The 54,396-nt window shown below is 67.2% G+C and carries 58 protein-coding genes (2 of these 58 only partly in view); 31 read left to right on the plus strand and 27 right to left on the minus strand.

The window, feature by feature from the left end; translation table 11 throughout:
• Positions 1–79, minus strand: partial view of a class I SAM-dependent methyltransferase gene (locus AC1DZY_RS02985; RefSeq protein WP_476818561.1) — the start only. Its footprint begins 689 nt before the window's first position; only the first 79 of its 768 coding nucleotides appear in the window; it begins with the start codon at positions 77–79; its stop codon lies beyond the left edge, outside the window.
• Between the two features lie 149 nt (positions 80–228).
• Here AC1DZY_RS02985 and gloB point away from each other — a divergent pair, with 149 nt between their 5' ends.
• The 3 genes from gloB to AC1DZY_RS03000 all read left to right on the plus strand — a co-directional run bounded on the left by gloB (position 229) and on the right by AC1DZY_RS03000 (position 2,290).
• A complete protein-coding gene (gene gloB / locus AC1DZY_RS02990) occupies positions 229–993 on the plus strand; it encodes a hydroxyacylglutathione hydrolase (protein WP_476818562.1) in 765 nt (254 codons plus the stop codon).
• A 74-nt stretch (positions 994–1,067) separates the two neighbouring features.
• Positions 1,068–1,529, plus strand: coding sequence for a cupin domain-containing protein (locus tag AC1DZY_RS02995; RefSeq protein WP_476818563.1), 462 nt, complete (start codon positions 1,068–1,070; stop codon positions 1,527–1,529).
• The gene (locus AC1DZY_RS03000) at positions 1,526–2,290 is read left to right on the plus strand and encodes a GNAT family N-acetyltransferase (RefSeq protein WP_476818564.1); all 765 of its coding nucleotides are present in this window, start codon (positions 1,526–1,528) and stop codon (positions 2,288–2,290) included. The genes AC1DZY_RS02995 and AC1DZY_RS03000 overlap by 4 nt, the downstream gene beginning before the upstream one ends.
• A 6-nt stretch (positions 2,291–2,296) precedes the next feature.
• On the opposite strand, the gene AC1DZY_RS03005 is transcribed toward AC1DZY_RS03000, so the two are convergent.
• On the minus strand, positions 2,297–2,776 hold the full coding sequence (locus AC1DZY_RS03005) for a DUF2938 domain-containing protein (RefSeq protein ID WP_476818565.1): 480 nt from the start codon (positions 2,774–2,776) through the stop codon (positions 2,297–2,299).
• 225 nt (positions 2,777–3,001) lie between these two features.
• Here AC1DZY_RS03005 and AC1DZY_RS03010 point away from each other — a divergent pair, with 225 nt between their 5' ends.
• A complete protein-coding gene (locus AC1DZY_RS03010) occupies positions 3,002–4,078 on the plus strand; it encodes an ROK family protein (protein ID WP_476818566.1) in 1,077 nt (358 codons plus the stop codon).
• A 6-nt stretch (positions 4,079–4,084) separates the two neighbouring features.
• Here AC1DZY_RS03010 and soxA read toward each other — a convergent pair whose 3' ends face one another.
• The 6 genes from soxA to AC1DZY_RS03040 form a co-directional block, all read right to left on the minus strand.
• Positions 4,085–4,858 (minus strand): sulfur oxidation c-type cytochrome SoxA, encoded by a 774-nt coding sequence (gene soxA / locus AC1DZY_RS03015; RefSeq protein WP_476818567.1) that lies wholly within the window; start codon positions 4,856–4,858, stop codon positions 4,085–4,087.
• Positions 4,855–5,175, minus strand: a complete 321-nt coding sequence (locus AC1DZY_RS03020) for a thiosulfate oxidation carrier complex protein SoxZ (protein WP_476818568.1) — start codon at positions 5,173–5,175, stop codon at positions 4,855–4,857. The genes soxA and AC1DZY_RS03020 overlap by 4 nt, the downstream gene beginning before the upstream one ends.
• A gap of 11 nt (positions 5,176–5,186) precedes the next feature.
• Positions 5,187–5,582, minus strand: a complete 396-nt coding sequence (locus AC1DZY_RS03025; protein ID WP_476818569.1) for a thiosulfate oxidation carrier protein SoxY — start codon at positions 5,580–5,582, stop codon at positions 5,187–5,189.
• 64 nt (positions 5,583–5,646) lie between these two features.
• Positions 5,647–6,096 (minus strand): sulfur oxidation c-type cytochrome SoxX, encoded by a 450-nt coding sequence (gene soxX / locus AC1DZY_RS03030; RefSeq protein ID WP_476818570.1) that lies wholly within the window; start codon positions 6,094–6,096, stop codon positions 5,647–5,649.
• Positions 6,097–6,115: 19 nt separating this feature from the next.
• A complete protein-coding gene (locus AC1DZY_RS03035) occupies positions 6,116–8,317 on the minus strand; it encodes a xanthine dehydrogenase family protein molybdopterin-binding subunit (protein WP_476818571.1) in 2,202 nt (733 codons plus the stop codon).
• A 98-nt stretch (positions 8,318–8,415) separates the two neighbouring features.
• On the minus strand, positions 8,416–8,883 hold the full coding sequence (locus AC1DZY_RS03040; RefSeq protein ID WP_476818572.1) for a (2Fe-2S)-binding protein: 468 nt from the start codon (positions 8,881–8,883) through the stop codon (positions 8,416–8,418).
• Between the two features lie 568 nt (positions 8,884–9,451).
• On the opposite strand from AC1DZY_RS03040, the gene AC1DZY_RS03045 reads away from it, so the two are divergent.
• Together AC1DZY_RS03045 and AC1DZY_RS03050 are read left to right on the plus strand one after the other, a co-directional pair.
• A complete protein-coding gene (locus AC1DZY_RS03045) occupies positions 9,452–11,983 on the plus strand; it encodes a DUF3772 domain-containing protein (RefSeq protein WP_476818573.1) in 2,532 nt (843 codons plus the stop codon).
• A gap of 4 nt (positions 11,984–11,987) precedes the next feature.
• Positions 11,988–12,512 (plus strand): CAP domain-containing protein, encoded by a 525-nt coding sequence (locus AC1DZY_RS03050; RefSeq protein ID WP_476818574.1) that lies wholly within the window; start codon positions 11,988–11,990, stop codon positions 12,510–12,512.
• A 6-nt stretch (positions 12,513–12,518) separates the two neighbouring features.
• Here AC1DZY_RS03050 and AC1DZY_RS03055 read toward each other — a convergent pair whose 3' ends face one another.
• Positions 12,519–13,277: a M15 family metallopeptidase gene (locus AC1DZY_RS03055; RefSeq protein ID WP_476818575.1), complete on the minus strand. Its 759-nt coding sequence runs from the start codon at positions 13,275–13,277 to the stop codon at positions 12,519–12,521.
• A gap of 161 nt (positions 13,278–13,438) precedes the next feature.
• Here AC1DZY_RS03055 and AC1DZY_RS03060 point away from each other — a divergent pair, with 161 nt between their 5' ends.
• The gene (locus AC1DZY_RS03060) at positions 13,439–15,256 is read left to right on the plus strand and encodes a glucan ABC transporter ATP-binding protein/ permease (protein ID WP_476818576.1); all 1,818 of its coding nucleotides are present in this window, start codon (positions 13,439–13,441) and stop codon (positions 15,254–15,256) included.
• Positions 15,257–15,271: 15 nt separating this feature from the next.
• Here the strand turns inward: AC1DZY_RS03060 and AC1DZY_RS03065 are convergent, their stop codons facing one another.
• The 3 genes from AC1DZY_RS03065 to AC1DZY_RS03075 all read right to left on the minus strand — a co-directional run bounded on the left by AC1DZY_RS03065 (position 15,272) and on the right by AC1DZY_RS03075 (position 18,885).
• Positions 15,272–16,945: a methyl-accepting chemotaxis protein gene (locus tag AC1DZY_RS03065; protein WP_476818577.1), complete on the minus strand. Its 1,674-nt coding sequence runs from the start codon at positions 16,943–16,945 to the stop codon at positions 15,272–15,274.
• A gap of 171 nt (positions 16,946–17,116) precedes the next feature.
• Positions 17,117–18,271, minus strand: a complete 1,155-nt coding sequence (gene aroB / locus AC1DZY_RS03070; RefSeq protein WP_476818578.1) for a 3-dehydroquinate synthase — start codon at positions 18,269–18,271, stop codon at positions 17,117–17,119.
• Positions 18,268–18,885, minus strand: coding sequence for a shikimate kinase (locus AC1DZY_RS03075; protein ID WP_476818579.1), 618 nt, complete (start codon positions 18,883–18,885; stop codon positions 18,268–18,270). The genes aroB and AC1DZY_RS03075 overlap by 4 nt, the downstream gene beginning before the upstream one ends.
• 188 nt (positions 18,886–19,073) lie before the next feature.
• On the opposite strand from AC1DZY_RS03075, the gene AC1DZY_RS03080 reads away from it, so the two are divergent.
• The 3 genes from AC1DZY_RS03080 to AC1DZY_RS03090 are packed head-to-tail and all read left to right on the plus strand — an operon-like array spanning position 19,074 to position 20,767.
• Positions 19,074–19,220, plus strand: a complete 147-nt coding sequence (locus AC1DZY_RS03080) for a histidine kinase (RefSeq protein ID WP_476818795.1) — start codon at positions 19,074–19,076, stop codon at positions 19,218–19,220.
• Positions 19,217–20,146: a site-specific tyrosine recombinase XerD gene (locus tag AC1DZY_RS03085; RefSeq protein WP_476818580.1), complete on the plus strand. Its 930-nt coding sequence runs from the start codon at positions 19,217–19,219 to the stop codon at positions 20,144–20,146. The genes AC1DZY_RS03080 and AC1DZY_RS03085 overlap by 4 nt, the downstream gene beginning before the upstream one ends.
• Positions 20,147–20,173: 27 nt before the next feature.
• Entirely contained in the window at positions 20,174–20,767 is a 594-nt protein-coding gene (locus AC1DZY_RS03090; RefSeq protein ID WP_476818581.1) for a HutD/Ves family protein, read from the plus strand.
• Between the two features lie 8 nt (positions 20,768–20,775).
• Here the strand turns inward: AC1DZY_RS03090 and AC1DZY_RS03095 are convergent, their stop codons facing one another.
• The 3 genes from AC1DZY_RS03095 to AC1DZY_RS03105 form a co-directional block, all read right to left on the minus strand.
• Positions 20,776–20,964, minus strand: coding sequence for a hypothetical protein (locus AC1DZY_RS03095; RefSeq protein WP_476818582.1), 189 nt, complete (start codon positions 20,962–20,964; stop codon positions 20,776–20,778).
• A 96-nt stretch (positions 20,965–21,060) separates the two neighbouring features.
• On the minus strand, positions 21,061–22,398 hold the full coding sequence (locus tag AC1DZY_RS03100; protein ID WP_476818583.1) for an ATP-binding protein: 1,338 nt from the start codon (positions 22,396–22,398) through the stop codon (positions 21,061–21,063).
• Entirely contained in the window at positions 22,395–23,111 is a 717-nt protein-coding gene (locus AC1DZY_RS03105) for a response regulator (RefSeq protein ID WP_476818584.1), read from the minus strand. Before AC1DZY_RS03105 ends, AC1DZY_RS03100 begins: the two co-directional genes overlap by 4 nt.
• Positions 23,112–23,258: 147 nt before the next feature.
• Between AC1DZY_RS03105 and AC1DZY_RS03110 the strand changes: the two genes are divergently transcribed.
• From AC1DZY_RS03110 to AC1DZY_RS03150, 9 genes are all read left to right on the plus strand, one after another.
• Positions 23,259–23,558 (plus strand): hypothetical protein, encoded by a 300-nt coding sequence (locus AC1DZY_RS03110; protein ID WP_476818585.1) that lies wholly within the window; start codon positions 23,259–23,261, stop codon positions 23,556–23,558.
• The gene (locus AC1DZY_RS03115; protein WP_476818586.1) at positions 23,555–24,316 is read left to right on the plus strand and encodes an SGNH/GDSL hydrolase family protein; all 762 of its coding nucleotides are present in this window, start codon (positions 23,555–23,557) and stop codon (positions 24,314–24,316) included. Before AC1DZY_RS03110 ends, AC1DZY_RS03115 begins: the two co-directional genes overlap by 4 nt.
• Before the next feature lie 128 nt (positions 24,317–24,444).
• Complete coding sequence (locus AC1DZY_RS03120) at positions 24,445–25,452, plus strand: LLM class flavin-dependent oxidoreductase (RefSeq protein WP_476818587.1); 1,008 nt, start codon at positions 24,445–24,447, stop codon at positions 25,450–25,452.
• 73 nt (positions 25,453–25,525) lie between these two features.
• Entirely contained in the window at positions 25,526–26,350 is an 825-nt protein-coding gene (locus AC1DZY_RS03125) for a transglutaminase-like domain-containing protein (RefSeq protein WP_476818588.1), read from the plus strand.
• Positions 26,351–26,495: 145 nt separating this feature from the next.
• Positions 26,496–26,945, plus strand: a complete 450-nt coding sequence (locus tag AC1DZY_RS03130; RefSeq protein ID WP_476818589.1) for a Fur family transcriptional regulator — start codon at positions 26,496–26,498, stop codon at positions 26,943–26,945.
• Between the two features lie 81 nt (positions 26,946–27,026).
• A complete protein-coding gene (locus AC1DZY_RS03135; protein WP_476818590.1) occupies positions 27,027–28,274 on the plus strand; it encodes an aminopeptidase in 1,248 nt (415 codons plus the stop codon).
• Between the two features lie 32 nt (positions 28,275–28,306).
• The gene (locus AC1DZY_RS03140) at positions 28,307–29,560 is read left to right on the plus strand and encodes an MFS transporter (protein WP_476818591.1); all 1,254 of its coding nucleotides are present in this window, start codon (positions 28,307–28,309) and stop codon (positions 29,558–29,560) included.
• Between the two features lie 145 nt (positions 29,561–29,705).
• On the plus strand, positions 29,706–29,990 hold the full coding sequence (locus AC1DZY_RS03145; protein WP_476818592.1) for a type II toxin-antitoxin system RelE/ParE family toxin: 285 nt from the start codon (positions 29,706–29,708) through the stop codon (positions 29,988–29,990).
• A gap of 10 nt (positions 29,991–30,000) precedes the next feature.
• Positions 30,001–30,297 carry a HigA family addiction module antitoxin gene (locus tag AC1DZY_RS03150; protein WP_476818593.1) on the plus strand — a complete coding sequence of 99 codons (297 nt, stop codon included), beginning with the start codon at positions 30,001–30,003 and terminating at the stop codon, positions 30,295–30,297.
• A 39-nt stretch (positions 30,298–30,336) separates the two neighbouring features.
• Here AC1DZY_RS03150 and acs read toward each other — a convergent pair whose 3' ends face one another.
• On the minus strand, positions 30,337–32,280 hold the full coding sequence (acs, locus tag AC1DZY_RS03155) for an acetate--CoA ligase (protein WP_476818594.1): 1,944 nt from the start codon (positions 32,278–32,280) through the stop codon (positions 30,337–30,339).
• Positions 32,281–32,528: 248 nt separating this feature from the next.
• On the opposite strand from acs, the gene AC1DZY_RS03160 reads away from it, so the two are divergent.
• Positions 32,529–33,749: a DUF2235 domain-containing protein gene (locus tag AC1DZY_RS03160; RefSeq protein WP_476818595.1), complete on the plus strand. Its 1,221-nt coding sequence runs from the start codon at positions 32,529–32,531 to the stop codon at positions 33,747–33,749.
• 134 nt (positions 33,750–33,883) lie between these two features.
• Here the strand turns inward: AC1DZY_RS03160 and AC1DZY_RS03165 are convergent, their stop codons facing one another.
• Genes AC1DZY_RS03165 through tsaD form a run of 4 tightly spaced genes read right to left on the minus strand, consistent with a single transcriptional unit; the run spans position 33,884 to position 36,751 of the window.
• Entirely contained in the window at positions 33,884–34,291 is a 408-nt protein-coding gene (locus tag AC1DZY_RS03165) for an EVE domain-containing protein (RefSeq protein ID WP_476818596.1), read from the minus strand.
• 10 nt (positions 34,292–34,301) lie between these two features.
• Positions 34,302–34,640 carry a hypothetical protein gene (locus AC1DZY_RS03170; protein ID WP_476818597.1) on the minus strand — a complete coding sequence of 113 codons (339 nt, stop codon included), beginning with the start codon at positions 34,638–34,640 and terminating at the stop codon, positions 34,302–34,304.
• 12 nt (positions 34,641–34,652) lie between these two features.
• Positions 34,653–35,651 carry an NAD(P)H-dependent glycerol-3-phosphate dehydrogenase gene (locus AC1DZY_RS03175; RefSeq protein WP_476818598.1) on the minus strand — a complete coding sequence of 333 codons (999 nt, stop codon included), beginning with the start codon at positions 35,649–35,651 and terminating at the stop codon, positions 34,653–34,655.
• A complete protein-coding gene (gene tsaD, locus AC1DZY_RS03180; RefSeq protein WP_476818599.1) occupies positions 35,648–36,751 on the minus strand; it encodes a tRNA (adenosine(37)-N6)-threonylcarbamoyltransferase complex transferase subunit TsaD in 1,104 nt (367 codons plus the stop codon). The genes AC1DZY_RS03175 and tsaD overlap by 4 nt, the downstream gene beginning before the upstream one ends.
• Before the next feature lie 192 nt (positions 36,752–36,943).
• On the opposite strand from tsaD, the gene hemC reads away from it, so the two are divergent.
• Genes hemC through AC1DZY_RS03195 form a run of 3 tightly spaced genes read left to right on the plus strand, consistent with a single transcriptional unit; the run spans position 36,944 to position 41,618 of the window.
• Positions 36,944–37,894 carry a hydroxymethylbilane synthase gene (gene hemC, locus AC1DZY_RS03185; RefSeq protein WP_476818600.1) on the plus strand — a complete coding sequence of 317 codons (951 nt, stop codon included), beginning with the start codon at positions 36,944–36,946 and terminating at the stop codon, positions 37,892–37,894.
• A complete protein-coding gene (locus AC1DZY_RS03190) occupies positions 37,891–39,939 on the plus strand; it encodes a uroporphyrinogen-III synthase (protein ID WP_476818601.1) in 2,049 nt (682 codons plus the stop codon). Before hemC ends, AC1DZY_RS03190 begins: the two co-directional genes overlap by 4 nt.
• A gap of 17 nt (positions 39,940–39,956) precedes the next feature.
• Complete coding sequence (locus AC1DZY_RS03195) at positions 39,957–41,618, plus strand: heme biosynthesis HemY N-terminal domain-containing protein (RefSeq protein ID WP_476818602.1); 1,662 nt, start codon at positions 39,957–39,959, stop codon at positions 41,616–41,618.
• 6 nt (positions 41,619–41,624) lie between these two features.
• On the opposite strand, the gene AC1DZY_RS03200 is transcribed toward AC1DZY_RS03195, so the two are convergent.
• Entirely contained in the window at positions 41,625–42,515 is an 891-nt protein-coding gene (locus AC1DZY_RS03200; protein WP_476818603.1) for a LysR family transcriptional regulator, read from the minus strand.
• 88 nt (positions 42,516–42,603) lie between these two features.
• On the opposite strand from AC1DZY_RS03200, the gene AC1DZY_RS03205 reads away from it, so the two are divergent.
• The 4 genes from AC1DZY_RS03205 (at position 42,604) to rpoH (ending at position 46,639) form a co-directional block, all read left to right on the plus strand.
• Complete coding sequence (locus AC1DZY_RS03205; protein ID WP_476818604.1) at positions 42,604–43,623, plus strand: NAD-dependent epimerase/dehydratase family protein; 1,020 nt, start codon at positions 42,604–42,606, stop codon at positions 43,621–43,623.
• A gap of 50 nt (positions 43,624–43,673) precedes the next feature.
• A complete protein-coding gene (locus AC1DZY_RS03210; protein ID WP_476818605.1) occupies positions 43,674–44,420 on the plus strand; it encodes a hypothetical protein in 747 nt (248 codons plus the stop codon).
• A 60-nt stretch (positions 44,421–44,480) separates the two neighbouring features.
• Positions 44,481–45,524, plus strand: coding sequence for an RluA family pseudouridine synthase (locus AC1DZY_RS03215; protein WP_476818606.1), 1,044 nt, complete (start codon positions 44,481–44,483; stop codon positions 45,522–45,524).
• A 218-nt stretch (positions 45,525–45,742) separates the two neighbouring features.
• A complete protein-coding gene (gene rpoH, locus AC1DZY_RS03220) occupies positions 45,743–46,639 on the plus strand; it encodes an RNA polymerase sigma factor RpoH (RefSeq protein ID WP_476818607.1) in 897 nt (298 codons plus the stop codon).
• A gap of 221 nt (positions 46,640–46,860) precedes the next feature.
• Here the strand turns inward: rpoH and AC1DZY_RS03225 are convergent, their stop codons facing one another.
• On the minus strand, positions 46,861–47,913 hold the full coding sequence (locus tag AC1DZY_RS03225) for a DUF2125 domain-containing protein (RefSeq protein ID WP_476818608.1): 1,053 nt from the start codon (positions 47,911–47,913) through the stop codon (positions 46,861–46,863).
• A gap of 106 nt (positions 47,914–48,019) precedes the next feature.
• Between AC1DZY_RS03225 and AC1DZY_RS03230 the strand changes: the two genes are divergently transcribed.
• Positions 48,020–48,583 (plus strand): gamma-glutamylcyclotransferase, encoded by a 564-nt coding sequence (locus AC1DZY_RS03230; RefSeq protein WP_476818609.1) that lies wholly within the window; start codon positions 48,020–48,022, stop codon positions 48,581–48,583.
• 6 nt (positions 48,584–48,589) lie between these two features.
• Here AC1DZY_RS03230 and AC1DZY_RS03235 read toward each other — a convergent pair whose 3' ends face one another.
• From AC1DZY_RS03235 to ftsE, 5 genes are all read right to left on the minus strand, one after another.
• Positions 48,590–48,979 carry a hypothetical protein gene (locus tag AC1DZY_RS03235; protein ID WP_476818610.1) on the minus strand — a complete coding sequence of 130 codons (390 nt, stop codon included), beginning with the start codon at positions 48,977–48,979 and terminating at the stop codon, positions 48,590–48,592.
• 83 nt (positions 48,980–49,062) lie between these two features.
• On the minus strand, positions 49,063–49,836 hold the full coding sequence (locus AC1DZY_RS03240; protein ID WP_476818611.1) for a lysophospholipid acyltransferase family protein: 774 nt from the start codon (positions 49,834–49,836) through the stop codon (positions 49,063–49,065).
• A gap of 51 nt (positions 49,837–49,887) precedes the next feature.
• Entirely contained in the window at positions 49,888–50,553 is a 666-nt protein-coding gene (locus AC1DZY_RS03245; protein WP_476818612.1) for a YdcF family protein, read from the minus strand.
• 225 nt (positions 50,554–50,778) lie between these two features.
• Positions 50,779–51,768 (minus strand): cell division protein FtsX, encoded by a 990-nt coding sequence (locus tag AC1DZY_RS03250; protein ID WP_476818796.1) that lies wholly within the window; start codon positions 51,766–51,768, stop codon positions 50,779–50,781.
• Entirely contained in the window at positions 51,761–52,429 is a 669-nt protein-coding gene (gene ftsE / locus AC1DZY_RS03255; RefSeq protein WP_476818613.1) for a cell division ATP-binding protein FtsE, read from the minus strand. The genes AC1DZY_RS03250 and ftsE overlap by 8 nt, the downstream gene beginning before the upstream one ends.
• Before the next feature lie 264 nt (positions 52,430–52,693).
• On the opposite strand from ftsE, the gene AC1DZY_RS03260 reads away from it, so the two are divergent.
• The 3 genes from AC1DZY_RS03260 to AC1DZY_RS03270 all read left to right on the plus strand — a co-directional run.
• Positions 52,694–53,503 (plus strand): zinc-ribbon domain-containing protein, encoded by an 810-nt coding sequence (locus AC1DZY_RS03260; RefSeq protein WP_476818614.1) that lies wholly within the window; start codon positions 52,694–52,696, stop codon positions 53,501–53,503.
• Positions 53,504–53,643: 140 nt separating this feature from the next.
• Complete coding sequence (gene hpt, locus AC1DZY_RS03265; RefSeq protein ID WP_476818615.1) at positions 53,644–54,204, plus strand: hypoxanthine phosphoribosyltransferase; 561 nt, start codon at positions 53,644–53,646, stop codon at positions 54,202–54,204.
• 3 nt (positions 54,205–54,207) lie between these two features.
• A protein-coding gene (locus tag AC1DZY_RS03270; protein ID WP_476818616.1) for a response regulator crosses the window boundary here: on the plus strand, positions 54,208–54,396 show its 5' portion. 186 nt of this gene lie beyond the right edge of the window; only the first 189 of its 375 coding nucleotides appear in the window; it begins with the start codon at positions 54,208–54,210; its stop codon lies off the right edge, out of view.

The following is a 54,396-nucleotide window of genomic DNA, read 5'->3' on the forward strand; positions in this document are numbered from 1 at the left end:
CCTGTCCAATGAAGCGTCGCGCGACATGGCCGAGCGGGCTGGCATAGAAGGCGCGCAGGTCAACGACGTCGATGGGCATGGGCCGCGAAGATGTGATGCGACGGGCCGTGGCGCAAGGGTGCGAATGGCGAGTGGACGTCTCTGTGCAATCCCTTCAGCCTGACCGGGCTGGCGTCGCAGCCCGCCATTCGTTATTCGCCACTCGCCATTCGCGCTCCGGAGCCAGCCATGCCCCTCGACCTGCACGTCTTCCGCACGCTCAGCGACAATGCCGGCGCGCTGCTCTTCGACCCCGAGACGAAAGCCTGCGCGGCGGTCGATGTGCCCGACGCCGGCGAGGTCATGACGGCGGCGAAGGCCAGGGGCTGGTCGATCAGCGACATCTTCATCACCCACGCCCATTCCGACCATACCCAGGGCGTCGCCGAGTTGAAGGAGGCGACAGGCGCCTTTGTCTGCGGCCCCGCCGATGCGGAAGGCTCCGCCCCGCTCGATCGTGTCGTGGGCGAAGGCGACACTGTCGCGCTTGGCGGGTCGAGCTTCGAGATCTGGCACACGCCGGGCCATTCCGCCGGCCACCTGACCTTCGCCGGCAAGGATTCCAAGATCGCGCTCGTCGGCGACGTCGTCTTCGTCATGGGTTGCGGCCGCGTCCAGCCCGGCCAGATGGCGGCGATGTGGACCTCGCTCTCGCGCATCATGGCTTTGCCCGACGATGTCCGCCTCGTCGGCGGCCATGACTACACTCTGTCCAATGCGCGCTTCGCCATCGCGATGGATCCCGCCAACCCGGCGCTTCAGACCCGTTTCGCAAAAGCCGAGGCCGCGAAGGCGGAAGGACTGTTCTGGGCGCTGACGACGGTCGGCGAGGAGAAGGCGACAAATCCATTCTTCCGGGCCGGAGAAGGTGCGCTCGCCGCCGCCGTCGGCCTCAACGGCAAACCGGCCGGCGAGGTTTTTGCAGCGCTGCGCGAAGCCAAGAACAGGTTCTAGGGCATGATGCCGAAAAGTGGGAACCGGTTTTCGGGCGACATCATGCTCCAACCATTTGTGTGTGAGCCGGACGCATGAGCGCATCGTTGACCGGCCTGAGCGCGGCGGAGGTGATCCGCCTGCTCGACCTGAAGCCTCATCCCGAAGGCGGGCATTATCGCGAGACCTTCCGCGACGAGGCCGGCCCCGAGGGGCGCGGCTTCTCGACGGCGATCTATTATCTGCTCGATGTCGGCGAGACCTCGGAATGGCATCGCGTCGACGCCGCCGAGATCTGGCACCATTATGCGGGCGCGCCCATGGTGATCAGCCTCTCGCCCAACGGCCATGACGCGTCGGCCCACCATCTCGGCACCGACCTGCGAACCGGCCAGCGTCCGCAGATCATGGTGCCCGCCGGCTGGTGGCAGAGCGCGACCTCGCTCGGCGCCTGGACGCTGGTCGGCTGCACGGTCGCGCCGGGCTTTGCCTTTGCGGGTTTTGAGATGGCGCAGCCGGGCTGGCGCCCGACGCCGCGCAAGCCGGAGGGCGCATGATGGCCGCCATCGACGCTGAAGACCTGCGCCTCGCGCTCGAATGCGAGCGGCGCATCGTCAACGCCTGGCCGGCGGTCTCGACGCTGCTGATGGGCGACTGGATGCTGCGCTTCGCCAACGGCTATTCCGGCCGCGCCAACGCCGCCACACCGCTCAGGCACGGTGCGGAACTCGACGAGACGATGCTCGCCCTGATCGAGGAACTCTATCGCGCCGACGGGCTGCCGCCCTGCATCCGCCTGACGCCGCTCGTCGCCGAGGCGACGAGGGCCGCCGTGCTGGCGCGCGGCTATCGCGTCAAGGACGCCTCCTTCGGCATGCTCGGCAGCCTCGACGCGGTCGAGCCGGATTTCGAGGCCGAGTTCCAGATCGAGGCTGGACCGAGCCAGGACTGGATCGCCGGGGTCGCCGCGCGCCAGAGCGGCAACAAGACCAATGTCGACCACCTTGCGGCGATCGTCGAGAAGGTGCGCCTGCCGGCGGCCTTCGCGACGATGCTGATCGCCGGAGAGCCTGTCGCCTATGGCATGAGCGTCGCCGAGCGCGGCATGGCCGAGATCGGCTCGATCATCGTCGACGAAGGCCATCGCGGCCATGGGCTCGGCCGTCGCCTGGTCGCGGGGCTGATGTCCTGGGCCAAGGTCCAGGACTGCGCCCACGCCTATCTCCAGGTCGACCAGACCAATGCGGTCGCGATCAGGCTCTACGAAAGTCTCGGCTATCGCAGGCTGTATGCCTACGAGACGCGCGTTCTCGACTGAGCGGCCTCATTTCGTCAGCAGCGCCGTGCAGTAGAGGCCGATGGCGAAGACGATGTGCCCGACGATGTTCATCGCCCGGATCTGCCAGGCGTTGGCTTTCTTGGACGCGGCGATGCCAGCCCCGGTGCCCGGCTGCAGGATGAACCAGCCGCAGCCGACCGTGACGAGACCGACGATCAGCGCCGGCATGAATGTGGGGTTATAGGCCCAGCCCAGCCCCCAGATCGCCAGCAATGCGGCTGCGAACAGGATGCCGACGGCGTAGTGGAAGACCCAGCCGATCGCGAGTTCGTTGGCGACCGGTTCGGCCTTGCCGATATCGTCATGGACGAAGACCCCGCGCGGCAGATGCGCGACCCACCGCCCGGGCATCGCCCAGTTCGGCGCAGGCCACGCGACAATGCGCTTGAGAAGCTGCGCCCAGATATCGAGCAGCAATGTCGCGCCGATGCCGATCACGGCCGCGCGGATCAGAAATTCCAGCATCCCGCCCCTTGCGGCAGCCCTAGCACGTTGGCGCGGCCACCCACTCCCCGGCGCTCCCAGCGCACACCTCATGGGGCGGGCTTCCCGAGCCACGGTCAAGCCATGCCTGCGCGCAGTCCGCCAACGCAATGCGCATGAGCTCGCGCGATCACGTTCCGGAGCGGCCGGAACCCGACCTGCCGTCGCGGGGTTCCTGCACTATCGGCATGGAGGAGAGCACTGGACATGGGCGCGGCGACCGCTGAGAAAATCCGGACACAAGGTGTTCATGGCGCGGCCGAACTCCCGTCGGTGACCGTCACCAGCTACAATCTCGAAATTCGCGATCAGGACGGCTTCGTTGGAGACAAGGCGAGCCGAGGCGCCTTCATCGACCATCTCGACGCGTTGCGTCAGCATCTGCGCAGGAGCGGCAGTGACCCGCTCGAGGGCGACACCGCCTCGATCAGCAAGAAATCACTCGACGCGCTGCTCATGGATGGCGATCCCCACGAGGCGGCGCTCGTACTCAGCGCCATCGAGGGCTTTGCCCAGTCGCTCGCCTTCGTGATCCGCCGCTTCGTCAAGCTGAAGTCCTGGGCCCCGGTCGAGCGCATCGTCGTCGGCGGCGGCTTTCGCGACAGCCGCATCGGCGAACTTGCGATCGGCCGCGCCGGCATCATCCTCAGCACCGATGGCCATGAAATCGACCTCCGACCGGTGCGGCACCACCCAGACGAGGCCGGGCTCGTCGGCTCGGCCCATCTCGCGCCGAAATGGATCTTCGAGGCCTATGACAGCCTCGTCGCGGTCGATATCGGCGGCTCGAATATCCGCGCCGGCATCGTCGAACTGCGCCAGGACAAGGCGCCGGACCTCGCCAGGGCCCGAATCTGGGAATCCGAGCTCTGGCGGCACGCCGACGACGAACCCGGCCGCGACGAGGCGATCAAGCGGTTGGGGAAGATGCTGAAGGAGCAGATCAAAAACGCCGAAAAGGCGGGCCTGCGCGTCGCCCCCTTCATCGGCGTCGGTTGCCCCGGCCTGATTGAACCCGACGGCTCGATCGACCGCGGCGCGCAGAACCTGCCCGGCAATTGGGAGAGCAGCCGCTTCAACCTCGTCGAGAGCATTCGCGAGATGGTGCCGCAGATCGGCAAGCACGAGACACAGGTCGTGATGCACAACGACGCCGTGATCCAGGGCCTGAGTGCAATGCCCGACATGCAGGACGTCGCGCATTGGGCCGTGCTGACGATCGGCACCGGCCTCGGCAATGCGAGCTACGAGAACAGGGCTAAGCCGAAGAAGGGCAAGCCCTGAGTTCCGTCATCGCCTGATCCCCGGCGTCTCGACCGGCAGCCCCTTTGCCCGGCCGGCCAGATAGAGTTCCAGCGCCAGATATTCCGGCGAACCGTAGTCGAACTGTGTCGCCCGGACGCCGAGAGAGCAGGCGCGCAGACGCCGGTGCAGCGAGCCGACGGTGTTCCACTCCAGCCGATAGGCCGGATAGCCCGTACCGGCGCCATGGCTGACGGTGTCGCCGCGCAGCTTCTGGCCGACGAGCCCGTCATGGCATTGCTGGCAGGACAGGTTGATCTGACCCTGCCGCCGCTCGAAGAAAGCCTTGCCGGCCTCGTAGAAGGGCTGGGCCGGACCGCCTGTCGCGACATCGACCGGCATGCCGCGCGAGAGCGAAGCGATATAGGCGGTCATGCCGAGAAGCTCGGCGCTCTCATAGCCGAAAGCCGGCTGCTTTTGCCGCTCGACGCGGCATTGCTCGATCCGTCCTTCGAGATTGAGAAGCTTGCCGCTGGCGGCATCGACCTGCGGATAGCGCGTCGCCGCGCCGCGCAGGCTCTGCTGCGGCTGGGCATGGCAGGAGACGCACGCCGCGCTGCCCTCGGGTTTGCGGCTGAACAGCTCCTCGCCCTGCTCGACCCAGAACCAGGCCGGATTGCGCGTCTCGTCGGCCTGCTGCCGGCGCATCTCGGGCGAGAGGAATTCACTGCCGGACTTGATCTCGGCCAGCGCCGGCCATGTCGCCAGCACCAGCAGCGCCAGCCCGATCGCAACACGGGAAGACAGGCGCGACGCGCTCACGTCACGGTCAGTCTTGCGGTGCGGGTGAAGGTCGCACCGCCATCCTCACGCCATTCGAAGACGATGTCGCCGGTCGCTACAGCGCGGGTGGTGAAGGAGACAAACGGGTTGGCGGCGATGCCGGTATGCATGTCCAGCCGGAAAACCTGTTCGCCGGCATAGGTCGCCGTCAGGCGGTTCAGGATCTGGCGCGGCACGGTGCCGCCCTTGCCGTCGGACTGGCCGCCGCGATCCATCGGATGGCGCGTCAGCACCTTGATCATGACGATGTCGCCGGCGCGCGCCTCCGACGGCATGGTGATGCGGGCGTTGAACATGGCTTGCCTCCTCAACCGCCGTCGATGCAGGCGCTCAGCGTCACCACGACATCGGCCTCGGCCATCACGAAGCCGCCGCCGCTCAGGCCCGCGACCGCCGTCACGGTCTGCGAGGCTCCAAGCCGGATCGTGGTGGCGACCTCGGCGCGGCCGGCGCGCGGGCCAAGATGAAACCGCGCCACGTCGGGAAACGGGTTCTTTTCGGCGATCAGGTGAATCCAGGCGACATGGTCGGCCTGGGTCATTGGGCTCTCGATGAGGATCCGCACATCGACCGAATTGCCGTTCTCGACCAGCGCGGGAATCTCGAAGGTTATCCTGCCGCGCTCGGGGATTGCGCCCTCGGTCAGGCGCGCGACGAATTCCGACAGGGCAGGCGGCGCGGCGGCATGCGCGGCTGCAGGCATCGCAGCCAGACCGAGCGTCGCCGCGGCGCCTGCGATCGCATCGCGTCGGCTGGGGCCACGCAGCTCAGAATGTTTTGAGCGAGGCGAGATAGCTGACGACATCCTCGATCTCCTGGGCCGACAGGCCCGGCTTCCCCCGGTATTGCGGGGCGACATCATGCAGGTTTTCCGTGCGGAAATAGGGCGGCATCACGGTTTGCGGGTTCAGTATCGCGGAATCGACCAATCTCAGGCGGATCTGGCCTGCATCGAGACGAAGCCCCACCCCCTTGAGCGGCGGGCCGATCGACCCCTGGAAGGGCTCCGACGGATCGGCGCCCTGATGGCAGATCAGGCAATTGCCGCGCTCGCGATCCCGCACCACGGCCTCGCCGCGCTGCGTTTGCCCGGAGAGGTCGCCGAGCGGACGAGGGATCGCATCGCCGACGACTTCATAGCGTTCGAGCGCCAGCGCCGCGCCACCGCCAGGCCAAAAAGCGCCGAGCAGCGCGCCGGCAATGACAAGACGCGACACCTCCCTCGCCGTATCCCGCTTACGCCTTGCGAAGATCGGCATTCTTCAGCGGCAGGTTGCGGATGCGCTTGCCGGTCGCGGCGAAGATCGCGTTCAGCACGGCAGGCGCCGCGACCGCGATCGTCGGCTCGCCGACGCCGCCCCAGAACCCGCCCGAAGGTACGATCACGGTCTCGACGGCCGGCATCGCCTCGAGCTTCATCACCTCGTAGGTGTCGAAGTTCTCCTGCTCGACACGGCCGTCCTTGATGGTGATCTCGCCATAAAGCGAAGCCGACAGCCCGTAGACGAAGGACCCTTCGACCTGCCGCGCGATCTGCGCCGGGTTGACCGCATGACCGGGATCGGTCGCAGCGACGATGCGGTGAATCTTGAGCTTGCCGTCCGCACTCACGGAAACCTCGGCGACCGCCGCGACATAGGAGCCGAAGCCCATGGTCTGGCAGATGCCGCGATAGACGCCATCGGGCAGCTTGCTGCCCCAGCCGGCCTTCTCGGCCACCGCGTTCAGCACCGCGAGATGCTTGGGGTGATTTTTCATCAGCGCCCGGCGGAATTCGAGCGGATCCTTGCCCACCGCATGCGCCAGCTCGTCCATGAAGGATTCGAGATAGATCGTGTTCTGGTTGAGGTTCACGCCACGCCAGAAACCCGGCGGCACATGCGGGTTGCGCATCGCATGATCGATCAGCAGGTTTGGGACGCCATAGCCGATCGAGGCCTCCGGGCCGGGTGCGTTCAGCCCCTGGAACACCGCCGGATCACGCCCGTTCTGGATCGTCTGCGGGAACAGGCCGGCCACGATCGACTGGCCGGAGATGCGCATGTGCAGCCCGGTCAGATTGTTGTCCTTGTCGAAGGCGCCGACCATCTTGCACTGCGTCAGCGGGTGATAGCGGCCATGGGTCATGTCCTCTTCGCGCGACCAGATCAGCTTGACCGGTGTGCCGGGGATCTGCTTGGCGATCGCCACGACCTGCCGGACCCAGTCCTGCGTCGCACCGCGCCGGCCGAAGCCGCCGCCGAGATCGATCTTGTAGGCTTCGCATTTCGCCAGGGGCAGGCCGGCAGCCTCGGAGGTGGCGGCGAGCGCCGCCTCGCCGTTCTGCGTCGGCGTCCAGACCTCGCATTTCTCCGGCGTCCAGAGCGCCGTGGCGTTCATGGTCTCCATCGTGGCGTGGTTCTGGAACGGGTAGGAATAGACCGCCTCGACGGTCTTGGCCGCTCCGGCGATCGCAGCCTTGACGTCGCCGTTCTGGTTGCCAACCACGGCGGTCGGGGCGTCGAGCCCCTCCTTCAGCCAGGCCGCGAGGCTTGCGCTGGAGACCTTGGCGTTCTCGCCCTCGTCCCAGACGATCGGCAGCGCCTCCAGCGCAGTCTTGGCCTGCCACCAGGTTTCACCGACGACGGCGACGCCGCTGTCGCCGACAGCAAGCACATGCTTGACGCCGGGCATATCCTTGATCTTGGCGGCGTCGAAGCTTTTCACCTTGCCGCCGAAGACCGGGCAGTCCTTGATCGCGGCCAGCAGCATGCCCGGCATCTTCAGATCCATGCCGTAGATCTTCTTGCCGTTGGTCTTGTCGGCGGTGTCGAGCCGGGGCAGCGGCTTGCCGGCGATCGTCCAGTCCTTCGGGTCCTTCAGCACGATGTCCTTGGGCGCTTCGATCTTCGCCGCGGCGGCGGCGACCTCGCCATAGCGCAGCGAGCGGCCGGAGGCCTTGTGTGTGATCACGCTCTTCTCGGCCGAGCACTCGGCGGCCGGCACCTTCCACTCATTCGCCGCCGCCTGGATCAGCATCATCCGGGCCGCCGCGCCGCCCTTGCGGACATAGTCGTTCGATTCGCGGATGCCGCGGCTGCCGCCGGTGGAGAAATTGCCCCAGACCCGGTTGCGCGCCACGCTCTGGCCCGGCGTCGGATATTCGGTCGTGACCTTCGACCAGTCGCAGTTCAGCTCCTCCGCGACGAGCTGGGCTAGGCCGGTCAGCGTGCCCTGCCCCATCTCGGAGCGGACGATGCGGACCACCACCTTGTCGTCGGGATGGACCACGACCCAGGCGTTGATCTCGGGCACGGCGGTCTGGGCCTGCGCCAGGGCCTCGCCCGAAAACGGAATGGCGAAACCGAAGCTGAAGGCGCCGGCCGCTGCGGCGGAACCCGCCAGCAGGCTGCGTCGGGACAGGGTCGTGGCGGATTGGGCTGTCGAGGCGGATGTCATGTCGTCCTCCGGATCTTGCTGTGGACGCGTGGGAGGCGAAGGACCGTTTGGGACCTGCGCGCTCGACCTCGCGGGAGAAGAGGCGAAACGGGCTAAGCTCAGCCGCGGCCGAGCGTGCCGCTGGCGACGACGTCGAGGATCGCGGTCTTGACGCGGGCATAGGTGCCGCAGCGGCAGATATTCGTGATCTCGTTGGCGATGTCGGCTTCCGTCGCCTTGGGATTGGCCTGCAGCAGCGCGGCGGTCGCCATGATCATGCCGCTCTGGCAAAAACCGCATTGCGGCACGTCGTGCTTGATCCAGGCCTGCTGGACGGGATGGTTGCCGTCCGGCGACAGACCCTCGATCGTCACGATCTTCTGCTCGGCCGTCACCGCATTCACCGGCAACACGCAGGTGCGGGTCGCGACGCCGTCGATATGGACGGTGCAGGCTCCGCACTGGGCGACGCCGCAGCCATACTTCGTTCCGGTGAGGCCGATCTGTTCGCGGATCACCCAGAGCAGCGGCGTGTCGTCTGACACCGCCACGTCGATCATCTTGCCGTTCACGTTAAGCTTCGCCACCGCAAACCTCCCGGGTCGCTATGAGAAGGACAGCGAGAGTGCGGACGCGCCTCGCCGGAATCACGCGCCTATCCAACCGACGGGCGCCCAATTTTGGATTGGACGAGATTGAAACTCGAAAAGCGCCGGCCCGCCAGCGCTTACGTGTCCATGAACGCACTCGGATCGCTTCGCCGCCAAAAGTAAGCCGCCGGCCAGGCAGAGACTAGCGGAACCCCTAAACACCGAATTTGCCGCCTCGACGCCATGATCGCGTCCCGTTTGTCGTTGAAAAGCCCCCCACGAGCCGGCCAAACCGGCCCCGGCCATCACGGCAATGTGATAGCCGGCGCTCCGGTCGCGCTCTTTCCCGCACAAGGTCCAGCCATTGCCGTCCGCAGCGCATTTTTCCTCGTCGCCTTGCCTTGAAGCCGCCCATGGGGCGAGGGTCGAATTCCCGGCGAATCACCCCCAGCGAGGCCCGACAGGAATGGTTGCGAGCACGGGCGGGCAGCGCTCTCATTCCATTGCCGCGGCAGAATCCAGGTCACGAAAGTGCCGCTCGCCCGGTCTCGGTTGGGCGGGGCTGGTGGTCGCGCTGCTGTTGACGCTGTTGGGCTGGACGCAGGCTCTGGCACAGACGCCGACTCCGGCGCGAGCAAAGCTCGACGGCTTGCGTCTCGAACTGACCCAGATCGAGACGACCCTCGCCAGCCCGAACCCGAGCGACAGCGATCTGCAGCGGCAGCGGCAACGCATACAGCCTCTGCTCGGACAACTCCGCGATCTCGTCGACGAGCAAGGCCCGCGCCTCGAACAGGCGAAACTGAGGCTCGACCAGCTCGGCCCTGCTCCGGACGCCAAGGCCACGCCCGAAAGCGCCGACGTCGCACGAGAGCGCGACGCGCGGACCAAGGCCTTCGCCGAAGCCGACGAGACGATGAAGATCGCCCGCGCCGGACTGCTTCAGGCCGAGCAATTGCAGACCGGCATCAGCGACAGACGTCGCGATCTCTTCGCCAAGGCGCTCTTCGCGCCGGGCCCGACGATCCTGAGCCCCGATCTCTGGGCCAACGCCCTGACGACGCTGCGGGAAGATCTGCGCGCCTCCGGCTATATCTTCGGCGGCTGGCTTTCCGTCGTCGGTGATGCGCTCTCGGGTGCGCGCGGCATTCTGGTGGCGCTGGCCTTCATTGGCGCGATCCTGCTTTACGTCATTCGTGCCCGTTACATGCCGCGCTTCCGCGAGCGCGTCGGCGCGACCGAGGACGCCGGCAGCCTGCGCTGTCTTTACGTCGCGCTCGCCCATGTCGTCGCCGGCGCAGCCCCGCCGGCGCTGGCGAGCTGGCTGATCTACTCCGCCCTCAACACCGCAGGCCTGCTGCCGCCGCGTATCCAGCCCGTGGTCTGGGCCGCCGTGGTCGGGCTTGCGATCTTCGCCTTCATCCAGGCGCTGGCGGACGCGCTGTTTGCGCCAGGAAAGCCGCAGCGTCGGCTCGTCAGCGTGCTCGACTCGACGGCGCGCATCGTCGTCTGGATCGCCAGTTCGCTCGCGCTGGTGATGTCGGTCGGCAAGGTCATGGAGGCCTGGCTGCAGGCGATCGCGGCGGGGCTGGCCGTCTCGATCATCGTGCGCGGCATCCTCGCCATCATCTTCGCGCTGACGCTGATCGCCGGCCTCTACCAGCTGCGCGACGACGACGAGGTCGAGGAGGAGGCCTGCCTTGGCCCCTATGTCCCGGTCGACGGCGCAAGTCTCGCACCCGTCCGCATTCTCGGCTGGGTCGTCGCACTCGTCATCGCCCTTGCGGCGCTTTCCGGCTACGTCGTCTTCGCCACTTTCCTGACCGAGCAGGTGCTCTGGATCGGCATCCTCGCCAGCATGTTCGTGCTGGTCTACCAGCTGATCGAGCTCGGCATCACCCAGGCGCTGACCGGCAAGGGCCGCTTCGCGCTGACCATGAAGGCCGGCATCGGCATTCGCGCCGCGACGCTGCACAAGATCGCCGTAGTTGGGACCGGGCTGCTGAAGCTCATCCTGATCATCGTCGCGATCATGTTGGCGCTCGCGCCATGGGGGCTCGAATCGGCCGATTTCCTGTCCTCGCTGCGGGCGGCCTTCTTCGGCTTCCAGGTTGGCGGCGTCACGGTCTCGCTGTCCTCGATCATTCTGGCCGGCCTGCTCTTCGGGCTCGGGCTCACCGCGACGCGCTATTTTCAGGGCTGGCTCGACGACAAGTTCCTGCCGACGACGCAGCTCGACCGGGGCCTGCGGAACTCAATCACCACGGCGGCGGGCTATCTCGGCTATGTCGCGGCCGTGGCGATCGGCTTCTCCTCGCTCGGCCTCAGCCTGGAGAGGCTGACGCTGGTCGCCAGCGCTCTTTCGGTCGGTATCGGTTTTGGCCTGCAATCGGTGGTGTCGAACTTCGTCTCCGGGCTGATCCTGCTCTGGGAGCGGCCGATCCGCGTCGGCGACCAGGTCGTGGTCGGCGACGCGGAGGGCATCGTCAAGAAGATCAATGTCCGCTCGACCGAGATCGAGACCTTCGATCGCTCCTCGGTGATCGTGCCGAACTCCAACCTCGTCTCCGGCGTCGTGCGCAACCGTGTCCGTACCGACCGCACCGGCCGCGTGCTGATCTCGATCTCGGTGCCGCGCACGCTCGACCCCACCGCCGTCCGCGCCATGCTCGCCGAGACCGCCGCCGCGCATGGCGACGCGATGCCGAAGCCGCCACCGTCGGTGCTGTTCAAGAAGATCGGCACCACGACGATGGATTTCGACCTCGTCTGCGTCGTCGGCGACGTCGATATCGTCGGCCGCGTCACCAGCGACCTCAACTACGTCATCCACAAGCGCCTCGCCGAGATGGAGCCCGCTGCGGCCGGGGCCGAACTGACCGTCAAGGGGCTGGAGGGCATCGAGCACTCGCTCTCCAGCCTGTCTGATTCCGTGGCGCATGGTTTCCAGACGCGCGCCAGGCCGGCGAAGTCAAAGATCACAGCCCGTCGTTCGGCCGAGCCCACCGAAGAGGTCCAGCCCGATCCGGCTCCCGAAAAAACAGCGCCCGAGCCGGAGATCGAGAAGAATCCGCTCAAGGATGACAGCAAGGAATGAAGCGATGTCTCTCTACAAGTTCGGCGAAGCCAGGGCGCACTCCATGACCTGCCCAGCCGTGATCGCCGGCGCGCTCGCCGTCTTCAACCTCGCCGGCTGCACGGAGGCCCCGCGCGCGGGCCAGCCCGCCTTCTATCGCGACCTCGGCTCTGCGTCCGCACGGGTCGACGCCGAGGCTGCGCGCGCCACCATCTCGGCCTATCGTCTCAATCACGGGCTGGCGGCGCTCAGGCTCGATTCCGGATTGATGCAGGCGGCCGAAGCGGAGGCGGCCGCCATGGCCGCCATCGACAGGCCGGGATCGGCGGACGCAGTGAAAAGCCGACTCGAAAGCCAGGGCCAGCGCGGCGCGGAGGTCAATCTCTCGGCGGGCTACCGCCGCATGGCGGAGGCGTTTTCGGGCTGGCGTGATTCGCCCCAGCACGACCGCGTCATGAAGACGCCGGGCGCGACCCGCATGGGCATCGCCACGGCCTATGCGCCGGGCTCGAAATACCAGGTCTACTGGGCGCTGGTGGTCGCGCCCTGACGAGTATCACTCGATCGGAAAATCGAAGATCGTCCTGGGGAAAGGCTCCCCGGCCAGCGTGAAATGCCACCATTCCTTGCTGTAGCCGGCAAAGCCCTCGGCTTTCATCGCGTCGCGCAGGATCTCGCGATGACTGAGGGCGTCGGCTCCGACGCCGCGATAAGCGCCCGCGCTCCTCTCGGAAAAGCAGTCGAAGCTGGTGCCGAGATCGAGGTCCGACTCGGCCGGGCGCTGTGAGAACGGTCCATCGCAGCGCCCGCCCTTTGCCGGCGTCGGCAAGGCCGGCGCGCCGAGGCCGATCAACCCGACATCGACGGTCGAGCCGCGCGAATGACTCGACATCGCCGCGATGAAGCCGCGCGCCACCAGATCGGCCTTGGCGACATCGGGATGGAAGATTCCCCTGAGATCGGCCGCCGCCCTGTCCTTGCCCCAGATCATAAACGCGGCGACGGCGCGGGCCGGCCGATAACAGTCGAACAGTTTCAGGCCATAGCCGCGCGGGCGCAGCCGGGCCTCGACCCGCGCCAATGCCTCGCCAGCCGCGCGCGTCAGCACGCATTCGGCCCGGCCATAGCCCGCAACCGGCGCGGCGGTAAAGTTGAAGGGCGTGGCGTAGCGGATGTCCTGTGCGATGCCCGGCGCGATCTCGCGCAGCCGCACGAAGCCGGGAGGCGGATTCTCGAGCGCCGTCGCTGGCAACGGAGAGAAGGCGACGAGAGCCAGGCGGACTAGGATCAGGACCGTCGGACGGATTGCCATCATCGCGCGATCATGACCGGCGCAGGGTCATCGCGCGAGCCCTAAGGCTTGACGTTGGCTGGCAGCGGCCGCGCATCGGCCTTCAGCGCTAGCCGCCCGGTGTTGAGGGAAGCGTCGAGGTTCAGGCCTTGCTCATGCGTCGGTGTCAGCTAAAGCTTGCGCGCATGTCATTATTTGCAATCTACACCCGGGTCCTCGGCGAACTCGGCCCCGAAAAGCGGCTCGGCCTGATCCTGGCGCTCGCCAATATCCTGCTCGCGGCGGCGGCCTTCGCCGAGCCGATGCTGTTTGGCGCGCTGATCGACAAGCTCTCGAGCTTTCCGGGCTCGGGCCAGCGTCCCGGCTGGGGCGAACTCAACGGCCTGATCGCGGCCTGGATCGGCTTTGGGCTGTTCACCATCGCGGCCTCGGTCTTCGTGGCGCTGCATTCCGACCGGCTGGCGCATCGCCGCCGGCTCGCGGTGATGGCGAATTATTTCGAGCACGCGCTGACCCTGCCGCTCGCCTACCACACCCAGACCCATTCCGGCCGCGTGCTCAAGGTCATGCTGGAAGGCACCAGCGGCATGTGGGCGCTTTGGCTGTCCTTCTTCCGCGAGCATTGCGCGAGCCTCGTCGCGCTCTTCATCCTGCTGCCCTTCACGCTCTGGAAGAACTGGCAGCTCGGCTTGCTGCTGATCTCTCTCGTGGTGCTCTTCGGCACTCTGACGGCCTATGTCCTGCGCAAGACCGACAGGCTCCAGAGCAATGTCGAGGCCTATCATTCGAGCCTCGCCGAACGCGCTTCCGACGCGCTCGGCAACGTCCCGGTGATCCAGAGCTTTACCCGCATCGAGGCGGAGGTGCGCGGCCTGCGCTCGACCATCGCCAGCCTGCTGGAAGCGCAGCTCCCGGTGCTGTCCTGGTGGGCGATCGCCACTGTCGCGACACGCGCCTCCGCCACGCTGACGGTGCTCGCCATCTTCGTCGTCGGCGCCTGGCTCCTGATGCAGGGACTGACGACCGTCGGCGAGATCGTGACCTTCATGGGCTTTGCGACCATGCTGGTCGGGCGGCTCGAGCAGATCGTCGCCTTTGTCAACTTCATCTTCATGCAGGCCCCGAAGATGCGCGAGTTCTTCGAGGTGCTCGACACGCTGCCGGCCGTGCGCGACCTGCCCAGCGCCGCCGACGCCGGCCATCTTACCGGCGCCGTCGCCTTTGAGAACGTCTCGTTCTCCTATGACGGCAAGCGGCCAGCCGTTCAGGATGTCTCCTTCGCCGTCATGCCGGGCGAGACGATCGCCATCGTCGGCTCGACCGGCTCGGGCAAATCGACCACGCTTGGCCTGCTGCATCGGGCCTTCGACCCGCAATCGGGTGCCATCACCGTCGACGGAACCGACATCCGCGAGATTTCATTGCTGTCGCTGCGGCGAAATATCGGCGTCGTGTTCCAGGAGCCGATGCTGTTTGCCCGCTCGATCCGCGAGAACCTGACCGTCGGCAAGCCCGACGCCACCGACGCCGAAATGATGGAAGCGCTCGACCGGGCGCAGGCGACCGAGGTGATGGCGCGCCAGCCCGAAGGGCTGGATACGCTGGTCGGCGAGCGCGGCCGCACGCTGTCGGGCGGCGAGCGCCAGCGCCTTTCGATCGCGCGCGCCCTGCTGAAGAACCCGCCGATCCTGATCCTCGACGAAGCGACCTCGGCATTGGACGCCTCGACCGAAGTCAAGCTGCAGAAGGCGCTCGACGAGGTGATGAAGGACCGCACCACCTTCGTCATCGCCCACCGGCTCGCCACCATCCGCAACGCCAGCCGCATCCTGGTGTTCGAGCAGGGCGAGGTCATCGAGATGGGCACCTTCGACGAACTCGTCGCCAAGGGCGGCCGCTTCGAGGCGCTGGCGCGGGCGCAATATCTGGTGACGGACAAGCCGGCGGTCGCGCTGCCCGAGGGTGCTCCGAGCCCGCTGGCGGCGAAGATCGCGGCCGACTGAAGGCGGATACCGCGCTCAGGCAGCGCGGATCAGATCCGTGAACTGCTGCACTTCCCGGGCGAGCGCAACGCCGTCACGATTGAGATCGCGCGCCGCCGCGAGGACCTCGACCACCAGGTTTCCCGAATTCTGGATCGCGGTGCTGGCCTCGGAGATCGACAGCGTCACGCGCTCGGTTCCCTGCGCTGCCTCGCTCGTCGTCGACGCGATCAGCGCCGTCGTGCCGACCTGCCGCCCGATGGCCTCGCCCACGGCGCTTGAGATGTCGTCAACCTCGCCAATTGCGAACCGGATTGCGTTTATCGTTGCGATGGCGGCGATGCTCGCCTGCTGAATGGCGCTGATCTGCTGGGTGATCTGGTTGGTCGCGCCGGCCGTCTTCGCCGCGAGTTCCTTGACCTCCTGCGCGACCACGGCAAAGCCCCTGCCCGCCTCGCCGGCTCGGGCGGCCTCGATCGTGGCGTTGAGAGCGAGCAGATTGGTCTGGGCTGCGAAATCACCGATGATTTCCGCCACGTTGCCGATCGCCAGCGCGGCTTCGTCCAGCGCCTTGATGTCGCTATCGGCCTTCGCCGCCTGCGCGACGGTCTGGCGGATGCGCTCGCCGCTGACCCGGATCTGGGAGCCGACATCGTTCATCGACACCGACAGCTCCCCGGCCGCCTCGGCGGCGCGACCGACATGGGCTGTCGCGCCGATCGAGGCCGTCGCGACCGCCGTGGCCTGATCGGCCGCCGCGCCGCTCTCGCGCGACATGATCTCGGCGGCGCGCTCCAGGCTGCTGGCGGCATTGCTGACGGATTGCACGACCTTGCCGACGCGTGATTCGAAGGTCAGCGCGAGGCCGCCGAGGAAATCCCGCCTYTCGCTCTCGGCTCGGGTCCGCCTGGCTTCCTGTTCGCCACGCAGGGCCTCGGCCTCGATCAGGCTCTGCCGGAAAATCGCTATGGTCTCGCTCATCCGGCCTATCTCGTCGCGGCGTTGCGAGGGCGCCATCGCGACATCGTATCGACCGGCCGCGAGCGTCTGCATGACGCCGTTGAGCGCACGGATCGGGCTGATGATCCTGAGATGGACGAGCGCCATGATCGCCATGAGAAGAACCCCCGTCGCGCCAGCCAGGGCGGCAAGCTCAACGATGGTCGCTTCAGCGGTGCGTTCCATCCGCGCGTTGACCTCGCTGATGCGCGCCGCCATCGTCTTCAGCAGAACCGCGGCCTGCTTCGAGAGGGCGTCGAGGGCCTCGGCCTGCAGGCCGCGCGCCTGTATCTCGGCGTCGCCATAGCGACCCGCCGCTACGAGCCCGTTCGTCTGTTCCAGAGCGTCGTCGAACGCCTTCAGTCGGCCATCCACGATGCCGATCTCGGCCTTGATGTCCGCTGGAAAATATACGGAGAGATCCATGAGCTCGCGCCAGCGCTTCGCGTCGTCGTCGCCGCGATCTTGCCGGGCCTGCTTCTGCTTAAGGCTCGACAGCGTCTCGTGATGGCGCGCCCAGCGTGCGTTGACGGTCGCATAGACGAAAGAGGCCGGGACCGAAGCCTCCCAGACCGCATCCCGCGCATCCGAGACCAGAGACTGGCTGAGATTGCGAACCAGGTAGCCGGCCGAGGCGATCAGGCCGATGATCAGGCCGAAGGCGACGATCATGTCGAATACGATCGATCGCCGTCGCAGGATTGAACGCATGGTGCCGGCACTCGTCATGACGCGGGGTCGTGTGACGATCCATTGGCGGCCGCAATGGTTAACTGCTCCTTGACCACGCGATCACGTTTTTGAAGTCGCACGGCCTCGCGATGGTCGCCAGGACAACCACAAGGCAACGAACGTAGAGGCCAGGCTTACGACAACCTGAAGTCAGGCCGCCTTGCCGTTGACGGCGAGCTCCGTCGCTATGAAATCCCTCACGTCATCGGCCGCGACGCCATGCGCGATGAAGCTCCGGCCGATTCCGCGCGCCAGGATGAAGGTCAGGACGCCGCGCTTGACCTTCTTGTCCTGCGCCATAGCCGCAACGATCTCGTCGGCGCTGCCGGCCCCGCCCGGCACCTGCTGGAGCGTACTGGGGAGCCCCACGGCATCGAGATGGCGCGCGACGCGGACGGCGTCCTGACCGGGGCACAGGCCGAGCCGCTGCGAGAAGCGGAAGGCGAGCGCAAGCCCGATCGCCACGGCCTCGCCATGCACCAGCCGGGCCGAATCGTATTTCGTCAGCCGTTCCAGAGCGTGGGCGAAGGTGTGTCCGAGATTGAGCAGCGCCCGGTCGCCTTCCTCGCGCTCGTCGCGGGCGACGATGGCAGCCTTCGCCCGGCAGGCGACGGCAACCGCATGGTCTCGTTCGGGGCCACCCGCGATAATGCGGCTCCAGTTGGCCTCGCACCAGTCGAAGAAACCGGGATCGTCGATCAGCCCGTATTTCACAACCTCGGCATAGCCGGCCTTGAACTCGCGCTCGCTCAGCGTGTCCAGCAGCGCCGTGTCGGCGATGACCAGCGCCGGCTGGTGGAATGCGCCGATCAGGTTCTTGCCATGGGGCGAGTTGATCCCGGTCTTGCCGCCGACCGACGAATCGACCTGCGCCAGCAGGCTGGTCGGCACCTGCACGAAGCGCACGCCGCGCCGCAGCACGGCCGAGGCGAAGCCCGCGAGATCGCCGACCACGCCGCCGCCAAGCGCGATGACCAAGTCGTTGCGTTCGATTTTAGCCTCTAGCAGCGCGTCGCAGAGCGCGATGAACTGGCCATAGGATTTCGACGCCTCGCCCGGCGGGATCGTGATCCGCGTCGCGGCGATACCCTCCTGCTGCAGGCAGGCCTCGAAAGCCGGCGCGTGCAGCGCGGCGACGCGCTCGTCGGTGACCACAGCGGCCTTGCCGCCCGGCGCGAGCGCGGCGATCAGGGTGGCCGCCTCGCAGAGCTGATGGCGTCCGATATGGATGTCGTAGGGGCGGCCTTCGAGCGCGACGGAAACGACGACGCGGCTGCCGGCCTTCTCCTGAGCGGGAATGGTCATGGCTGAGTGTTCCCTGCCGGCGGCTGGCGGAGATGCCGGTCGAGCGCCATGATCGCGTCCTCGACCACGATGTCGTGGGGGTCGTCGCGCGAGATCAGCGTCAGCTCCGCCAGCGCATAGACCGGCTCGCGCTCCGCCAGCATGCGCTTCAGCGTTGCCTCGGGGTCGGCGGTCTGCAGCAGCGGCCGGTTGGAGCGCTTGCGCACCCGCCGCATCAACACGTCGGGATCGGCCTTGAGCCAGATCGAGATGCCGAGCTGGCTGATACGGTCGCGGGTCTCGGCGTTCATGAAGGCGCCGCCGCCTGTCGCCAGCACGAGGGGGCTGCGCGTCGTCAGGATGCGGCTGATCACGCGGCGCTCGCCGTCGCGGAACTCGCTCTCGCCGCGCTGGGCGAAGATTTCGGGGATCGTCATGCCCGCGGCCGTCTCGATCTCGACATCGGCATCGACGAAGGGCAGGCCGAGACGGGCGGCCAGACGCCGCCCGACCGAGCTCTTGCCCGAACCCATCATGCCGACGAGCACGACGGCGCGCTGGCCGAGCGCGGCGCGCAATTCCGACCGGTCGCGGCTTTCGCGGTCGCGGCTTTCGAGTGTCTCGGCGGTCGTCATTCTGGCATTTCCTCACCGCCCGTTTAGCATGAGGGATCGCGCGCCGTCATGCCCTCCCCGGTGATGCCGACCTCGGCGCTTTCGCGAGGCTGTGACACGGCTGCCCTTGCGTCCGCCCGGCCGCTTCGGGAATAACCGCAAGGAGCCCGACTCGCACGGGCGTGAGGTTCACAAAGGTCGCCTGGAACGTGCCGACGCTGATCCGCTTCATCGTCATTCTCGCCATACTTGGCGGGCTCGTCTTCGGCGGCATGCTCGCGCTCGTCACCTTCGTCCAGCCGGAGCCGCGCGAAATCACCGAGATTCTGCCGCCGGCCAAGCTGCAGCCGCGATGAGCCGGCAGGCGCGAAGCTGGCTGAAGGCCTTCCTCGACATGCTCGCGGCCGAACGCGGTGCGGCGCGCAACACGCTCGACGCCTATGAGCGCGACATCGACGATTATCTGGAGTTCCTCGGCGGGCGGGCCTTGAACAGCGTCACGGCCGACAACATCCGCGACTGGCTCGGCGACTTGTCCGCACGCGGCCTGAAGGCGTCGTCGGCGGCGCGCCGGCTCTCGGCCCTACGGCAGTTCCACCGTTTCCTCTACACCGAAGGGCTTTCGCCGACCGACCCTTCAGCCGCGATCGAAGGGCCACGGCAAGGGCGGCCGCTGCCGAAGGTGATCTCCATCGCCGACGTCGATGCGTTGATCGAGGCCGCAAGGCGCGCAAGCGAGCAGGCGGGATTGAGCCGGACGGCGCGGCTGAAGGCCCTGCGCATGCGTTGTCTGATCGAGATGCTCTATGCGACGGGCCTGCGCGTCTCCGAGCTGATCGCATTGCCGCTCTCGGCCGCGACGACGCGGGAGCGCTTTCTGGTGGTGCGCGGCAAGGGCGACAAGGACCGCCTCGTGCCGTTGAACGAGGCCGCGCGCGAGGCCGGGCTGGCTTATCTCGCAGCCCTGCGTGATGCGAACGAAGCCAACGGCCGATGGCTGTTCCCGTCGGATGGCGAAAGCGGGCACCTGACACGACAGGCCTTTGGGCGCGATCTCAAGACGCTTGCGGCTGCGGCGGGCCTGCCGCCGGCTGCGCTCAGCCCGCATGTTCTGCGTCACGCCTTCGCAAGCCACCTGCTCCAGAACGGCGCCGATCTGCGCGTGGTGCAGGAACTGCTTGGCCATGCCGACATCGCCACGACCCAAATCTACACCCACGTCCTCGATGAGCGGCTGAAGAGCATGGTTCGCGACCTGCACCCGCTGAGTGACGCCAGCTAAACCCGCCTTCACGAAAGCAAGCCGCGCATGACGACGATACTGACGCCCCTGCCGCCTGAGGATTTCCGGCGCACGCCCTGGAAGAACGGTGGCGGCATCACGATCGACATCGCCGACGCCTACCTKCCGGGCGTTCCGGTCGGGAGCTGGCAGGGCATGATCTGGCGCTTCGGGCGAACCTCGATCACCGTGCCGGCGCCCTTTTCCGACCTGACCGGCTGCGACCGCATGCAGATCGTCGTCGTCGGCTCCGGCCTCGTGCTGGAGACGCCGACCGGAGAAGTCGATTTGCGCGTCCCGTTCAGCCCGGTGCGCTACGATGGCGGCACGCCGATCGTCAGCCGGCTGGAGAACGGACCCGTCGAGGTCGTCAACCTGATCGCCGACCGCGCGCTGTGCGCCATCGACCTTGTCGTCGCGCATGCCGGCGACACGGTCGCGCTGACGGCGGGCACGCACATTTTCTACGCCCCTTCGAGCGCGGTTGCGGGCTCGTATGACAGCGGGACGATCGCGCTCGAAAGCGGTCATGCGTTACGGATGGAGGCCTCGACGCCGGTTTCCTTCACGGCCGAGAGCGGCCCGATCGCGATCGCGACGATCAGGCTGAGAAGCGCCTGAACCGGATATCAGTGCGCGGCGCGCTTCTTTTTGCCGGCCTTTGTCGCGCTCTGGGCGGCGACAGGATCGCTGGCCGGAAACGTGCCCTTGAGCGCGTCGTTCAGCTCGGCATCGCTGCTCTTGCCCTTCGCGGCGCGCCGCTGCGCCTGCTGTTCCTGTTTCAGGCTTTCCTTGGCCGGATTGCTGCTGGTCGCCATGACCGGGTCCCCTTCGCTCGACGGCGCGATGCGCGCCGTCGTCGGAGTCTCAACGCGCAAGGCCCGAACCGCGTTCCACGCTCGCAGAGGAGCGAGCTACCAGCGCCTCGGCCAGGCGATCCGCGCCATCAGCCCGCCGCCCTCGCGGTCGGAGAGCGTCAGGTCGCCGCGATGGGCCTCGGCGATGGCGCGGACGATGGCGAGCCCAAGGCCAAAGCCGCTATCGTCGCGCAAGGTGCGCGCGAGATCGGCGCGATAAAACGGCTCGAACACCTTCTCGCGGTGTTCCGGCGCGATCCCCGGCCCGTCATCCTCGACGATGATCGCGATGCGCCCGGGATCGGCGTCGTCCAGCCGGACGACCACCTTGCCGCCGAACTTGATCGCGTTGTCGACCAGATTCGTCACGGCGCGCGTCATCTGGTCGGCATCGCAGAGCGCCGATGCCCGGATCGAGCCCTCATAGACGACGATATGACCGAGATCGGCGAAATCGTCGCAGATCGTCTGCAGCAGCGCCGGAACGTCGGTCGCCTCCATGCTGCCCGACGCCCTGCCCTCGCGCAGATATGACAGCGCTCCCCCGACCATACGCTCCATCAAGGCGAGGTCGGAGAGAATGGCGCGGCGCTTGTCCTCGTCTGGAATCTCCTCGGTGCGGAGCCGCAGCCGCGTGATCGGCGTGCGCAGATCATGGCTGACGGCCGCCAGCATGCGCGTGCGCTCCTCGACCAGACGCCGGATGCGGTCCGCCATCGCATTGAAGGCGGCGGCGAGCCGCTTGACCTCGACAGGCCCGTGATCGAGCGAAACCGGGTCGCCGCGATCGGGATCGAATCGGTCGGCGGCGGCGGCAAGCTGCGATAACGGCGATGCCATCGCGCGCGCAGCCCAAAGCGAGAGCAAGCCGATCAACATCGCCAAAAGCGACAGCATGACGATCAGATAGAAGATGAAGGCCGTTCCGCGCGGAGGCTGCGATCGCGGCGGCGGCGTCATCGCAAGCCCCGTCCCGTCCGCGAAGCGCAAGCCCAGTGGCGGCGGACCGAGTACCGGCTCCGCCAGAGCCAACACCTCGATCTTGTCGCCAAGTTCGCGGCGCAAGGCCTCCATCATCATGCGGTGTGGCCAATGGCCGGCGTCGTCGTAACCGCGCGCATCGACGGGCAGCCGCGACAGCCGTGGCTGGGAGGCGAGCGCCGTATCGATGACGATTTGCCGTGCGTCAGGCGTCTGCGCGGCCTCGATCTGTCGCGCAAGCGCGATCAGATTGGTGACATAAGGCAGTTGCGGCACGCGCCTGAGTTCGCCTGGCAGCACGGCGAGCAGCACGGCGGCTGTCACCAGATTGGCGAGGATCAGCGAGCCGACCACGATCACCGCGATCTGCGTCGCAGCCCGTTCGGGCAGCAATCGCAGCAGGAGACGTTTCATGCCGCCTCGATCTCCGGCGAGAACATGTAGCCGCCGGAGCGGATCGTCTGGATCAGTTCCGGCTCGCGCGGATTGCTTTCCATTTTCTGGCGCAGGCGACTGACGAGGACATCGATCGAGCGCTCGAACGGGGCCGCTGCGCGCCCCTGCGTGAGGTCGAGCAGCTGGTCGCGCGAGAGAACGCGGCGCGGCCGCTCGCAGAAGGCGAGCAGCAGGTCGAGCTCGGCTCCGGTCAGCGCGACGCGCTCGCCAGCCGGGTTGAACAGCCGCCGCACCGCCTTGTCGAGCTTCCAGCCGGCGAAGCCCAGCATCGCGCCCTCGCCGATTTCCGGCTGGGCCTGAACGGAGGCGCGGCGCAGCACGGCGCGGATGCGGGCGAGCAGTTCGCGCGGATTGAACGGCTTCACCAGATAATCGTCGGCCCCCATCTCCAGCCCGAGGATACGGTCGATCTCCTCGGCCTTGGCGGTCAGCATGATGATCGGAATCGTGCCGTCCGAGCGCAGGCGGCGGCACAGGCTCAGGCCGTCCTCGCCGGGCAGCATCAGATCGAGCACGATCAGGTCGAAGCGCCCGTCGCGCAGCGCGACGTCCATCTCGCGTCCGTTGGCGACGGCCTTCACGCGAAAGTCGTTGTTGCGCAGGAAGCGCGAGACCAGCGCAGCGATCTCGCGGTCGTCCTCGACGATGAGGATATGCGGGGTTCGGTTCATCGCTTGGCCTTAATCCCCGCTTGGGGCGCGGTCGCGGCCTGATTTGTTTCCAGATGTTTCCAACACCGCATCGGGAAATGGAAGGAGACCAACTCCCCTTGTCGCGGTCGTCATCCAGCAAAACCGGGGCAGCAGGATGCGCTGGACATGATGACCCTCGACCAGCCCCGACGACAGAAATTCGCACTCATTCCGATAAGGAGCAAGCCACGCATGCGCCGGGCGGGCGCAGCCGTGCTTGGTGCCGTCGTCTTGATCCTCTGGCTGATGGCCCTGCCCGGCCTGCTGCGTCGGGACGGTCTGCTCGCGCCTGACGGTGGCTGTCGGTACGGCGCCTATCGCGATCCGGTCACCGGCCGGCCGGTGCTGTTGACGCAGGTCAGGATTGCCGGCGCGGCGCTTGGCATCGAGTCCTGCCTTCCGACGTTCCAGGGAGTCCGCAAATGAGCCGTGTCGGCAACCATGAGAGGCCACGCTTGCCGCGCGCGCTTCGGGCGATGGGCTGGATGGTGTTGCGGCATCCCCTGGTCCTGACGGTGATCGTGCTTCCTCTGGCGCTGATGCTCGGCTCGCTCGCCGGATTTGCGGTCGGCCGCGCCGGCACGCCTGCCATACCCTACAGGACGATGCGGCTTCAGGCCGTCATCGCCGATCTCGGCAGGATCGAGGGCGATTATCTGCTGGCGGCGGGCGATTCCCATATCGAGCGCTGGCCGGCGCGCCGGCTGTGCGGCCTGCCGGTGGTCAATGCCGGCGTCTCCGGCGCGACGGCAGGACAATTCGCCGATTTTCTCGCCGACATCCCGCTGCCTCGCCATCCCCGTGCGGTGATCGTGACGCTCGGGACCAACGACGCCAACAGCAAGCGCTTTCGAGATCCGCAGGACGCCGTCTCCCGCTTCGATGCCGGATTCCAGCCATTGCTCGCCAATCTGACGCGGACAGCGGGTCTCGTCGTCATCACGCCCATGCCGCCATTTGATCCCCGTCGCGTCGAGGGCTTTTCGACGGAGGTGGCATCGCGCATCGGAGCGGCGTCAGTCGATGCGTGCCGGGCCTCTCATGGCTGCATCGTCGCGGACGCCTTCCCGGCCGGGCTACGCCAGCGCGATGGCCTGCATTTCGACGATTACGCGTCCGCCTATCGAGGCATTGCCACGAACCTGTGCGCCACGCTCGCCGGGTCCCGCTCCGCCGCGCCATAACGCCGGCGCAGACACGCCATGACACGGTGCTCCTGCGGGTTGGATTGCGCCGCGACGGTCCCTATCTGCATCGTCAGGGCGAGCCGGCAATGTCGGCCCGCTCCATGTCAGCAAAGCAGGGGCCAGCCATGGTCGCGATCTCCGTCCTCGACCTCGTACCCGTGATCGAGGGACAGCAGCCCGGCGACGCGTTGAGAAATTCGGTCGAGCTCGTCCGTCATGCCGAGGCGCTCGGCTATACCCGCTACTGGGTGGCCGAGCACCACAACATGACCGGCATCGCCAGCGCGGCGACCTCCGTCGTGATCGGCCATCTCGCCGCCGCGACCAAGACGATCCGGGTGGGAGCCGGCGGCGTGATGCTGCCCAACCACGCACCGTTGGTCATCGCCGAGCAATTCGGCACGCTGGAGGCGCTGTTTCCCGGCCGCATCGACCTCGGACTCGGCCGTGCGCCGGGCACCGACCAGCTCACCATGCGGGCTCTCAGGCGCAACCCGATGGATGCCAACGACTTCCCGCAGGACGTGCTGGAGGTTCAGGCCTATTTCGAGCCGGCGGAACCGAACCAGTCGATCCAGGCGGTGCCGGGCGCAGGGCTTCGCGTGCCGCTCTGGATTCTCGGATCGAGCCTGTTTGGCGCTCAGCTCGCCGCCGAACTCGGCCTGCCCTACGCCTTCGCCTCGCATTTCGCGCCCGACGAGCTGATGCGCGCGCTGGCGATCTATCGCGAACGCTTCAAGCCCTCGCGCCAGGCGGCCAAGCCCCACGCCATGCCGGGCATCAACGTCATCGCAGCGGACACCGATGAGGAAGCAAAGCATATCGCGACCTCGTTGCAGATGCGTTTCACCGACATGATCCGCGGCGCGCGCGGCAAATTGAAAGCGCCGATCGACGATATCGAGCGCTACTGGTCGCCCGGTGAAAAGGCGCATGTCCAGCAGATGCTGCGTTATGCCTTCATCGGCTCGCCCGAGACGATCAGCCGGCAGCTCGACGCCTTCATCGCGGCGACATCTGCCGATGAGATCATGGTGACCGCGCCGATTCACGATCAGGCGGCGCGCAAACGCTCCTACGAGATTCTGGCGGGGATAGCCCCGGCGATCGGACGGGTTCGTTCCGCCGCCTGACGCCGCCACGGAACTTCGGTCCCGGGACGGCGTTGGGCCGTCGCGTTCTCGAACGCCTTTCCCGGGGGACATCATGAAGCTCAACATCGCGGCGACGCTCACCTATGGCTTCGGCAGCGCCACGCAGGTCATCGCCGCAATCGAGGCCGCGCGCTCGCCCGACCAGACCATCCTGTCGGAGGAACTGGTGGTCTCGCACGACGCAAGCCTGCTGCGCGACGAGGACGGCGCGACCGGGGAACGGCGCTTCCGCACCGCTTTGTCCGGCCAGGTCGAGATCAGTTACCGCGCCGTGGTCGACAACGGCGTGCGCACGTTGCTGCAGCCGCAAGCCCGGCAGCATGACTGGTCACAACTGCCGCAGGACGTGTTGCCCTACCTGCTGCCGAGCCGGTTCTGTCCCTCCGACGAGTTCATGCGGTTCGCCCAGCGCGAATTCCGCCATGTCAGAGGTGGTGGCGGGCGGGCGCTCGCCGTGCTCGAATGGCTCCATGAGCATGTCGACTACGTCCATGGCGTCAGCCAGCCGACGACCACGGCCGAGCAGACCTTCATCGACCGCGCCGGCGTGTGCCGCGACTTCAGCCATCTCGGCATCGCCCTGACGCGCGCGCTGAACATCCCGGCCCGCGCCGTCAGCGCCTATGCGCTCGATCTCGATCCGCCGGATTTTCACGCCGTCTACGAGGTCTATCTCGACGGGCGCTGGTGGTTGGTCGACCCGACGCGACTCGCCCCCGTCGAGGGCATGGTCCGCATCGCAAGCGGCCGCGACGCCGCCGACATCGCCTTCCTGACCAGCGAATATAATTGTCAGTGCCTGAACCAGCTGATCACCGTGACGCGGGCGCAGGACGACGCGGAAGGCGATGACGGCGCCGCGCGGCAAGCGGCCTGACGCCGGCCGGGCCCGGCAATAGGAGGCGAGGCCGACGCTTGCCTCTTATCGAGAATAAGACGCATTTGCATAACGCTTTCGACTGCAAATGAGTTGCGATAAGATCATTTTTGCAAATGCCGCGCAGCCTTGCTATCTGCAGGTGATGACGGGAATCGATCAGCGCGTGGCCGTTTTCGAAGGCCAGATCAGGGATGCGGGGCTGCGCATGACGCAGCAGCGCCGGCTGATCCTGCGCGTGCTGGCCGAGGCCGACGACCACCCCGACGCCAAGGGCATTTTCACCCGCGCCTTCCAGCACGACCCGACGCTGTCGCTGTCGACGGTCTACCGCACGATGAAGCTGCTGGAATCGCAAGGGGCGATCGAACGCCATGCCTTCGAGGACGGCATCTCGCGCTATGAGCATGCCGATCAGGAGCATCACGACCATCTGATCGATATCGAGACCGGGCAGGTCATCGAATTCGCCTCCGATGCGATCGAGGAACTGCAGCGCCGGATCGCCGCCGAGCTCGGCTATGAGCTCGTGCGCCACCGGCTTGAACTCTATGGCCGCAAGATTGCGCCGGGCAAGCGGCGTGGACGGCGCTGATCCTGCCCGACCGGGTTGACCCCGCCGGGATTTCGGCGAGCAATGCGTCCCTTCCGACGAATCCCAACCGGCTTGCTGACCATGACCCTGCACAAGACCTCTCCGATCGATTCAGCCAGGCTCGACCGTCTCGCCGAAGTCGCCATCAAGGTCGGCCTCAATCTCCAGCCGGGCCAGGACCTTTTCCTGACGGCTCCGGTCGCTGCCCTGCCGCTGGTCCGGCGCGTCGCCGAGCACGCCTACAGGGCTGGCGCCGGGCTGGTGACGCCGATGTTCTCCGACGAGGAGACGACGCTGGCCCGCTACAGGTTTGGCCATGACGCGAGCTTCGACCGCGCCGCGGGCTGGCTCTATGAGGGCGTGGCGAAGGCCTTCGCCGGCAACACCGCGCGTCTCGCCATCGTCGGCGACGACCCGATGCTGTTGTCGGAGCAGGATCCGCAGAAGGTCGGCCGCGCCAGCAAGGCGAATTCGCTGGGCTACAGGCCGGCTCTGGAGAAGATCGTCGGCTTCGACATCAACTGGAACATCCTGGCCTACCCGACGCCATCATGGGCGCGGCTGGTCTTTCCCGACGATTCCGAGGAGATCGCGGTCGGCAAGCTCGCCGACGCCATCTTCGCCGCCTCCCGCGTCGATCGCGACGACCCCGTCGCCGCCTGGGCCGCGCATAACGAAACGCTGCGCAGCCGGACGCAATGGCTCAACGGCCAGCGTTTCTCGAGCCTGCACTATACCGGGCCCGGCACGGACCTGACGATCGGGCTTGCTGACGGCCATGAATGGCAGGGCGGGGCTTCGACGGCGAAGAACGGCGTGACCTGCAACGCCAATATCCCGACCGAAGAGGTCTTCACCACGCCTCACGCTTTGCGCGTCGAGGGCCATGTCCGCTCCACCAAGCCGCTCTCGTATCAGGGCACGCTGATCACGGAGATCGCGGTGCGGTTCGAGGCCGGCCGCATCGTCGAGGCCAACGCCACGCGCGGCGCGGCGGTGCTCGGCAAGGTGCTCGACACCGACGAGGGCGCGCGCCGGCTCGGCGAGGTCGCGCTGGTGCCCCACTCCTCGCCGATCTCGAAGAGCGGCCTCCTGTTCTTCAACACGCTGTTCGACGAGAACGCCGCCTGCCACATCGCGCTCGGCCAGTGCTACGCCAAATGCTTCCTCGACGGCACGAAGCTGACGCCTGAGCAGATCGCGACCCAGGGCGGTAACAGCAGCCTGATTCATATCGACTGGATGATCGGCTCGCACGAGATCGACATCGACGGCGTCCGCGAGGACGGCAGCCGGCTGCCCGTATTCCGCAAGGGCGAATGGGCGTGAGCATGGGCTAGGCCCTGCGCGAGGAGGACGAGTTGCCCGACGCCGACGCAGCGCCGAAGTCAGCTCCCGGCGGATCGGTGGCGGCGCTTGGCGCCATCGTCGCCGGCGCGCTGATCCTGCAGATCGCCGGCACGATCGTGAACACGGTCGTGCCGTTGCGCATGGCGCTGGCGGGTCAGCCGCCGATCCTGATCGGCCTCGTCGGCTCGGCCTATTCCGTCGGCTTCCTCGCCGGCTGCTTCTGGATTCCAGCCCTGATCCGGCGCATCGGGCATATTCGCGGCTTTGCCGTCTTTGCAGCCCTGCAGGCTGCGGCGACGCTGAGCTTCCCGATGATCCCGGAAGCCTGGTGGGGCGTCACGAGGCTGCTCATGGGCCTGTCGGCGGCAGGCCACGCGATCTGCATCGAAAGCTGGATCAGCGGTCAGGCGACGGGCAGCAATCGCGGCCGCATCTTCGGCCTCTACCAGATCCTCAACCGCGGCGCGCTGATCGGCTCGCAGCTCGGCATGGGCTACGTCGCGCTTCAGGCGCAGGACATCTTCCTGTTCGCCAGCATGGCGTTCTCGATCGCGTTGATTCCGGTCGGGTTGACGCGGGCGCGCGGGCCGGAATCAAGCGCGGTGATTTCGGTCGGCCTCGCCACGGTCTGGCGTCAGGCTCCGGCTGCGGTCGTGGGCTGCCTCTATGTCGGCCTGATGGGCGGAACCCTGACCAATGTCGCGCCAGCCTATGGTATCCTGATCGGCCTCGATCAGCGCTCGGCCATCCTGCTGACGGCGGGTATCCAGATTGGCGCGCTGCTGACGCAATGGCCGATGAGCCTCCTGGCCGACCGGGTCGCCAGTCGCATCATCATGCTGGCCTCGATCAGCATCGTCACCGTGACCGCCGGCGTGCTGACTGCGCTCGTCAATTTCGGCCAGACCCAGGACCTGCTGACGCTGTTTGCCCTGTTTGCCGTGATCGGCGGCTGCAGCGTCTCGCTCTACACGGTCGCGGTCACCCATGCCTTCTTCCGGCTCGGGCGCGAGCATGCTGTCGGGCTCTCGGCCAGGCTTCTGTTTTTATGGGGCGTCGGCTCGGCCATCGGCCCCGTCGCCGCGACCCTGTTCATGCAGGTCCTCGGGCCACAGGGGCTGCTTTCCTATCTCATGCTGCTGTCGCTGGGGGTCGCCGCCTATCTGGCGCTGCGGATCAAGCAAAAGCCCTCGCCCGCGATCATCGAGGCCGAGGGCGGCGCCAAGCCGCCGACGATGCCGGATATCGAGCTGGGCAAGCGGTAGCAGCTAAGCTTAGCCATCAGCCGGTGGCGCAGGCGGGTTGCCGCTCTCGTGCAATCAAGAGAATCTCGGGAGAGGCCGTGCCGAGCTATCATTGCAAAATGTATCACACCGCGATACATGGCATGCTAGGATTTGGGCGAAGAGCATGGCGATAAAGAGCTTCAGGGATGCGAGACTCGAGGCGATCCTCGAACGTCGAGTTCCCAAGGGCTTTCCGGCCGACTTGATATCCGTAACGCGACGAAAGCTCGTCATGCTGGACAGTGCACTGACACTAACCGATCTGAGGTTGCCGCCGGCCAACCGGCTTGAAGCTCTAAAGGGCAATCGATCCGGTCAACATTCTATCCGCGTGAATGACCAGTTCCGAATTTGCTTTCGTTGGGTCGGAGACGCGCCTACCGGCGTTGAATTCGTCAACTACCATTGAGGCGATGATCATGACCAAGATAGCCCCTGTCCATCCCGGCGAAATCCTGCGCGAGGAGTTTCTCGTGCCTCTCGATCTATCGTCCGGAGCGGTCGCGCGCGCGATCGGGGTCCCGCGAACGCGGATCGAAAGGCTCGCACAGGAGCAAGTCGACCTGACCCCGGACACAGCCGTTCGTCTGGCGCGTTTTTTTGGAACGAGCGCGGAGTTCTGGATGGCGATCCAGAGCCGCTACGCCCTGGAGCGTGCAATCGACTTTATCGGGGAAAGTCTTCTGCGGATCGAGCCAATGAAAAAGGCGAGTTGACTCGTCAGCCAAGAAGCCGCGGATAGCTCCGCAACCCACTTACCCCGCCCGCTTGTTCTGCCGATTGGCGATGAGATCGTCGACCACGGCCGGGTCGGCCAGCGTCGAGGTGTCGCCCAGCGCTCCGAACTCGTCTTCGGCGATCTTGCGCAGGATGCGGCGCATGATCTTGCCCGAGCGCGTCTTGGGCAGGCCGGGCGAGAACTGGATCAGGTCCGGCGAGGCGATCGGCCCGATCTCCTTGCGGACATGGGCGACAAGCTCCTTGCGCAGCGCCTCGCTCGGCTTCTCGCCAGTCATCAGCGTGACATAGGCGTAGATGCCCTGCCCCTTGATGTCGTGGGGGTAGCCGACGACGGCAGCCTCCGAGACTTTTGGATGCGCGACCAGCGCCGACTCGACCTCGGCCGTGCCCATGCGGTGGCCCGAGACGTTGATCACGTCGTCGACCCGGCCGGTGATCCAGTAATAGCCGTCGGCATCGCGCCGGCAGCCGTCGCCCGTGAAATACTTGTTCGGATAGGTCGCGAAATAGGTCTCCTCGAAGCGCTTGTGGTCGCCGTAGACCGTGCGCATCTGGCCGGGCCAGCTCTCGGCGATGACGAGATTGCCCTCCGCCGCGCCGAGCAGAACCTTGCCTTCGGCATCGACCAGTTCGGGCTTGACGCCGAAGAAGGGCCGCGTCGCCGAGCCGGGCTTCAGCCTGGTCGCGCCCGGCAGCGGCGTGATCAGGATGCCGCCGGTCTCGGTCTGCCACCAGGTGTCGACGATTGGGCAGCGCCTGTCGCCAACGACGCGGTGATACCACTCCCAGGCCTCCGGATTGATCGGCTCGCCGACCGAGCCGAGCAGCCGCAGCGACTTGCGCTTGGTCTTCTTCACCGGGGCCTCGCCCGCGCCCATCAGCGAGCGGATCGCGGTCGGGGCGGTGTAGAAGGTATTGACCTTGTGCTTGTCGACGACGTCCCAGAAACGCGAGATCGTCGGATAGGTCGGGATGCCCTCGAACATCAGCGTGGTCGCGCCGTTGGCGAGTGGCCCGTAGACGATATAGCTGTGGCCGGTGACCCAGCCGACATCGGCGGTGCACCAGTAGATCTCGCCGTCATGGTAGTCGAAGACGTATTGATGCGTCATCGAGGCGTAGACGAGGTAGCCGCCAGTGGTGTGCAGCACGCCCTTGGGCTGGCCGGTCGAGCCCGAGGTGTAGAGGATGAAGAGCGGATCCTCCGCCTTCATCTCGACGGGCGGGCAATGGCCCGAAACCTTCGCCGCTTCCTCGTGATACCAGACGTCGCGACCCTCTTTCATGGTCACCTCGCCGCCGGTGCGCCTGATCACGATGACGGTCTTGACCGGCGCCTTTTCGGCCGCCGCATCGACATTGACCTTGAGCGGAACCTTGCGCCCGCCGCGCAGGCCCTCATCGGCGGTGATGACGACGTCCGAGGTCGCGCCCGCGATGCGGCCCGACAGCGAATCCGGCGAGAAGCCGCCGAACACGATCGAATGCACCGCCCCGATGCGCGCGCAGGCCAGCATCGCATAGGCGGCCTCGGGGATCATCGGCATGTAGATCGTGACCCGGTCGCCCTTCTTGACGCCCTTGGCCTTCAGCACGTTGGCGAACTTGCAGACCTCCGTGTAGAGCTGCCCGTAAGTGATCTTCTTCGACTCGGACGGGTCGTCGCCTTCCCAGATGATGGCGGTCTGCTTGGCCCGCGTCGCCAGATGCCGATCGACGCAGTTGTACGAGACGTTGGTGGTGCCGTCCTCATACCATTTGATCGAGACCTTGCCGGGCTTGTAGCTGGCGTTGCGAACCTTCGTGTAGGGCTTGAACCAGTCGATCCGCAGGCCCTGCTCGCCCCAGAATTTGTCGGGATCCTTGATCGAGGCCGCATACATCTTCTTGTACTTGGCGTCGTTCAACCAGGCCTTCTTGGCCCATGCGGCCGGCACGTCATAAATCGTCTCGGACATCGAAGGCGTCTCCCCGGACATCGACCGTCTCGGTCGGCCCAAACCTGCCGCGGTTCGGCGCGAGGCCCTGCAAACGGCCCGCTCCTCCGCGTCTTGCGAATTGCGCGCATCATAAGGTCCGGGCGCGACGCGGCAAGGCAAAGCGCCTCGCACTTTCGAGGTAGAGCCGACGCGGTAAAACCCGAGCCGGAGCCAATCCCCGGTTGCAACGTCATTATGCTACGATGCGCCATCGACGGGAGGCTGAGATGGGCAAGAACATCGTCTTCTTTTGCAACGGCACCGGCAACGTCAAGGATTACGGCCCGGACACCAATGTCGAGTTGCTGTTCAACCGCACGCTGAGCGAGGACGGCCCGAACTCCCGCCAGGTCGCAGCCTATGAAGATGGCGTCGGCATCGAGTTCGGCGACCTGATCGGCAAGGCCTTCGGGCAGGGCATCTCCCGGAACATCAAGGACGGCTACGACTTCATCGCAAAACACTATGACCCCGGCGATCGCATCTTCCTGTTCGGCTTCAGCCGGGGCGCCTACACCGCCCGCAGCATCGGCGGGATGCTCGGCCGGGTCGGGCTGCCGGCGCGCGTGCAGAAGGACGGGTCGGATCTGCGCAGTGATGACAAGGCTCGCGCGGACCTGGTCGACCGGGCCTATGACATCTACAAGATCGCGGACAAGGAAGAACGCCTGCGTCAGGCGGCCGAATTCCGCGATACATACGCCTATCCCGAGCACAGGGAAGACGCCGCCCGCGCCCCTTACCTGATCGGCGTCTGGGATACCGTGCGTTCGCTCGGCATTCCGCTGGGCTTGCGCGACTATGAACTGGCGCTCTGGCCGAATCGCTTCCACGACCACGACCTCAACCCGCATGTCGCGCACGCCTATCACGCGCTCGCCATCGACGAGGAGCGCCAGCAATTCCTGCCGACGATCTGGAACGAACCGACCGAAGCCGAAAAGGCCGCATTTAAGGCCGGACGGCCCAACCCGCAGCATTTCGAGCAGGTCTGGTTTCCCGGCGTGCATTCGGATGTCGGTGGCGGCTATCCCGAGCGCGACCTCGCCAATGTCACGCTGCGCTGGATGATCGAGCGCGCGGCTGGAGCCGGGCTCCTGTTCAAGCCGCCCTACGACGCTGATCCGGCAGGCGACCTGCCGACCTCGACGCCCGAGGGCGAGGTCCACGATTCAAGGCCGGACTGGAAGACGAAGTTCCTTTATCCGCGCCAGCCCCGGCAGGTCGTCAGAGGCCATCAGGAGCCCGATCGCAAGGAGATCACCGACAGCATCGGGCCGGGCCGGCTCGACCACAGCTGGCTCGACCGGCTCGTGTGCTGGCATGGCACGGACGCAGCCTACGGGCCCGAAAGCCTGAGCCCGCATCCCGACTATCGAACAGCGCTCCAACAACTCGGCGCTGGGCAGAACCCGCCTCCGGGGCCGTTTCCGGATACGGATGGATAAGCGGCAACCCGTCATTCCGGGCGAAGCGAAGCGTAGACCCGGAGTCCATCGTAAGGCGGCATCGCTCGATGATGGATTCCGGATCGGCGCGGCTTCGCCGCTTGTCCGGAGTGACGGCGAGGTTCGAGCGGCAGCTAGAGCCCGCCCATCTCGCAGACGAGCTTCCACTCCGCATCCGTGACCGGCTGCACAGAGAGCCGGAAGGATGTGACCAGCGCCATCTTGGCGAGCCTTGGCTCGGCCTTGACCTGAGCCAGCGTCACCGGCTTGGGCAGCGGCTTCACCGCCTTGAAATCGACCAGCACCCAGGGCTCGCCCGGAATCCAGTTATAGGCCTCCTTGATGACTTCGACGATGCCGACGACCTCGAGGCCCTCGTTGGAGTGATAGAAGAAGACCTGATCGCCCGGCTTCATCGCGATCAGGTTGAGCTTGGCGGTGTGGTTCTTCACCCCGTCCCAATGCGTGCCCTCAGGGCCTGCGGCGACCTGCTGGTCCCAGGACCATTTCGACGGTTCGGATTTGATCAGCCAATGCGCCATGGTCGCTCTCTCAGTCCTCTTTGTCGTCGTCGGCCGGGAGCGGCTGCGGCGGTTTCGACGCCGCCTGCCCCTGTTCGTTCCAGAACCGCACCATCTCGCGCGTCAGCGCCGCGTAATCCTGCGGGTCGAGCTCGACCCTGACCTCGCCCTCGCCGAAAGGCAGGATCAGCACGAAGCGATGCGTGTCCTCGGCCCGCCTGCGACGATGCTGGATCACCGGGCCGGCCGGAACACGGCCCGCCAGCGCCACCGGCAGGCTCTCGGCCACGAGCTCCGAGCCGGTGGTCTTGCGAACCTCGGCAATGCCGCGCGCCACGCGCTTCGTCAGATCGGACCAGTCGCCGGACATTTCGGTCTCTCCTCACAGTTCCGCGCGGATCGGCCGCGCCAGCAGCCCCGCCACCGCTTCACGCACGCCGCTGCGCCCAGCGATGATCTCTGCGACCGCTCCGGCGATCGGCATCTCCAGGCCCTGCGCCAGCGCCATCCGCACCAGCGCCGGCGCGGTGAACGCTCCCTCGGCGAGCTTCCCGCCCGACGCCTCCGCGACAGGGCGGCCTTGTCCCAGCGCCAGTCCGAACGAAAAATTGCGCGACTGCACGGAGGCGCAACTGAGCACGACATCGCCCAGCCCCGATAGCCCCATCAGCGTCTCGGGCGTAGCGCCATGGGCCTCGCCGAAACGCCGCAACTCGGCAAAGCCGCGCGCCACCAGCGCCGCGCGCGCGCTCTCGCCGAACCCAAGTCCGATTACGATTCCCGCAGCGATCGCGAGCACGTTCTTGGCTGCGCCGCCGATCTCGACGCCGCGCGGATCGCCGCTGTGGTAGATTCGAAAGGCCGAGGAGGTCAGCGCCTGCGCCAGCCCTTCGGCCAGACCGGCGTCCTGCGCCGCCAACGTCACGGCGGTCGGTAGCCCACGCCCGATATCGGTCGCAAAGCTCGGACCCGAGAGGATCGCCGCCGGCGAGCCAGGCCAGGCCTCGCCGATCACCTGCGTTGCAAACAGCCCGGTCGCCTGCTCGATGCCCTTGGCGGCGGACACGAGCGGACGGCCCACGGGTAGCGCCTGCGCCAGCAGCCCGCAAACGCTTCGCAGCGACTGGGTCGGCACCGCAACGACGAGCGCCGAGACCGATGCGAGATCGGCGATCGACGTTGTCGGCATGATCATCTCCGGCATCGTCACGCCCGGCAGATGCGGCGTCTCGCGCGTCGTCCTGATCGCCGCGACCGTGGCGGGATCGCGCGCCCAGAACAGCACCTCCCGCCCCGCCCTTGCCGCCGCCAGCGCCAGCGCCGCACCATAGGAACCGCCGCCGACGATGCCGATGGTCGCGAAATCCGCAGCCCCGCTCATCCTTCGGCCTTGATCTCTTGGGTCTCACCGTTCTGGGGGCCGCGATCGTCGCCTTTGACGGCCTGCGCCCTGATCTCATCGAGCGGCCAGCGCGGCCGCGCCACTGCGCTCATGTCGTCGATCAGCCCGAGGCGCAGCCGCTCCAGCCCGGCCCATGCGATCATCGCGCCATTGTCTCCGCATAGCGCCAATGGCGGCGCGACCATCGGCAGCCCGGCCTCGGTCGCAAGCCGGGTCAGGCCGCGCCGGATCGGCTGATTGGCCGCAACGCCCCCGGCCACGACCAGCGCGGACGGCGTGATGCCGGCTGCCCGACAGGCACGCAGACCCGCCCGCGTCCGGTCGACCATGACATCGACGACGGCAGCCTGGAACGAAGCGCAGAGATCGGCGACATCGCGGTCCGACAGAGGCGCGATACGCTCGGCCACCAACCTGACAGCCGTCTTGAGGCCCGAGAGCGAGAAATCGGGATTGGGCCGCCCGTTCATCGGGCGCGGGAAATCGAAGCGCTCGGGATCACCCTTTTCCGCCTCGCGCTCGACCGAGGGACCGCCGGGATAGGGCAGCCCGAACATTTTGGCGATCTTGTCGAAGGCCTCGCCGACCGCGTCGTCGATCGTGCCGCCGAGCTTGAGATAGTCGCCGACGCCGCGCACGGCGAGCAACTGCGTATGCCCGCCCGAGACCAGCAGCAGCAGGTAAGGAAAAGCCAGACTGTCGGTCAGCCGCGCCGTCAACGCATGCGCCTCAAGATGATTGACCGCGATGAAGGGCTTGCCCGTGACCAGAGCGATCGCCTTGCCCGTAGTCAGCCCGACCATGACGCCGCCGACCAGCCCCGGCCCGGCGGCCGCCGCGACCGCGTCGATCTCGGCCGGCCTGAGCCCTGCATTGGCGAAGGCGCGCGCCACGATCCGGTCGATCGCCTCGACATGGGCGCGCGCCGCGATCTCCGGCACGACGCCGCCGTAGGCCGCATGTGCGGCGATCTGACTCAGCACCTCGTTGGACAGGATCGTCGCCTCGCCGGAGTGCGCGACACCGACGATTGCGGCCGCGGTCTCGTCACAAGTCGTCTCTATGCCCAGAACACGCATGATCGGTCGGTCAGGTCTCGCGAGGGGATGAACGGGTGCTGGGACGACAGGAAAACGCGCCGACGGTTTCCCACCGGCAATTCCTTCGTATAGTGCGCGAGCAAGCATAAGGCCAAGGGGCAGGCGCACCGCCCCGGCAACCGGGCCAGAACGCCGGCCGAAAGGCCGTTTTGGGGGAAAGATCGCAGACCTATGAGCGGGACTTCAGCTTCGCATGTTCACCGCGCCGCCGGGCGCTTCGTTATCGGCACGCGCGGCAGCCCGCTGGCGCGCGCCCAGGCGCATGAATTCGCCGGCCGGATGGCGACCGCCCATGGCTGGGACGCCGGAGAGCTGCCGCTCGACATCATCAAGACCACCGGCGACGCAATCCAGGACCGGCCCTTGTCGGAGGCCGGCGGAAAAGGCCTCTTTACCAAGGAAATCGATGCAGCCCAGCTCGGGCAGCGCATCGACTACGCGATCCATTCGGCCAAGGACCTGCCGACCGCCCTGCCCGACGGCCTCGTCATCGCCGGCTACCTGCCGCGCGAGGATGTTCGCGACGCGCTGATCGCACGCGACGCAGCGACCATTCTCGATCTGCCGAAGAACGCCGTCGTCGGCTCGGCGTCGCTGCGCCGGCAGGCGATGCTGCGACGTCTGCGACCCGATCTGGAGATCGTGCTGCTGCGCGGCAATGTCGGCACCCGCCTCGACAAGATTGCGCGCGGCGATCTCGACGCAACCCTGCTCGCCTTTGCCGGGCTGAAGCGACTCGGCCTCGCCGACAAGGTCAGCGGCGTGCTGTCGATCGAGGATTTCCTGCCCGCGGTTGGCCAGGGCGCGATCGCAGTGGTGGTCCGCGAGCGCGACGAGGCGGCGACGGAGGCGCTGGCGCCGATCCTGTGCCGCGACACCGGCATCGCTCTGGCCGCCGAACGCGCCCTCCTGACCGAGCTCGACGGCTCCTGCCGGACGCCGATCGCAGGCCACGCCACTGTGGCCGACGGCAAGTTCCGGCTGCGTGGCCTGCTGCTCTCTCCCGATGGCAGCGCTGTCGCGGAAGACGATATGTCGGGCCCGGTCGGCGACGCCGCCGCGCTTGGCGCTGAACTTGGACGGCGCTTGCGCGTTCGTGCTCCGCACGGGATTTATGCATGAGCGTGATCGAGGCGAGAGGAAACCGTATGCGCATTCTGCTGCTCCGACCCCTGGCCGATGCGCAGCGCAGCGCGCGCGCCGTCGCGGCCCGTGGCAACGAGCCCGTCGTCGCGCCGCTGTTCGAGATCGTGCCCTCGGCAGAGACCGCGCCAGCCGGACCGTTCTCGGCCGTGGTCCTGACCAGCGGCAATGCAGTTCCAGCGCTCTCGGGCGCACCCGCCGAATGGCGCGATCTGCCGGTGTTCACAGTGGGCGCACGCACCGCCACCAAGGCCCGCGACGCCGGCTTCGGGGATGCTCGCAGCGCCGATGGCGACCGCAACGACCTGATCGACCTGATCGGGCGCAATCTGCCGCCGCCGGCGAAGCTGCTCCTGATCGTTGGCAAGGACCGGCACGAGGACGTGCCGCAACGGCTGCGCGAGGCCGGCTACGAGGTCGTGCTCTGGGAGGCCTATGCCGCGCAGGCCGTCGCCATCCTGCCGAAGGAAGCCGCGATCGCGCTCAGTGCCGGCGGCGCCGATGCCGTCCTGCACTATTCGCGGCGCGGGGCGGAAACCTTCGTGGCTTTGACCCGCGCCGTGCATCTCACCGACGAGGCGCTGGCGCTGACCCATGTCGCGCTCTCGGCAGACGTCGCCGCGCCCCTGATCGCGGCTGGCGCCGACACCGTGCTGGTGGCCGAATTCCCCGAGGAAGCGGGCATGCTCGCCGCCCTCGACGAGATTTCCGCACGAAACCGGATCGCGACACCGCTGCCACCGACTGGCGAGATCGCAGATGCGCCAGCCGCCGAGATCTCTGTCGCGGTCGATGGAGATGCTGCAAGCGAGTCGCCGGCGCAGGGGAAACGGCGCGCGGCAGGCCAGCGCGGTTCCCACCGCACGCCGCCAACCATAGACGGTCAGATCGAGACGGCAACGACCGAACCGGCGCAGGCGACAACAGCGACTGAATCCGCCTCCGAAACCGTTCTGCCGACCGAAGCGCTGCCGCAGGAATTTGCCGCGCCGGAGGCCCCTCCCCCCATCATGTCCAGCTCGGCCGCGCCAGACACCTCTCCATCCGAGCCTGCAATGGCCGCCATCGCCGCCCAAGAGACAAAGCCTCGGCTGCACTGGCCAGCGCTGGCGCTGGCCGGCATCGTCGGCGGCGTGATCGGCGCGGGACTCGTCATGCTCGCGCTGAGCCGGGCGACGCCGGCTGTCAGCTCGACCGAGATCGCCGAACTGCGCAGCCGGATCGACGGGCTGCAGGGCGCGGCGACCGCACTCGACGGCAAGACCACGGCCGCCGCGGCAGCAGCAGCCAAGGCGAGCGCCGACGCACAGGCTGCCGGAGCCCGCGCGACGGAACTGGCCAGCGCCCAGCGCGCGCAGGCGCCCGATTCCGCCGCGCTCGCCGGCCTGAGCACGCAGGTCCAGCGCGCGGAGGCTGCCGCCACCGCCATCGGCCAGCGCCTCGACCAGACAACCGCGCGTATCGGCAGCGTCGAGACCCTGGCGAAGACCGCCGCCAGCCCGAGCGCCCAGTCGCTCGCCGCGGCCCGCATCGTGCTGTCAGAGCGGATCCAGAGCGCGATAGCCTCGGGCCAGCCTTTCGCCGGCGATGTCGCTGCGCTTTCGAAGGGCGGCGCAGCGCCGGAGCAACTCGCCGCGCTGAACGCGGTTGCCGCCACCGGCGCGCCGACACGCGACGCGCTGCTGGCGCAGTTTCGCGGCCAGCGCGCGATGTTTGCGCGCGAACTGACGCCCGCGACCGCAAGCTGGCAGGACAAGGTGCTGGGGCTCGCCAGCCGCATCGTGACGATCCGTCCGGTCGGCGACACCGGCGCCAACGACCCGGCGACATTGCTGATCCGGTTCGAGAATGCGATTTCGACCGGAAGCATCGGCGCGGCGGCCGGTTTGTGGGGGCAGTTGCCCGAGCCCGCGCGCCGCACCAGCGCCGATTTCGGGACAAGCCTGCAGAAGCGCGCGGCGGCAGATGCAGCCATCGCAAAAATCGCGCAGGATGCCGTCGCCGCGCTCGGCGCGGCAGGCTGACTTAAGGACAGAGGTCTATGGTTCGCGTTCTGCTCTACCTCTTCGTCTTCGCCTGTCTCGCGGTCGGCGCGGTCTGGCTCGCCGATCGACCAGGCGAAGTCTCCGTCCTCTGGCAGGGCTACCGCATCGAGACGAGTGTCGCGATCGCCGCGATCGGCGTCGTCGTGCTGGCGATGGTGGCGATGCTGCTCTGGGGGTTGGCGCGCTTCGTTCTGGGCCTGCCGACAGCATTCAGTTTCGCCTCGCGGGCACGACGCCGTGCGCGCGGCTTCGAGGCCGTCTCGCGCGGCATGGTCGCGATCGGCGCGGGCGACCCCATAGCGGCCGGCCGCCACGCACTCGATGCGCGCCGTTTCGCCGGGAACGAGCCGCTGACTCTGCTGCTGGAGGCGCAGGCCGCTCAGCTCTCGGGCGATCGCGGCCGGGCCGAGGCCGCCTTCAAGGCGATGCTCGACAAACCGGAGACCCGCGTGCTCGGCCTGCGCGGCCTCTTCGTCGAGGCCAAGCGTCGCGGCGACATGACCGCCGCGCGCGCCTTCGCCGATGACGCCGTGCGCCGCTCGCCCTCGCTCGCCTGGGCCAACGACGCCCTGCTCGATTTCCACACCAGCGCCGGCGACTGGCAGGCGGCCCGCACCGCCGTCGAGCGCCGCGCTGCCCTGCGGCTGGCCGAGAAGACCGAAGCGCGCCGCCAGCGCGCGGTCCTGCTCGCCGCCGAAGCACTGCAGGCGCGCGGCAACGAACCGGAAAAGGCGCTCGCAGCCGCGCTCGAAGCCGTCAAGCTCGCCCCCAGCCTGACGCCCGCCGCCGTTCTCGCCGGCCGCATGCTCTCGGAGCGCGGCGATGTGCGCAAGGCAGCGAAGATCCTCGAGACCGCATGGAAGGAGGTCTCGCATCCCGACATCGCCGCCGCTTATCTCGATGTCCGCCCCGGCGACAGCGCCCAGGACCGGCTCGCCCGGGCGACGACGCTGGCGCGGCTGCGCCCGGCCGACCCCGAAGGCGTGCTGGCGCTCGCGGGTGCTGCGATCCACGCCCGTGATTTCGCCCTTGCCCGCACGACGCTGAAGCCGATCCTCGCCGGCGGCGCCTCCGTGCGCGCCTGTCTGCTGATGGCGGAACTTGAAGAGGCCGAGCACGGTTCGGCCGGGCGCGTCAGGGAATGGCTCTCGCGGGCGACGCGCGCGCCGCGCGACGCCGCCTGGGTCGCCGATGGGCTCGTCTCCGACCAGTGGATGCCCGTCTCGCCGATCTCCGGCCGTCTCGACGCCTTCGTCTGGACTGTGCCGCCCGCGACGCTCGGCAGCCGCGCTCCTGCACTCGACGACGTCCTCGCCGATCTCGACGATTCCACGCCGCTGATCGAGGCGCGCGCCGAGCCCGAGCCGCCGGAGCCTGCAAGGGCGCCGGTCGTCGTTCCCGCCAAGCCTGCCGAAAAGCCCGCCGCGATCATCATCGAGCCTCCACCCGAGCCGGCAAAGCCAGCGGAACCGCCGGCAGCCCCGCCAGCACCAGTCAAACCCGAACCGAAGCCCGAGATGAAGACGCTCAACGGCGACGCCGCGCCCCGCGAGGCGCGGCCGGTGATCTTCCCGGTCTCGCATGCGCCCGACGATCCCGGTCCGGAGGAGACACCGCCGGTCGAGGACAAAAAAGCCAAGTTCCGCATCTTCGGCTGAAGAAGCTCAGTTCGCGGTCCAACGCCTCAGCCCTTCGGCGAGCGCGTCGAACGCCAGCCGCACGGGGCGGCTGGCGCGCTGGTCTTCATGCATGACGAGCCATGTCTCCAGCTTGAAATTGAGCTGCCCGGCCAGTACCGGCTTGAGTTCCGGATGGCGAGCAGCGAGGCCATGCTGGCAGGCGCCGATGCCCAGACCGGCGCGAATGGCGGCGAATTGCGCCAGGTCGTTGTCCGAGCGGACGCTGAATATCTCCCGGGTCAGCGCTATCACGCCTTGAGCCAGCGCCCGGGCCGAACGGTCCTCGCGGTCGAAGCCGATGACGTGGAAACGCGGCAGCGCCTCGATCGTCTCGGGCACGCCGTGGCGGGCGATGTAGCGTTCATGGGCGAACAGGCCAAGCCTGACCTCACCGATCTTCTGCGCCGTCAGCGCGCCTTGCGTCGGTCTGAGCATGCGCACCGCGATGTCGGCGTCACGCCGCAACAGATCATCGGTACGGTTGCTCAAGACGAGTTCGATCACGAGCCGGGGATGCGCCTCCTGCAAGCCCGCCAGGATCGGCGGCAGCACTTCCGCCCCCATGATCTCGCTGGCGGTAATCCGCACCGTGCCGCCATCATCGTCGCGCGTACTGTCGGCGCTGCGGCGCAGCGCAGCTGCCGCCGCCTCCATCGCCTCGACCTGGGGGACGAGCGCCAGCGCGGCGACGGTGGGTTTCAGCCCGCCCTGCGAGCGTGTGAACAGCGGCAGGCCGAGCACGTCCTCCAGCGCCTCGATATGCCGCCCGAGCGTCGGCTGCGTCGCCCCAAGTTGCCTCGCCGCGCCCGACAGGCTGCCCAGCCGGACCACGGCGAGGAAGGAGCGGTAGAGATCCCATGAAACATCGAAAGCCATACGAAAACGTATAGATGACCCACAAGATAAGGCAATTTAGTTTTACTGAGTGGGCGGGCATCCTTGGCTCATCGCAAAGGAGATCGTCATGTCCCACACCGCCTCCACCGTTCACATCCCTCGCATCGCACTCGTTCTCGGCATCAGCGGCGGCATCGGCCGCGCGTTTGCCGTCGCTCTCCATGGTCGCGGCTATGCCATCCGCGCCCTTGCGCGCGATCCCGAAAAGGCCGCCGCCGCCTCGGCTCTGCCCTTCGCCGTCGAATGGTTCAAGGGCGATGCGTTCCAGCGCCGCGACGTCCTGCAGGCGGCCCGGGAGACGGCGGTCATCGCCCACGCCGTCAACCCGCCTGCCTACGCCAAATGGCGCGAGCGCGCCGTGCCGATGCTCGCCAACACCATCGTCGCCGCCCAGAACACCGGCGCGCGCATCCTGTTCCCCGGCAACATCTATGTCTTCGGCCCCGATGCAGGAACGCTCGTCCATGAGACCTCCCCACAAAACCCGACCTCGAACAAGGGCGCGGTCCGGGTCGATATGGAGGCGATGCTGCGCCATGCCGCGCAAGACGGCGTGCGCTCGCTGATCGTCCGCGCCGGCGATTTCTTCGGCCCCGATGTGCCCAGTTCCTGGTTCACCCAGGCGGTCGCCAAGGGCGGCCGCGGCGCCAGCGTGATCCAGGACCTCGGCGCGCCCGGCATCGGCCATAGCTGGGCCTATGCGCCCGATCTCGCCGAGACCTTCATGCGCCTGCTCGACCATGAGCAGGACCTCGGACGCCACGACGTCTTCCATTTCCAGGGCCACTGGATACCCGACGGCCATGGCATGGCCGCCGCCGTTCAGCGCGCGATCGGCCGGCAGGTTCCGATCCGGCGCTTCTTCTGGCCTTCGATCTATCTTGCGGCGCCCTTCGTCGGGTTTCTGCGCGAACTGATCGAGATGCGCTGGGTCTGGAGCGAGCCGCTCCGGCTCGCCAACGACAAGCTCGAGGCGCTGATCGGTCCCGAGCCACACACCCCGCTCGACGCGGCCATCGCCGCCTCGCTCGCGCCGCTGCCGACCAGCCAGGCGCGCCCCGCGCGTTACGCCGCCGTCAACGCCTGACCCATCGCCAAACCCGTCTCGCAAGCCCTCGTACAGGAAAGACCGCCCTCATGTCCGCTCTCGCCATGTTCTACCCCGCCGTCGCAGCCGAACCAGCTCCGCGCCGAACCGGAACCCGCGGCCTCGCGCGCCGTGTCGCCGGTCTCGCGCTTCTGCAGACCGTGCTGTTTGCAGTGCCCATCATCGTGCTCGGCCGCGCCATCGGCTGGCCGGCCTCACTCAGATTGCCCGCCGAAAAAGCGCTGCCGCTGATCGCGGCGGAGGCCGACGCGGTCCTGCTCGGCTACGGCGCCTATCTCCTGGTTTCGCTCGCGCTGATCCCGCTCGCCTTTGCGCTTCGGGGCTGGCTTGCGACGCGCGGCGTCACCGGCTGGTGGCCTGACGCTGTGGCCTTCATCGGGGCCGGAGCCGGCCTGTTCAAGACGCTCGGCATCGTGCGCTGGCTTTCGGTGATGCCGGTGCTCGCCGCTGAGTTCGAGAAGACGACCGACCCTGTCGCCCTGAAAATGATCGCCCTGACCTACAGCGCCATCAACAGCTACGCCGGCGCGGTCGGCGAACTCCTCGGCGTGCAGATCCTGAGCGGCCTCTGGCTCGCCGCGATCGGCCAGGCTCTGTTTGCGATCGGCAAGGTCTGGCTCGGCCTCTTCGGCTTCGTCTGCGGCGCGCTGTTCCTGCTGACGGGCCTGCGCGTCGTCTGGCCGGACGCAGCCCTGATCCAGAGCGCGGCCGTGCCGCTCGCGCTGATCTGGTTCGTCGTCCTCGCAACCGCCATATGGCGCGAGGCTCGCGCCTGAGCCGTCGCACAGCGCCGAAAAGGGGTGCGGGTTTCGCCCGCGCCCCTTATAGCGTCCCTGATGACCATGACATCAAACGATCAAGACGCCGCGCCTCTGGCCGGCGTCACCTTGCTGGTGACGGCCGAGCAGGCCGGCCAGCGCCTCGACAAGGCCCTGACGCTGCTCGCCGTCGAAATCTCGCGGGCGCGCCTCCAGCAGGTCATCAAGGATGGCGGCGTCAGCCTGAACGGCGCGGTTTTCACCGATGGCAGCCGCAGGGTCGTCGAGGGCGACGAACTGGCGCTGGTCATGCCGGCGGCCAAGCCCGCCGACCCGATCGGTCAGGACATTCCGCTGAACGTCATCTATGAGGACGAGCACCTCATCGTCATCGACAAGCAGCCCGGCCTCGTCGTCCACCCCGCCGGCGGCCATGAGGACGGCACGCTGGTCAATGCGCTGATTGCCCATTGCGGCGACAGCTTGTCCGGCATCGGCGGCGTCAGGCGTCCGGGCATCGTCCACCGGCTCGACAAGGACACCAGCGGGTTGCTCGTCGTCGCCAAGAACGACCGGGCCCATCAGCGGCTGGCGAAGCAGTTCGCCGATCACGGCCGCACCGGCCCGCTGCAGCGCGCCTATCTCGCCATTGTCTGGGGCTTTCCGCGCCGGCCGCACGGCACGATTGCGGCCAATATCGAGCGCTCCAACAAGAACCGCGAGAAGATGGCCGTCGTCGGCGAGGAGCGCGGCCGCGAGGCGATCACCCATTTCACCGTGCTGGAGCGCTATCCCGCTCTGCTCAAGGGCACACAGGAGACCGAGCCGCTGGCGAGCCTGGTCGAGTGCCGGCTGGAGACCGGCCGCACGCACCAGATCCGCGTTCATATGAGCCATCTGGGCCATCCCTTGCTCGGCGACGGGCTCTATGGCTCGGGTTTCGCGACCAAGGCCGCGCGGCTTCCCGAAAGCGCCCGCAATGCACTGGCCTCACTCGACCGCCAGGCGCTGCATGCGGCGATCCTCGGCTTCGAACACCCTGTTACCGGCGAGGAGATGCTGTTTGAATCCGAGCCGCCCGATGATTTTGCAAAATTGCAAGATTCACTCGCGAGCCTGTGAGAGACACTGGCGTTCTTGCCTATTTTCGGACATGCTGTCCTGCAATATAATGCCCATCGGATGCGGATGGCCAAGGGGGCGCCGCATGTGGCCGACCAGACGCTGAACCGGAATCCGGCTGCCGCGTTATGGTAGGTTGCAGAATCCGAAGCCTGCGCGAAGGTTGATCGCGCGGTTGGCCTGCCGCGAAGCGGGGGCCAGAGAAGGAGAACGAGCATATGGCGATTGCGTCGCTGCCCGTCATGTCCGCGGAGGGCGGACTTTCACGCTATCTGGATGAAATTCGCCGGTTCCCGATGCTGGAGCCGAACGAGGAATTCATGCTGGCCAAGAGCTGGCGCGAGCATGGCGACCGCGATGCGGCGCACCGGCTCGTCACCTCCCATCTGCGGCTCGTCGCCAAGATCGCCATGGGCTATCGCGGCTACGGCCTGCCGATCGGCGAAGTCGTGTCGGAAGGCAATGTCGGCCTGATGCAGGCGGTCAAGCGTTTCGAGCCCGACAAGGGTTTCAGGCTCGCGACCTATGCGATGTGGTGGATCAAGGCCTCGATCCAGGAGTACATCCTGCGTTCCTGGTCGCTGGTGAAGATGGGCACCACCGCCAACCAGAAGAAGCTGTTCTTCAACCTGCGCAAGGCCAAGAGCAAGATCTCGGCGCTGGGCGAGGGCGATCTGCGGCCCGAACAGGTCAAGACGATCGCGACCAAGCTCGGCGTCAACGAGCAGGACGTCATCGACATGAATCGCCGGCTGGGCGGCGACGCCTCGCTGAACACGCCGCTGCGCGAGGATGGCGACGGCGAATGGCAGGACTGGCTGGTCGACGACAGCGAGAGCCAGGAGCGCCGCTTTGCGGATTCGCAAGAAAGCGACAACCGGCACTCGGCTCTGCGCGAGGCCTTGAGCGTGCTGAACCCGCGCGAGCGCCGCATCTTCGAGGCGCGCCGGCTGGTCGACGACCCGATCACGCTGGAGCAGCTTTCGGAAGAGTTCAGCGTCTCGCGCGAGCGCGTCCGCCAGATCGAGGTCCGCGCCTTCGAGAAGGTCCAGGACGCTGTCAAGAAAGCACTGACCCGCATCGAGGCGCCAAGGGCGGCGCTGCCGGCAGCGTGAGATTCGTCTCGCGATAACCAGAATGAAAGGGGCGCAATGCGCCCCTTTTTTGTGCTCGTTCGCCAGACCATCCACAATCGAACAGCTACGCCGTCATTCCGGGCGCAGCGAAGCGCAGGCCTGGAATCCATCGTGGAGCGCCGCACTCTATGACGGATTCGGGATCGACGCTGCCGCGCCGCTTGTCTGGAATGACGACTGTGGTTGCTGCTTCGTTGGCCTCAATACAGCGGCATGAGTGGCTGAAGCGGCAGGCGGATCGGCCCGAGATAGACCCGCCCCTCGCGTAGCACCACCGGCGGTAGCGCGGTCAGGCCGGGCGCGACGCCGGGCAGTTGCGCGCTGAGGCGGCCGCCAAGCAGCGCGCCCAGACCCGATGCGATCCCGCCGACGGGGATGCCGGCGATCTGTTTGATGCCGGCCAGCGACGCCTGAATCCGGCCCGAAAGGCGATGCGTCTGATCGAGCAGAAATAGGCCGCTGGCCTCGACGCGGGCCGTGCCCTTGACCGAAACCAGCTTCGTCAGCTCGATCTGCCCGCCTGCATTGCGCCAGCCTTCCAGCGCATCGGGATTGAGGCCGAGCCTGAAGGCCTCCGTCTGCGTCAGCGTCGCCTCGATATCGACATCGCCCGCGTCGCTGATCCCGAGCAGTTGATCCAGCGCCGGCAGCACCGAGCCCTTGGCGTTGATCGCCAGATCGACGGCATGGTCGGCCGCCGGACGCGTGGGATTGCGACGCAGATGCGTCTCCAGCCGCGTGGCGCGCCAGCTCTCATTGGCCTGGCCAGCCGCGCTCAGCGTGGCATTGGGCTCGGTCATGACCAGCGAAAGCCGCTCGGGATCGCCGGCATTGTGGCTCAGGCTGGCCTCGAACAGGCTCCAGCCGAGATCAAGCCTGCGGCCTTCGGGCAAAGTCGCCTGCAGGGGGCCCGTCACCTGCGCGATGACGAGGCCCGGCGTATAGATCTGCCCGATGGCCAGCGCTGGCCCCGTCTGGACCCTGACCGCCTCGCTCCAGCGCGTCGAGGTCAGCGAAAGCGTGGCGCAGCGCAGTTCGACGCGGAAGGGAAAGCCCGAGATCGAACGGTCCGTGCAGGTCCAGCTGCGGCCGAGGCCCGCCTCGCGCATCAGCGCCGCATCGACCGCCTCGGCGACCCGTCCGCGTACGACGAACCAGAAGCCGACCCATGCGGCAGCCAGGCCTGCGACCAGCACGAAGGGCGCATAGAGCCAGAAGCGACTGCGGCGGCGCGTGGCGGCGATATCGGTCATGCAGGCTTGATCCATTGCGCGAAAGCGGGCGGATTGTTAGCTCCCGCGACAGGCGAGCGCCAGTGCGCGTTCAATCAGGACGGCGCGGCCGAATTATGGGGCGGTGATGACGATCGATTTCGGCGCGGAAGACCTTTGGGTCTTCGGCTATGGCTCGCTGATCTGGAAGCCCGGCTTTCCGTTCGCGGAGAGCATCGGCGCCCGGCTGCACGGCTATCACCGTTCGCTTTGCGTGTTCTCGCATGTCCATCGCGGCACGCCCGAGCGGCCAGGCCTCGTGCTTGGCCTCGATCGCGGCGGCATCTGCCGGGGCCTCGCCTTCAGGGTGGCGGCCTGCAACGCAATCGAGACCGTCGCCTATCTGCGCGCCCGTGAACAGGCGACTGCGGTCTATCTCGAGCGCCACATGCCGGTGCGCCTGGAGGATGGGCGCAGTGTCAGGGCGCTGGTCTATGTCGCCGACCGCAAGCACCTGCAATATGCCGGACGCCTGCCACCCGAAAAGCTGCTCGAACTGGTCCGCCATGGCCGCGGCAGCTCGGGCGAGAACCCCGACTATGTGCTCCAGACCCATGAGCATCTGCGCAGGATGGGCGTGTTCGACCCGGTCCTCGCCGATCTCGCGCAAAAACTCGCATCTGCGCCTGGCGGCAAGCGGCCTAATGCCTGAAGCAGTTCAGACCTCGGGCATCAGGTCGAGCAGCGCCGCGCGCCGGCTGATGCCGTCCTCGGCCAGCAGATGGACATGGATTTCGCAGGCGCCGGCCGCCAGCACAGCCTGCCGCCAGCGGGTCAGCGCCGCTTCCAAGCCGAACGGCCCGCTGTCGCGCGCCGCCAGCACCTGACGCTCGGCCGAGACCGCAAGCAGGACCGCGTCCGTGAAGCCGAGAGCGTGGTCGTCGGCGCCGGCGAACACCGAGGCGACATAACGCCGCCCCGAGCACCCGCGCCAGGCCGTGAAGCGGCGCTCGCCGAGAGCAGCCGTGCTGCGCAGCGGCATCTCGCGGGCGGAAACGACGGGCTCGTCGGCGAAAAGATCAGCGTGCGAATAAGCGAGAGCGGCCATGCCGTTCCTCCTTTGTTCAGAACAAAATGAGAACGGACGTAACGTCTGTCAAGGTGATTCAGGCTGCGGCTGCTCCGCTCCTGTCAGGATTTGTCAGCAGCATCTATCTGCGGGGCGAGCCCGATCGCGGCAAGCTCGGCGCGGCCTTGCGCCAGGAGCCGGTCGCTAGCGGTCTCGATCGTATCCTGCAGCAGCGCCTGGAACTGGGCCTTTCTCATCCCAGGCGCGATCGGCGGCAGGATTTCCATGCGGATCGTGCCCGGCAGGCGCAGGAACTTGCGGCGCGGCCAGTACAGCCCCGAATTGAGCGCGACCGGCAGGCAGGGCACCCCAAGATCGGCGTAGAGATGGGCGACGCCGAACTTGTAATCCGGCGGCGCGCCGGCGGCCCGTCTCGTGCCCTCCGGGAAAATCAGCAACTGCCGGCCGTTCTCGCCGAGTTCGATCCTGGCGCGCCGCGTCACCTGCGCGAGAGCGCGCGCCCGACCGCCGCGATCGACCGGGATCATCCGCATCTTCATCAGGCACCAGCCGAAGAACGGGATCCAGGTCAACTCGCGCTTGAGGATGAAGACCGGCTCGGGGAACATCGCGACCAGCACGAAGGTCTCCCAGAAGGACTGGTGCTTGGCCGCGACCATCATCCCGCCGCTGGGAATGTTCTCCATGCCGATGACCTCGTGGCGCAGACCGGCGGTGACGCGCATCAGGAAGAGCGCGCTGCGGGCCCAGCCGGTCGCGACCTTGAACATGACCCGTCGCGGCAGCAGCAGCGCCGGGAAGGCGGCGAAGACCAGCCAGAGCGACAGGTTGATGTAGAACACCACATTGGCGACGAGGGAGCGCAGGATCAGCATGGCGCGCAAAGAACCTGCCGGCCCGCCGCCGTCAAGACGGCAATGTCGGGATCAGGCCTGGTGGCGATGACCATTCAGACGCGTGCGCTTCTCATATTCAGGCCCGATCAGCCCCGCAGGCTTAGGCGAGAGCGGTTTGCGGCCGCCGATGATAACCGAAAGGCGCGAGGTCTCAGGGTCGCTCTCGAAATTGCTGCGCAGCCTTGCGACCAGATATTTCGCATACTCCGGGCCCAGCAGCCTGACCGCACTCCAGCGCCTCCACCAGGCGGTGACGTCGACCTGATCGGTCACCACAGGATGCGACACGAGCGTCACACCGGGCATCGCATGGGCGAATTCGGCCAGGACGCGCGGCATGTGATAGTTCGACGTCACCACAAGCAGCGACCGGAAATCATGTTGGCGCAGCCAGCGCCTGGCCTCGATGGCGTTGCCGATGGTGTTGCGGGCGCGATAGTCGAGATCGACGCAGCAGCCGAGCAGCTCGCGCGCGGACGGATTGAGCTTGGCCAGTTCCTCGCGCCCGGTCTTCTCGTTGACGCCGCTGATCAGCAGCCGCGAGCCCCGCTCCGCGCCGAGCAGTCCGATCGCGTCGCCGATGCGCTGCGATCCGCCGGTGACCACGACGATCGCGTCGGTGCGCGGCACCGCCAGCGGCTCATGCGGCTCAAGCCCGGATGCAAAGCTGCCATAGCCGACACCGAGCGCCAGCATCGCAGTCCCCGCCGCGCAGGCCAGAACGACCCCGATGCGACGCAGCCAGCTCTTTTCCGCTGGCCGCACAACCGGCGACCGCGGCAGAACCTGCCGCCCGTTTCGTCCTGCCGGCAGATGCTCGTGACTGCTTCCGATCATAACCATGACCTTTGCAGGCTATATCGCCAATCGGGCATTAAGGGGGCAGTTCCGGTCAAGCTTTGCCGCATTGGTTAAGCGTCGTTAAGCCAGAATGCGCAGGTAATGGCGCACTGTGAAGCGGGAGACGAGGCCGGCAATCGCCGCCACGACCATCGCCACCAGAATGACGGCAGCATAGCCAGCCCAGCCGATCTCGAACGCCCCAAACAGCGCCTGCAATTGTTCGGCCTCGGGAGCCGCACTCCAGCGTGACGCCATGAAGCCGAGCAGTGCGATGACGCAGATCGCGGCAAATCCGCCGACCGCCCCGCCGCGCAGGCCCAGCCTGACGAACCTGCTCTGGAACTCGCGCGCGATGAAGGCGTCGTCGGCGCCGACCAGATGCAGCACTTCGACGCTGTCGCGGCTGCCGGCCATGGCGCCGCGCGTTGCAAACGCCACCGCCAGCGCCGCCGCCGCCAGCACGAGCATGACCACGGCGGCGCCCGACAGGATGATGGTGTTGGCCATGGTCGAAAGCCGGCGCAGCCAGAGGCGATGATCGTCGAGGATGGCGCTGGGCACCTCACGCCGCAGCGCAGCGCTGAACGCCGGCAAGTCCGCGCCGACGCTCGATTTCAGCTTGAGTACGATCAGGCGCGGCACCGGCAGTTCGACAAGATCAAGCCCGGTCCCGAGCCAGGGCTCGAGCAGCTTGTCCGATTCGGCCTTCGGCACGACGCGCACGCTCTCGATCGAGGCGACACCGGCGGCCAGCCCGACGGCCTGTGTCAGGTCCGCCTCGATATCGCGGCGTGAATCGGGCCTGATCTGGATCGTCATCTCGTTGGCGACCGCGCCGCGCCATTGCTCGGAAGCGCGCGCGGCCAGCACGGCGGCGCCGGCGCTGAGCGCAGCCAGAAAGGTCAGGATCGCGATCACCGCCATCAGCGCCCGCCCGGCGACCGAATCGACCGGCACCAGCGGCTGGTCGCGGCGGATATTGGGCGGCAGCGCTGGCTCTTCATGCGCGCCCTCATCGGCATAATCGGCCTCGGCGTAGCCGGCATCATGACTGTCGGGATCACGCATCGACATGCAGATGCCCGTCGGCCAGCACGAGGCGCGGTGCGTCGTACTGTTCCATCAGCGCCAGATCATGCGTCGCGATCACCACCGCCGTGCCCAGCGACTGCAATTCCATGAACAGCCTGAGCAGGCGGCGGCCGAGGCCGGGATCGACATTGCCGGTCGGCTCGTCGGCGAGCAGCAGTTCCGGCCTCGCGATCAAGGCGCGTGCGATCGCGGCGCGCTGCTTTTCTCCACCCGACAACACTGGTGGAACCGCATGCATGCGCTCTCCAAGCCCGACCCAGCGCAGCAGTTCGACGACTTCGGCGCGATAGCTCGCCTCCTCCTTGCCGAGCACGCGCAACGGCAGCGCCACGTTCTCGTAGAGGGTCAGATGGTCGAGCAGCCGGAAATCCTGGAAGACCACGCCCATGCGCCGGCGAAAGGCTGTGAGTGTGTCAGCATCCAGCCGCGCGACATCCTGCCCGAACAGGTTGACCAGGCCGCGCGTCGGTTTCAGCGCCATCAGCACGAGCCGGATCAAAGTGGTCTTGCCGGCTCCCGACGGGCCGGTCAGATACTGGAACGAGCGCGGCTCGATACTGAAGTTGATGTCCTTCAGCACCTCCGGGCCCATGCCGTATCGCAGGCCGACATTCTCGAACCGAACCAAACCGCTCATCCCTCCCGCGTCACCGCGCGAATCTCGATGCAGACGATCCTACACCCGTTTGCGTCCGTTGGCCGAAAGCCAGCACGCCCGAAGCCGACGATGCCGCACAGGGTCTTCACGAAGCGTTAACCATAAATCGCGCCAATGGAGCGGCATGCACGCGACTGCGCGCGGCAGGGCTTGAAGTGCGACATATCGGCGGCAAAAGCTCTGATGCGGCGGCTAGCGTACGCCCGAAGCCACGGCAATGAAGGAGTCCGACCCGGCGAGCCCATGCAGATCGTCTGTCCATCCTGCTCCAGCCGCTACGAACTCGACGCGGCCAAGCTCGGCCCCGCCGGGCGCAAGGTGCGTTGCGCCTCGTGCCAGACGCAGTGGCATGTCGAGCCGACGCTCGAATTCCCGGAAGCGCCCAGCCCCGAGGAGACACAGGCGCTCCTGAACGAGGAACTGGCGCGCGCAGCCGAGATCGACGAGCAGGTGACCGCGGTGACGGCCGAACACGAGGCGCTCGAGCACGAGCATGAGCATGAGCCCGAGGAAGTCGCCGAACCCGTCCAGCCCCCGCCGCGCAAGCGCGGTGGTTCCGCAAAAAGCCGAAAATCCGCGCCGAAAGCTGATGTGCACCGTTTGCGCGGAAGCGCCGTTCCCATTGCGTTGGCGCTCGGCGGCGTCGCCCTGATCGGACTGCTCGCCTGGCAGCGCAATCTTGTCGTGCGCGCCGCGCCGCAGCTTGCCGCCGTCTTCGAGACGCTGGGGATGCCAGTCAATGTCCGCGGCCTCAGCCTGACCTCGATCGAGAGCGGGCTCGTCGAGGAAGGACAAAGTCGCTTCCTCGTCGTCGAGGGCGATATCACCAACATCACCAAAGGCGTCGCCCCGATGCCGCCGATCGAGGTCGCGGTGAAGGATGCGGGCGGCCAGACGCTCTACACCTGGACGACCGATCCGCCCCGCCCGAATCTGGAGCCGGCGGAACTCGTGCGCTTCCGGGCCCGGCTCGCCGCGCCGCCCGAAGCCGGCAAATCGGTGCAGGTGCGCTTCGTTTCCGCCAAACCCACCGGCCTTGCGGCGGCACACTGAAGCCTTTCCCGCAGCCAATCATGCCATCCGGCTCTGGCCGATCCGCCGGGATGCTGTAAACCTGCCTGTCATGGACGAGGCGCAGCCTTCTGCGCGAGAATGGACCGGCCGCGCGTCGGCCGCGAAAGGACGACGAGACGATGTCTGAAGCCCGGCGCATCAGGGTGCTCTACGACGAGGCGACCATCGCGCGCCGCAATGAGGAGATGGCGCAGGCGATCGCCGCGAGCGCGCCGCCCGATCTCCTCGTCGTCGCCGTGCTGAAGGGCAGTTTCATGTTCGTCGCCGACCTGATCCGGGCGATGCACCGCGCCGGCATGACCCCGCAGGTCGAGTTCGTACACCTGTCGAGCTACCGCAACGCCACTGTCTCCTCGGGTCAGGTCGAGATTCTGCGCGATGTTCAGAGCGATGTCCGCGGACGCCAGGTGCTGCTCGTCGACGACATTCTCGAATCCGGCCGGACGCTCGCCTTCGCCAAGGATTTGCTGGCGGCGCGCGGCGCATCGAAGGTTTCGACCGCCGTGCTGCTGGAAAAGCCCGGCAAGCGCGCCGTCAACATCAAGGCCGATCATGTGGGCTTCGACTGTCCGGACTATTTCGTCGTCGGCTATGGCATGGACGTCGCCCATGCCTACCGGCAACTGCCCTATGTCGGTGTCGTCGAGACGGCCGATCAGGCCGGCCTGCCCGGGATCTGAACCATGTCGCGCATTCTGGTCGTCGATGACGAGGAGAGCCTGCGGGCGCTGGTCGCGCGCGGCCTGACCATGGACGGGCACGACTGCATGATGGCGGCCGACGGCGCCGAGGCGCTGGACGTGCTGATCGCGGAGCAGGGCCGTTTCGACCTGCTTTTGACCGATATCCGCATGCCTCTGATGGACGGAATC

The organism is Allobosea sp. P2_A10 (genome assembly GCF_056405115.1).

Bases quoted from the DNA above. Each gene is read 5' to 3' on its own strand.
- gloB (WP_476818562.1), top strand. From the start codon at position 229: ATGCCCCTCGACCTGCACGTCTTCCGCACGCTCAGCGACAATGCCGGC.
- AC1DZY_RS02995 (WP_476818563.1), top strand. From the start codon at position 1,068: ATGAGCGCATCGTTGACCGGCCTGAGCGCGGCGGAGGTGATCCGCCTG.
- AC1DZY_RS03000 (WP_476818564.1), top strand. From the start codon at position 1,526: ATGATGGCCGCCATCGACGCTGAAGACCTGCGCCTCGCGCTCGAATGC.
- AC1DZY_RS03005 (WP_476818565.1), bottom strand. From the start codon at position 2,776: ATGCTGGAATTTCTGATCCGCGCGGCCGTGATCGGCATCGGCGCGACA.
- AC1DZY_RS03010 (WP_476818566.1), top strand. From the start codon at position 3,002: ATGGGCGCGGCGACCGCTGAGAAAATCCGGACACAAGGTGTTCATGGC.
- AC1DZY_RS03020 (WP_476818568.1), bottom strand. From the start codon at position 5,175: ATGTTCAACGCCCGCATCACCATGCCGTCGGAGGCGCGCGCCGGCGAC.
- AC1DZY_RS03025 (WP_476818569.1), bottom strand. From the start codon at position 5,582: ATGCCTGCAGCCGCGCATGCCGCCGCGCCGCCTGCCCTGTCGGAATTC.
- AC1DZY_RS03035 (WP_476818571.1), bottom strand. From the start codon at position 8,317: ATGACATCCGCCTCGACAGCCCAATCCGCCACGACCCTGTCCCGACGC.
- AC1DZY_RS03050 (WP_476818574.1), top strand. From the start codon at position 11,988: ATGTCTCTCTACAAGTTCGGCGAAGCCAGGGCGCACTCCATGACCTGC.
- AC1DZY_RS03055 (WP_476818575.1), bottom strand. From the start codon at position 13,277: ATGATGGCAATCCGTCCGACGGTCCTGATCCTAGTCCGCCTGGCTCTC.
- AC1DZY_RS03060 (WP_476818576.1), top strand. From the start codon at position 13,439: ATGTCATTATTTGCAATCTACACCCGGGTCCTCGGCGAACTCGGCCCC.
- aroB (WP_476818578.1), bottom strand. From the start codon at position 18,271: ATGACCATTCCCGCTCAGGAGAAGGCCGGCAGCCGCGTCGTCGTTTCC.
- AC1DZY_RS03075 (WP_476818579.1), bottom strand. From the start codon at position 18,885: ATGACGACCGCCGAGACACTCGAAAGCCGCGACCGCGAAAGCCGCGAC.
- AC1DZY_RS03085 (WP_476818580.1), top strand. From the start codon at position 19,217: ATGAGCCGGCAGGCGCGAAGCTGGCTGAAGGCCTTCCTCGACATGCTC.
- AC1DZY_RS03095 (WP_476818582.1), bottom strand. From the start codon at position 20,964: ATGGCGACCAGCAGCAATCCGGCCAAGGAAAGCCTGAAACAGGAACAG.
- AC1DZY_RS03100 (WP_476818583.1), bottom strand. From the start codon at position 22,398: ATGAAACGTCTCCTGCTGCGATTGCTGCCCGAACGGGCTGCGACGCAG.
- AC1DZY_RS03105 (WP_476818584.1), bottom strand. From the start codon at position 23,111: ATGAACCGAACCCCGCATATCCTCATCGTCGAGGACGACCGCGAGATC.
- AC1DZY_RS03110 (WP_476818585.1), top strand. From the start codon at position 23,259: ATGATGACCCTCGACCAGCCCCGACGACAGAAATTCGCACTCATTCCG.
- AC1DZY_RS03115 (WP_476818586.1), top strand. From the start codon at position 23,555: ATGAGCCGTGTCGGCAACCATGAGAGGCCACGCTTGCCGCGCGCGCTT.
- AC1DZY_RS03120 (WP_476818587.1), top strand. From the start codon at position 24,445: ATGGTCGCGATCTCCGTCCTCGACCTCGTACCCGTGATCGAGGGACAG.
- AC1DZY_RS03125 (WP_476818588.1), top strand. From the start codon at position 25,526: ATGAAGCTCAACATCGCGGCGACGCTCACCTATGGCTTCGGCAGCGCC.
- AC1DZY_RS03130 (WP_476818589.1), top strand. From the start codon at position 26,496: ATGACGGGAATCGATCAGCGCGTGGCCGTTTTCGAAGGCCAGATCAGG.
- AC1DZY_RS03135 (WP_476818590.1), top strand. From the start codon at position 27,027: ATGACCCTGCACAAGACCTCTCCGATCGATTCAGCCAGGCTCGACCGT.
- AC1DZY_RS03145 (WP_476818592.1), top strand. From the start codon at position 29,706: ATGGCGATAAAGAGCTTCAGGGATGCGAGACTCGAGGCGATCCTCGAA.
- AC1DZY_RS03150 (WP_476818593.1), top strand. From the start codon at position 30,001: ATGACCAAGATAGCCCCTGTCCATCCCGGCGAAATCCTGCGCGAGGAG.
- acs (WP_476818594.1), bottom strand. From the start codon at position 32,280: ATGTCCGAGACGATTTATGACGTGCCGGCCGCATGGGCCAAGAAGGCC.
- AC1DZY_RS03160 (WP_476818595.1), top strand. From the start codon at position 32,529: ATGGGCAAGAACATCGTCTTCTTTTGCAACGGCACCGGCAACGTCAAG.
- AC1DZY_RS03165 (WP_476818596.1), bottom strand. From the start codon at position 34,291: ATGGCGCATTGGCTGATCAAATCCGAACCGTCGAAATGGTCCTGGGAC.
- AC1DZY_RS03170 (WP_476818597.1), bottom strand. From the start codon at position 34,640: ATGTCCGGCGACTGGTCCGATCTGACGAAGCGCGTGGCGCGCGGCATT.
- AC1DZY_RS03175 (WP_476818598.1), bottom strand. From the start codon at position 35,651: ATGAGCGGGGCTGCGGATTTCGCGACCATCGGCATCGTCGGCGGCGGT.
- tsaD (WP_476818599.1), bottom strand. From the start codon at position 36,751: ATGCGTGTTCTGGGCATAGAGACGACTTGTGACGAGACCGCGGCCGCA.
- hemC (WP_476818600.1), top strand. From the start codon at position 36,944: ATGAGCGGGACTTCAGCTTCGCATGTTCACCGCGCCGCCGGGCGCTTC.
- AC1DZY_RS03190 (WP_476818601.1), top strand. From the start codon at position 37,891: ATGAGCGTGATCGAGGCGAGAGGAAACCGTATGCGCATTCTGCTGCTC.
- AC1DZY_RS03195 (WP_476818602.1), top strand. From the start codon at position 39,957: ATGGTTCGCGTTCTGCTCTACCTCTTCGTCTTCGCCTGTCTCGCGGTC.
- AC1DZY_RS03200 (WP_476818603.1), bottom strand. From the start codon at position 42,515: ATGGCTTTCGATGTTTCATGGGATCTCTACCGCTCCTTCCTCGCCGTG.
- AC1DZY_RS03205 (WP_476818604.1), top strand. From the start codon at position 42,604: ATGTCCCACACCGCCTCCACCGTTCACATCCCTCGCATCGCACTCGTT.
- AC1DZY_RS03210 (WP_476818605.1), top strand. From the start codon at position 43,674: ATGTCCGCTCTCGCCATGTTCTACCCCGCCGTCGCAGCCGAACCAGCT.
- AC1DZY_RS03215 (WP_476818606.1), top strand. From the start codon at position 44,481: ATGACCATGACATCAAACGATCAAGACGCCGCGCCTCTGGCCGGCGTC.
- rpoH (WP_476818607.1), top strand. From the start codon at position 45,743: ATGGCGATTGCGTCGCTGCCCGTCATGTCCGCGGAGGGCGGACTTTCA.
- AC1DZY_RS03225 (WP_476818608.1), bottom strand. From the start codon at position 47,913: ATGACCGATATCGCCGCCACGCGCCGCCGCAGTCGCTTCTGGCTCTAT.
- AC1DZY_RS03230 (WP_476818609.1), top strand. From the start codon at position 48,020: ATGACGATCGATTTCGGCGCGGAAGACCTTTGGGTCTTCGGCTATGGC.
- AC1DZY_RS03235 (WP_476818610.1), bottom strand. From the start codon at position 48,979: ATGGCCGCTCTCGCTTATTCGCACGCTGATCTTTTCGCCGACGAGCCC.
- AC1DZY_RS03240 (WP_476818611.1), bottom strand. From the start codon at position 49,836: ATGCTGATCCTGCGCTCCCTCGTCGCCAATGTGGTGTTCTACATCAAC.
- AC1DZY_RS03245 (WP_476818612.1), bottom strand. From the start codon at position 50,553: ATGCTGGCGCTCGGTGTCGGCTATGGCAGCTTTGCATCCGGGCTTGAG.
- AC1DZY_RS03250 (WP_476818796.1), bottom strand. From the start codon at position 51,768: ATGCGTGATCCCGACAGTCATGATGCCGGCTACGCCGAGGCCGATTAT.
- ftsE (WP_476818613.1), bottom strand. From the start codon at position 52,429: ATGAGCGGTTTGGTTCGGTTCGAGAATGTCGGCCTGCGATACGGCATG.
- AC1DZY_RS03260 (WP_476818614.1), top strand. From the start codon at position 52,694: ATGCAGATCGTCTGTCCATCCTGCTCCAGCCGCTACGAACTCGACGCG.
- hpt (WP_476818615.1), top strand. From the start codon at position 53,644: ATGTCTGAAGCCCGGCGCATCAGGGTGCTCTACGACGAGGCGACCATC.